The following is a 56,431-nucleotide window of genomic DNA, read 5'->3' as shown; positions in this document are numbered from 1 at the left end:
TTGCTGGCCAGCCGGCGCGGCAGCACCGGGTCCACGCGCGGGAAGAGGAAGGGGCCGGCCAGGTGGTCCTGGTGCTCGGCGATCAGGACGGCGGCCTCCTCGTCCGTCGGGATCAGCACGGCCGGGCGGCCGATCCGGCGGCCGATCCGCAGCAGGCCCTCCACCAGGTGGTCCGGGTCCTCCGCACCGGTCGTCGGCCACACGAACGCCTTCCGCAGGTACCGGGAGGAGGCCGCCGGTGTGTACGGGTCCTCGGTGATCGCGTACATGGGCACCCCCAGGCGGCCCAGGCTGCGGATCGCGCCGACGCCTCCGTGGTGCAGCGGGTAGTGGCCGAACTTGACGATCAGGCCCGGCACGTCGCGGTCGGCTGTCCACGGCTCGCAGGCTGCGTCCTCGGCCACGGGTCCCCTCACGTGTTCCCCCAGATGGAACGGATCCGCCCCGTCCGCGTCCCGAAAGGACGCTAAGCCGGAACTACCGCCTCCGACAAGGCTTATCCGGACATGGCGAACTCTTTAGACACTGTGCGGGCAACCTCCCGGACGCCTCGGAAGGCACTGCCCAAGACACGTGGATCAGCCGTAACGTGTGGCGCGACCACATGGAACGCAGCGCCATGCATGGCCTGGATGAGAGCGAGGCAGCACCCCATGCCCCCCTTCGACGTCCCCGAGGGCGACCCCTTCGGCCCGCACAACCTTCCCTACGGCGTGTTCTCGCCCGCCGGCAGCACCGAGCCGAGGGTCGGAGTCCGGCTCGGGGACCACGTCCTCGACGCGGGCGGCGCCGCCGCGGCACTCGGCTCGCCCCACCACTCGCTGCTCGGGCGGCCCACCCTCAACCCCCTGCTGGCCGCCGGCCACGGCACCTGGTCGGACGTACGGCGCGACCTCGTCTCCTGGGTCACGGATCCCGCGCACCGCGCCACGGTCGAGCCGCTGTTCCACCCCCTGTCCGAGGTGACCCTGCACCTGCCCTTCGAGGTCGCCGACTACGTCGACTTCTACGCCTCGGAGCACCACGCCCGCAACGCCGGCCGGATCTTCCGCCCGGACGCGCGGGACTCCCTCATGCCCAACTGGAAGCACCTCCCGGTCGGTTACCACGGGCGTGCCGGCACGGTGGTGGTCTCGGGCACGGACGTCGTACGGCCGTCCGGACAGCGCAAGGGCCCGGGCGACCCGGTGCCCGTCTTCGGCCCGTCGGTCCGGCTGGACATCGAGGCCGAGGTCGGCTTCGTCGTGGGCGCCCCCTCTCGGCCGGGCCGCCCGGTCGGGCTCCGCGACTTCCGGGAGCACGTCTTCGGGCTGTGCCTGCTGAACGACTGGTCCGCGCGGGACATCCAGGCCTGGGAGTACGTCCCCCTCGGCCCGTTCCTCGCCAAGTCCTTCGCCACCTCGGTATCGGCGTGGATCACCCCGCTGGAAGCACTGGAGCACGCGCGCGTGGCACCCCCGGAGCGCACGCACCCCCTGCTGCCCTACCTGGACGACACGGTGCCCGGCGTGGACCCCGGCGGGTACGACCTGCGCATCTCCGTCGCGATCAACGGCCATGTGGTCGCGGAGCCGCCGTTCTCCACCATGTACTGGACCGGCGCCCAGCAGCTCGCCCACATGACGGTCAACGGCGCCTCGCTGCGCACCGGCGACCTGTACGGCTCCGGCACGGTCAGCGGCCCCGCCGAGCACCAGCGCGGTTCCCTGCTGGAGCTGACCTGGAACGGCCGCGACCCCCTCGAACTGCCCGACGGCAAGCGGACGTTCCTGGAGGACGGCGACGTGGTGACGCTCACGGCCTGGGCACCCGGCGCGGACGGACGCCGGGTGGGACTGGGCGAGGTCACCGGACGCGTCGTGACGGGCTGACCCACCGGCCGCCGACCCACGACCACTGCCCCGCCCGGGCCGCCCCCGGCCCACGGCCACTGCCCCGCGCCGTGTCCGCCCCCGCCACCTTCCGCCACCGCCACGGCGCCCGGCAGCGGGCCTCGGCCCGGGAGCGGCCTCGGCACGGGAGCGGGCCCGGCCCGGGCACAGGAGCGGGGGCGGACACGGCGCGGGCACGGGAGCGGGGGCGGACACAGCGCGGGCACGGCACGGGAGCGGGCCCGGCACGGGCACGGGAGCGGGGGCGGACACGGCGCGGGCACGGGAGCGGGGGTGGGAGTGGGAGCGGACACGGCGCGGGCACAGAAGCGGGCCCGACGCGGGCACAGGAGCGGGGTGTGAGCCGGCGGCGGGCATTACGCGGGCAGCCGCATGGCACCACGGAAGCCGCCCCCACGCGCGCCTGCCGGGGCCGGCGCCCGCACCGCCGGACGTCCCCTCCGGACACCCCGGGCCCCGCGAGTCGCCCCCCGCGCGTGCCGCGGTCCGCCCGGATCGGCGCCGACACCTGACTCCGGGCGCCCATGTTCGTCATACTGACAGGGACACGCACCACACGCGGCGCGCAGCCGCCCGCCGCGTGCCCGGCACCACCGACACCCACACACCTCTCCGACCAGGAACCGGAGCCCCGGCATGACCGTCTGCCTGCTCCTGCTGAGCGTCGTCGCCCTGACGGCCGCCGTGCCGGCACCGCGCGCGCTGACCCGCGCCGCCTGGCCCGAGCGGGACCCCGTGGTCGCGTTGTGGGTGTGGCAGTGCCTGGTCGCCACCGTCCTGCTGTGCTGCCTGACCGCGCTGGTCCTCGGCACGGCGGCCGTCTTCCACACCGTCCGCGACCGCGTGTTCGCGCCCGCGCCGCCCGCCGTCACCGCCGCGTACGACCTGTCCGCCGCGCCGGTGTGGGCCGCCGCGCTCACCGTGCTGCTGGCCTGCGGGGCCGCCTGGACGACGGCCATGCTGGGCCGGGAACTCGTCGACGCCCACCGCAGCCGCGGCCAGGCCAGGGCGCAGCTGCGGGAACGCGCCCCCGACCTCCCGGCCGGACTGCCGCCGGCGCGCGGGCCGATGCTGGTGCTGGAGGACGAGTACCCGGACGCCTGGTGGCTGCCCGGGCACCCGCCGCAGCTGGTCGTCACCACGGGGGCGCTGCACCGCCTCACCGACCACCAGCTGGACGCCGTCCTCACCCACGAGCGCGGCCACGCACGGGCCCACCACAACTGGCTGCTGCACCTGTCCACCGCACTGGCCACGGGCTTCCCGCGCGTGCCGCTCTTCGCCCACTTCTGCGACCAGACGCACCGCCTGGTCGAACTGGCCGCCGACGACACGGCCTCCCGGCGCTGCGGGCACCTCACCACGGCCCTCGCGCTGATCGAGCTGAACCAGCACCGGGGTGTCCTGTCCTGCGACTCCAGCCGCCGTCTGCTCGGCGAACGCGTGGACCGTCTGCTGGAGCCGCCGCCTCGGCTGCTGCGCCGGCACCGGGCCCTGACGACGACGGTGGCCGCGTTGGTGCCGCTGGTGCCGCTGCTGATCACCTTCGCGCCGGGTCTGACGGCACTGTCCTGACCGGCCCGCCGGGCGGCAGCTCCCGCCCGGCGGCCGGGGAAGGCCGGGGAAGGCCGGGGTCCGGCGCGGGTCCGCCGGGCCCAGGGCTCCCCTACCGGCTACATCCAGTCGTCGGGCTCCGGCTCGTCCTGCGGTTCGGGCCAGTAGTCGTCCGGGGACGCGGCGCCCGCCGGGGCGGTGGTGGCCGAGGTGGCGGCGGTCGGGGCGGTGTCCGGGGCCGGTCCGTCCAGGGAGGCCAGGACCTCCAGCACGCCTTCCCCGTACGTCACCAGCTTCTTCTCGCCGACGCCGTTCACCGCGCCCAGTTCGCGCACCGAGCCGGGCCGCTGGGTGACGATCTCCCGCAGGGTGGCGTCGTGGAAGATGACGTACGCCGGGACGCCCTGTTCCCGGGCCTGTTCGGCCCGCCAGGCCCGCAGCGCCTCGAAGGCGGGGAGCAGTTCCCCGGGCAGCTCGGCCGCGGCGGTCCTGGCCTTGCGGTCGCCTCCGGAGGCGCTGCCCGACCGCGACCGGGCGGCGGCCGGTTTCTTCGGCTCCTTGCGCAGCGGCACCTCGCGCTCCCGCCGCAGCACCGAGCCGCTCGCCTCGGTGAGCGTCAGGGTGCCGTACTCCCCCTCGACCGCGAGCAGGCCCTGGGCGAGCAGCTGCCGGATGACGCCCCGCCATTCGCCCTCGGTGAGGTCCTGGCCGATGCCGAAGACGGACAGCTGGTCGTGGTCGAACTGGATCACCTTGGCGGTGCGCTTGCCCAGCAGGATGTCGATGATCTGGACCGCGCCGAACTTCTGTCCGCGCTCCCGCTGCAGCCGCACGACCGTGGACAGCGCCTTCTGCGCGGCGACGGTTCCGTCCCAGGTCTCCGGCGGGGTCAGGCAGGTGTCGCAGTTGCCGCAGGCCACCGGCTCGGGGTCCTGGCCGAAGTAGGCGAGCAGCTGGCCGCGGCGGCACCGGGCCGTCTCGCACAGGGCGAGCATGGCGTCGAGATGGGCGGCGGCACGGCGGCGGAACGCCTCGTCGCCCTCGCCGGACTGGATGAGCTTGCGCTGCTGTATGACGTCGTTGAGGCCGTACGCCATCCAGGCCGTGGACGGCAGGCCGTCGCGGCCCGCGCGGCCGGTCTCCTGGTAGTAGCCCTCGATGGACTTGGGCAGGTCCAGGTGCGCGACGAAGCGGACGTCCGGCTTGTCGATGCCCATGCCGAAGGCGATGGTCGCCACGACGACCAGCCCTTCCTCGCGCAGGAAGCGGGACTGGTGGGCGGCGCGGACGCGCGCGTCCAGGCCCGCGTGGTACGGCACCGCCGCGATGCCGTTGGCGGTCAGGAACTCCGCCGTGCGCTCGACCGAGTTGCGCGAGAGGCAGTACACGATGCCGGCGTCCCCCGGGTGCTCCTCCCGGAGGAAGGCCAGCAGCTGCTTCTTGGGGTCGGCCTTGGGCACGATCCGGTACTGGATGTTGGGCCGGTCGAAGCTGGCGACGAAGTGGCGGGCCGTCGGCAGGTTCAGCCGCTCGGTGATCTCCTGGTGGGTGGCACGGGTGGCCGTGGCGGTGAGGGCGATCCGCGGGACGTCCGGCCAGCGCTCGCCGAGCAGGGACAGGGAGAGGTAGTCGGGGCGGAAGTCGTGGCCCCACTGGGCCACGCAGTGTGCCTCGTCGATCGCGAAGACGGAGATCTTGCCGCGGGAGAGCAGGTCCAGCGTGCTGTCCAGGCGCAGCCGCTCCGGCGCCAGGTACAGCAGGTCCAGCTCGCCGGCCAGGAACTCGGCCTCGACCGTGCGGCGCTCGTCGAAGTCCTGGGTGGAGTTCATGAAGCCGGCGCGGACGCCGAGGGCGCGCAGGGCGTCCACCTGGTCCTGCATGAGGGCGATCAGCGGGGAGACCACCACGCCGGTGCCGGGCCGGACCAGGGCCGGGATCTGGTAGCACAGCGACTTTCCGCCGCCGGTCGGCATGAGGACGAGGGCGTCGCCGCCCGCGACCACATGCTCGATGACGGCCTGCTGCTCGCCCCGGAAGGCGCCGTATCCGAAGACCCGGTGCAGCGTGGCCAGCGCCTCGCTGTCGGTGGCCAGTGCCTCGCTGTCGGCCGTGCCCGGCCCTTCGGTCACCTGTGGCATCTCGCTGATCCCGCCCGTCGCGCCCATCGTCGTGTCCCCCGTCGGTCCCCCGTGTGTCGTCTCTCGACCGCTGCCTCCACCATAGGGGCCCGGACCGACAGCGCCGGAGTTATCCACAGGCTCGGCCCCGGAATGGTGATCCTCGGTGCCCCGGACGCGCCGCTGCCCGGCGCCCTCGGAGCGAGGGTGCCGGGCAGCGGCGGGGACGGGGTCGAGGGCTCAGCGGACGAAGACTCCGGCCTGGCCGGCCAGGTCCAGGAAGTACTGCGGTGCCACACCGAGGACCAGGGTCACCGCCACGCCCATGCCGATCGCCACCATGGTCAGCGGTGACGGCACGGCGACTGTGGGGCCGTCGGGCCGCGGCTCGCTGAAGAACATCAGCACGATCACCCGGATGTAGAAGAACGCGGCGATCGCCGAGGAGATCACACCGACCACGACCAGCGGGGCCGCTCCGCCGTCCGCCGCCGCCTTGAACACGGCGAACTTTCCGGCGAAGCCCGAGGTGAGCGGGATGCCGGCGAAGGCCAGCAGGAACACCGCGAAGACGGCCGCCACCAGCGGGGAGCGGCGGCCGAGCCCCGCCCACTTGGACAGGTGGGTCGCCTCGCCGCCCGCGTCGCGGACCAGCGTGACCACGGCGAACGCGCCGATCGTCACGAAGGAGTAGCCGGCCAGGTAGAAGAGGACGGACGACACCCCTTCCTTCGAGGTGGCGATGACGCCCGCGAGGATGAAGCCGGCGTGCGCGATGGACGAGTACGCCAGCAGCCGCTTGATGTCGGTCTGGGTGATGGCGACGATCGCACCGCCCAGCATGGTGATGACGGCCACGGCCCACATGACCGGCCGCCAGTCCCAGCGCAGCCCGGGCAGGACGACGTACAGCAGACGCAGGAGCGCGCCGAACGCGGCCACCTTCGTCGCCGCCGCCATGAAGCCGGTCACGGGGGTGGGCGCGCCCTGGTAGACGTCGGGCGTCCACATGTGGAACGGCACCGCGCCCACCTTGAACAGCAGGCCCATCATGATCATGGCGGCGCCGATCAGCAGCAGCGCGTCGTTGCCCATGGTGCCGGCGAGGGCCGGGTCGACGTTGGTGGCGGTGCCGTCGACGACCTGGGCGATGCGCGCGTACGACACCGAGCCGGCGTAGCCGTACAGCAGGGCGATGCCGAACAGTGTGAACGCGGAGGCGAACGCGCCGAGCAGGAAGTACTTGACCGCGGCCTCCTGTGACATCAGCCGCTTGCGGCGGGCCAGTGCGCACAGCAGGTACAGCGGCAGGGAGAGGACCTCCAGGGCCACGAAGAGGGTCAGCAGGTCGTTGGCCGACGGGAAGACCAGCATGCCGCCGATCGCGAAGAGGAGGAGCGGGAAGACCTCCGTGGTGGCGAAGCCGGCCCGCACCGCGTCCTTCTCGCTGTCGCTGCCGGGTACGGCGGCGGCCTGCGCGGCGAAGGAGTCGACGCGGTTGCCGTGTGCGGCCGGGTCCAGGCGCCGCTCGGCGAAGGTGAACAGGCCGACCAGTCCGGCCAGCAGGATCGTGCCCTGGAGGAAGAGGGCCGGGCCGTCGACCGCGATGGCGCCCATGGCCGCGATGTGCGCCTTGGTGGTGCCGTACCCGCCGGCCGCGAGGGCGACGACCGCGGCGAACGCGGCGCACAGGGCCGCGGCGGACAGGATCAGCTGGGCGTAGTAGCGGAACCTGCGCGGGACGAACGCCTCGACGAGCACCCCGGCCAGCGCCGCGCCGATGACGATCAGGGTCGGTGACAGCTGTGCGTATTCGATCTTCGGCGCGTCGATCTTCGAGATCGGGTCGGCCGCGGTTGTCCACAGGCTGTGGACGGCTGCTGCGCTCACTTGGCCGCCTCCACCTCGGGCTTGGGGTCCTTCTTCTGGACGTCGGACATGGTGTGCTTGACCGCCGGGTTGACGATGTCCGTGACGGGCTTCGGGTAGACGCCCAGGCCGATCAGCAGCGCGATCAGCGGTGCGACGACCACCAGCTCGCGCACGCGGAGGTCGGGCATCGCCGCCACCGAGGGTTTCACCGGGCCCGTCATCGTCCGCTGGTACAGGACGAGGGTGTAGAGCGCGGCGAGGACGATGCCGAGGGTGGCGATGATGCCGATCACCGGATAGCGGGTGAACGTGCCGACCAGGACCAGGAACTCACTCACGAACGGCGCGAGGCCGGGCAGCGAGAGGGTGGCGAGGCCGCCGATCAGGAAGGTGCCGGCGAGTACCGGGGCGACCTTCTGCACCCCTCCGTAGTCGGCGATGAGCCGCGAGCCGCGCCGGGAGATCAGGAATCCGGCGACCAGCATCAGGGCGGCCGTGGAGATGCCGTGGTTGACCATGTAGAGGGTGGCGCCGGACTGGCCCTGGCTGGTCATCGCGAAGATGCCGAGGACGATGAAGCCGAAGTGCGAGATCGACGCGTAGGCCACCAGGCGCTTGATGTCCCGCTGGCCGACGGCGAGCAGCGCGCCGTAGAGGATGCTGATGAGCGCCAGTACGAGGATGACGGGCGTCGCCCACCTGCTGGCGTGCGGGAACAGCTGGAGGCAGAAGCGGAGCATCGCGAAGGTGCCCACCTTGTCGACGACCGCGGTGATGAGGACGGCGACCGGGGCGGTGGACTCCTGCATGGCGTTGGGCAGCCAGGTGTGCAGCGGCCACAGCGGCGCCTTCACCGCGAAGGCGAAGAAGAAGCCGAGGAACAGCCAGCGTTCCGTGCCGGTCGCCATGTGCAGGGAGCCGTTCGCGCGGGCCTCGGCGATCTGCTGGAGGCTGAAGTTCCCGGCCACCACGTAGAGGCCGATCACCGCGGCCAGCATGATCAGGCCGCCGACCAGGTTGTAGAGCAGGAACTTCACCGCCGCGTACGACCGCTGCGTGGCCGCCGTCTCCTCGCCGTGCGCGTGGGCACGGTCCCCGAAGCCGCCGATGAGGAAGTACATCGGGATGAGCATGGCTTCGAAGAAGATGTAGAAGAGGAAGACGTCGGTGGCCTCGAAGGAGATGATCACCATCGCCTCGACCGCCAGGATCAGCGCGAAGAAGCCCTGGGTGGGCCGCCAGCGGCGGTTGCCGGTCTCCAGCGGGTCGGCGTCGTGCCAGCCGGCCAGGATGATGAACGGCATCAGGACGGCGGTCAGCGCGAGCAGCGCGACCGCGATGCCGTCGACGCCCAGCTCGTACCTGACCCCGAAGTCCTTGATCCAGGCGTGGGACTCGGTGAGCTGGTAGCGGGCGCCGCCCGGGTCGAAGCGGACCAGGACGGTGACGGCCAGGGCGAGCGTGGCGAGCGAGACGACCAGCGCGAGCCACTTGGCGGCGGTGCGCCGGGTGGCCGGTACGGCGGCCGTGGCGACGGCCCCGAGCGCCGGGAGCACCGCCGTCGCTGTCAGCAGAGGAAAGGACATCGGTATCAGACCGCCCTCATCAGCAGGGTCGCGGCGACCAGGAGTGCCGCGCCGCCGAACATCGACACCGCGTAGGAGCGGGCGAAGCCGTTCTGGAGCCGGCGCAGCCGGCCGGACAGGCCGCCGAAGCCGGCCGCTGTGCCGTTGACGACGCCGTCGACCAGGGTGTGGTCGACGTAGACCAGGGAGCGCGTCAGGTGTTCGCCGCCGCGCACGAGGACCACGTGGTTGAAGTCGTCCTGGAGCAGGTCGCGGCGGGCCGCGCGGGTGAGCAGGGAGCCGCGCGGGGCGACGGCCGGGACGGGCCTCCGGCCGTACCGGGCCCAGGCGATGGCGACGCCGATGACCAGGCAGGCCATGGTGGCGCCGGTGACCGCGGCGGCGCTGACCGGCGAGTCGCCCTCCTGGTGGCCGGTGACCGGCTCCAGCCAGTGCAGGAAGCGGTCGCCGATGCTGAAGAAACCGCCGGCGAAGACCGAGCCGACGGCCAGCGCGATCATCGGGATCGTCATGACCTTCGGGGACTCGTGCGGGTGCGGCTCCGCGTGCTCGCCGCGGTGCTCGGCGACGGGCTCGGCGCTCGGCGCCTCGGGGGAGCGGGTGGGCCGGTTCTTCCAGCGCTCCTCTCCGAAGAAGGTCATCAGCATCACGCGCGTCATGTAGAAGGCGGTGATGGCCGCACCGAGCAGGGCCACTCCCCCGAGGATCCAGCCCTCGGTGCCGCCCTTGGCGAAGGCCGCCTCGATGATCTTGTCCTTGGAGAAGAAGCCGGACAGGCCCGGGAAGCCGATGATGGCGAGGTAGCCGAGGCCGAAGGTGACGAAGGTGACCGGCATGTATGTGCGCAGGCCGCCGTACTTGCGCATGTCCACCTCGTCGTTCATGCCGTGCATGACCGAGCCGGCGCCGAGGAACAGGCCGGCCTTGAAGAAGCCGTGCGTCACCAGGTGCATGATCGCGAAGACGTAGCCGATGGGGCCGAGGCCGGCCGCGAGGACCATGTAGCCGATCTGCGACATGGTCGAGCCGGCCAGTGCCTTCTTGATGTCGTCCTTGGCGCAACCGACGATCGCGCCGAACAGCAGCGTGACCGCGCCGACGACGGTGACGGCCAGCTGGGCGTCGGGTGCGGCGTCGAAGAGGGCCCCGGAGCGGACGATCAGGTAGACGCCCGCGGTCACCATGGTCGCCGCGTGGATCAGGGCCGAGACCGGTGTCGGGCCCTCCATGGCGTCCCCGAGCCAGGACTGGAGCGGCACCTGGGCGGACTTGCCGCAGGCGGCGAGCAGCAGCATCAGACCGATCGCGGTGAGCTTGCCCTGGGAGGCGTCACCGGTGTGGCTGAGGACCGGGCCGAAGGCGAAGCTGCCGAAGGTGGTGAACATCAGCATGATCGCGATCGACAGCCCCATGTCGCCGACGCGGTTGACCAGGAAGGCCTTCTTCGCGGCGGTGGCGGCGCTGGGCTTGTGCTGCCAGAAGCCGATCAGCAGGTACGAGGCGAGGCCGACGCCCTCCCAGCCGACGTAGAGCAGCAGGTAGTTGTCGGCGAGGACGAGCAGCAGCATCGCCGCGAGGAACAGGTTCAGGTACCCGAAGAAGCGGCGGCGGCGCTCGTCGTGCTCCATGTAGCCGACCGAGTACAGGTGGATCAGGGAGCCGACGCCCGTGATGAGCAGCACGAACGTCATCGACAGCTGGTCGAGGCGGAAGGTGACGTCCGCCTGGAAGCCGGCCACCGGCACCCAGCTGAACAGGTGCTGGGTCAGTGTGCGGTGTTCGGCCCCCCGGCCGAGCAGGCCGGCGAAGAGGACGGCACCGAGCACGAAGGAGGCGGTCGACAGCAGCGTGCCGATCCAGTGGCCGGCGCGGTCGAGGCGCCGGCCGCCGACCAGGAGGACGGCCGCTCCGAGCAGGGGCGCCGCGATGAGCAGCGCGATCAGGTTCTCCACGATTCTTCCGACCCCTTACAGCTTCATCAGGCTGGCGTCGTCGACCGAGGCCGAGTGGCGGGTACGGAACAGCGACACGATGATCGCGAGGCCCACCACGACCTCCGCGGCGGCGACGACCATCGTGAAGAAGGCGATGATCTGGCCGTCGAGGTTGCCGTGCATCCGGGAGAAGACGACGAACGCGAGGTTGCAGGCGTTCAGCATCAGCTCGATGCACATGAAGACCACGATGGCGTTGCGCCGGATCAGTACGCCGCTCGCGCCGATCGTGAACAGCAGGGCGGCGAGGTAGAGGTAGTTGACCGGGTTCACTTGGACGCCTCCTCGGGCCGCTTGAACGTCGCCGGTTCGACCGCCCTGCGCTCCAGGCGCTCCTCGGACCGCTGTTCCAGCGCCCGCAGGTCGTTCAGCGCCTCCGCGGAGACGTCACGGACCTGGCCGCGCTCACGCAGCGTCTTGCTGACGGTCAGCTCGGAGGGGGTGCCGTCGGGGAGCAGGCCCGCGACGTCCACGGCGTTGTGCCGGGCGTAGACACCGGGGGCGGGCAGCGGCGGGATGTGGACGCCCTCGCGGATGCGCTGTTCGGACAGCTCGCGCTGGGTCCGGGCGGGTTCGGTGCGCTCGCGGTGGGTGAGCACCATGGCGCCGACGGCGGCCGTGATCAGCAGGGCGCCGGTGATCTCGAAGGCGAAGACGTACTTGGTGAAGATGAGGGTCGCGAGGCCCTCCACGTTGCCGTTCGCGTTCGCCTGACCGGTGCCGGCGAAGTCCTTCAGGGAGGCGTTCGCGATGCCGGCGAACAGCAGGACGCCGAAGCCGGCCCCGCACACGAGGGCCAGCCAGCGCTGGCCCTTGATGGTCTCCTTCAGCGAGTCCGCGGCCGTGACGCCGACGAGCATCACCACGAACAGGAACAGCATCATGATCGCGCCGGTGTAGACGACGATCTGCACGATCCCGAGGAAGTAGGCGCCGTTGGCGAGGTAGAAGACCGCCAGGACGATCATCGTGCCGGCGAGACAGAGCGCGCTGTGCACGGCCTTCCGCATGAAGACGGTGCACAGGGCGCCGATCACCGCGACCGTGCCGAGGACCCAGAACTGGAACGCCTCACCGGTGGAGGTCGCGTAGGCGGCGAGGTGCTGCGCGTTCATCCGCCGATCACCTTCTCCGAGGCCGGCTCCTCCTCGCCGAAGGTGGACGTGGCCTCCTGCGGGACCTCGCCCCTGGAGACGGCGGTCTGCCGGACCGTGCCGGGGGCGGCCTGTGTCACCAGGCCCCGGTAGTAGTCCTGTTCGTCCGTCCCCGGGAAGATCGAGTGGGGCGTCTCCACCATGCCCTCCTCCAGACCGGCGAGCAGCTGCTCCTTGGTGTAGATGAGGTTGGCGCGGCTGGAGTCGGCCAGTTCGAACTCGTTGGTCATCGTCAGCGCGCGCGTGGGGCACGCTTCGATGCACAGCCCGCACAGGATGCAGCGGGCGTAGTTGATCTGGTAGACGCGGCCGTACCGCTCGCCCGGTGAGTAGCGCTCCTCCTCGGTGTTGTCGGCGCCCTCCACGTAGATGGCGTCGGCGGGGCAGGCCCAGGCGCACAGCTCGCAGCCGACGCACTTCTCCAGGCCGTCCGGATGGCGGTTGAGCTGGTGCCGTCCGTGGAACCGCGGAGCCGTGGTCTTCTTCTGCTCCGGGTACTGCTCGGTCAGCCGCTTCTTGAACATGGCCTTGAAGGTCACGCCGAAGCCGGCGACGGGGTTCTGGAAGCCGGGCGTGGTGTGCCCGGCGTCCTGAGGCTCCTCAGCCATCGGACGCCTCCTTTCCATCCGTAGATCCGTCACTGACAGTGTCCGGTCCACCACTGACAATCAGCTCCCGCTCACGGCGCGGGCGGCGCCTGGGCACCGGCGGCAGCTCCTGTCCGGGCAGCGGCGGTACGGGGAACCCGCCCGCCATCGGGTCGAAGGCCGGCTGCTCCTCGGCGGGCTGTCCGGTGCTCTTCGCCTTGTCGCGGAACATGTCGGCGATGAAGGAGAGCAGCAGCAGGGCCAGGACACCGCCGCCCACGTACAGGGCGATGTCGGCGAAGTCGTAGTTCTCGTTGTGCAGGGCCCGTACGGTCGCGACCAGCATCAGCCAGGTGACGGAGACCGGGATGAGGACCTTCCAGCCGAGCTTCATCAGCTGGTCGTAGCGGACGCGGGGCAGCGTGCCGCGCAGCCAGATGAAGAAGAACAGCAGCAGCTGCACCTTGATGACGAACCAGAGCAGCGGCCACCACCCGTGGTTCGCGCCCGTCCAGAAGCCGCTGATCGGCCAGGGGGCGCGCCAGCCGCCGAGGAACAGGGTGGCCGACACGGCCGAGACGGTCACCATGTTGACGTACTCGGCCAGCATGAACATCGCGAACTTGATGGACGAGTACTCGGTGTTGAAGCCGCCGACCAGGTCGCCCTCGGACTCCGGCATGTCGAAGGGGGCGCGGTTGGTCTCGCCGACCATCGTGACGATGTAGAGGATGAAGGAGACCGGCAGCAGCGCGATGTACCAGCGGTCGTGCTGCTGCGCCACGATCGTGGACGTCGACATCGAGCCCGAGTACAGGAAGACGGAGGCGAACGCGGCGCCCATGGCGATCTCGTAGGAGATCATCTGCGCGCAGGAGCGCAGGCCGCCCAGCAGCGGATAGGTGGAGCCGGAGCTCCAGCCCGCCAGGACGATGCCGTAGATGCCGACGGAGGCGATCGCGAGGATGTAGAGCATCGCGATCGGCAGGTCGGTCAGCTGCATCGTGGTGCGGTGGCCGAAGATCGAGATCTCGTTGCCGGCCGGTCCGAAGGGGATCACCGCGATCGCCATGAAGGCCGGGATGGCCGCGACGACCGGCGCGAGGACGTAGACGACCTTGTCCGCGCGTTTGACGATGAGGTCTTCCTTGAGCATCAGCTTCACGCCGTCGGCGAGCGACTGGAGCATGCCCCAGGGGCCGTGCCGGTTGGGGCCGATGCGCAGCTGCATCCAGGCGACGACCTTGCGTTCCCAGACGATGGAGAACAGCACGGTCACCATCAGGAAGGCGAAGCAGAACACCGCTTTGACGACGACCAGCCACCAGGGGTCGCGGCCGAACATCGAGAGGTCTTCAGCGGCTAGGTACCCGCTCATGCCTCCACCTCCTTGGGGGTCTCGTCGGCGAGTGCCGCCGGGCCGATGCGGACGAGGGAGCCGGGCCGGGCCCCGGTGCCGGAGGCCACGCCGGGGCGGGTGGAGTTCAGCGGGAGCCAGACCACCCGGTCGGGCATGTCGGTGACCTGGAGGGGGAGTGCCACGGAGCCGGCGGGGCCGGTGACGGCCAGGAGGCCGCCGTTTGCGACGCCGGCCTCGGCGGCCGTCGCGGCGGACACGCGCGCGTGGGCGGCGTGCCGGGTGCCGGCGAGGGCCTCGTCGCCCTCCTGGAGGACGCCCTGGTCGAGCAGCAGCCGGTGCCCGGCGAGCACGGCCTCGCCCGCGGCCGGGCGGGGCAGTGCGCCCGCGGACTCCGTGGGTGCGGCGGCGCCGGGGCCGTTCCAGGGGCCGAGCCGGTCGATCTCCGCGCGCGTGGTGCGCAGGTCGGGCAGCCCCAGGTGGACGTCCATGGCGTCGGCGAGCATGTGCAGCACGCGCGTGTCGGCCGGCGCGAGCCGGCGGGTCATCTGGTCGGGCTTGAGTGCGGCCTCGAAGGAGCGGACCCTGCCCTCCCAGTTGAGGAAGGTGCCCGCCTTCTCGGGGACCGCGGCGACCGGCAGGACGACGTCGGCGTGCTCGGTGACCTCGCTGGGCCGCAGTTCGAGCGAGACCAGGAAGCCGACGTTCGCGAAGGCCTCACGCGCGCGTGCCGGGTCGGGCAGGTCGGCCACCTCCACACCGGCGACCAGGAGTGCGGACAGTTCACCGCTGGCGGCGGCCTCCACCATCTGGTGGGTGTCGCGGCCGTAGCGGGACGGCAGTTCGGCGAGGCCCCAGACGGTGGCGACCTCCTCCCGTGCGCGCGGGTCGGTCGCGGGGCGGCCTCCCGGCAGCAGCGACGGCAGCGCACCGGCCTCGACGGCGCCGCGCTCGCCGGCCCGGCGCGGGATCCACACCAGTGCGGCGCCGGTCGCGGTGGCGGCGCGCAGCGCGGCGGTGAGGCCGCCCGCGACGCCGGCCAGCCGCTCGCCCACGATGATGACCGCGCCCTGCGTGCGCAGTGCCTCGGCCGCGTGGGAGCCGGGCTCCTCCAGGCCGGTGCCGCTCGCGAGGGCGTCCAGCCACTCGGGCTCGGTGCCGGGCGCGGCCGGCAGCAGCAGACCGCCCGCCTTGTGAAGGCCCCGGGTGGCGTGGGTGGCCAGCGAGAACACCCGCTGCTTGCGCTTGCGCCAGGCCTTGCGCAGCCGCAGGAAGACGCCGGGCGCCTCCTCCTCCGACTCGAAGCCGACGAGCAGCACGGCGGGCGCGTTCTCCAGGGAGGTGTAGGTGACGCCCGTACCGTCGAGGTCACGGCCGCGGCCGGCCACCCGGGCCGCCAGGAAGTCGGCCTCCTCGGCGCTGTGCACGCGCGCGCGGAAGTCGATGTCGTTCGTGTCGAGCGCCACGCGCGCGAACTTGCTGTACGCGTAGGCGTCCTCGACGGTGAGCCGGCCGCCGGTGAGGACGCCGGCCCGGGAGCGGGCTGCGCTCAGGCCCTGTGCGGCCGCTTGCAGCGCCTCGGGCCAGGAGGCGGGTTCCAGGACGCCGTCGGCGTTGCGGACCAGCGGGGTGTCGAGCCGGTCGCGCTGCTGGGCGTACCGGAACGCGAAGCGTCCCTTGTCGCAGATCCACTCCTCGTTGACCTCGGGGTCGTCGGCGGCGAGCCGCCGCATGACCTTGCCGCGCCGGTGGTCGGTGCGGGTGGCGCAGCCGCCGGAGCAGTGCTCGCAGACCGAGGGCGAGGAGATGAGGTCGAAGGGGCGGGAGCGGAAGCGGTAGGCGGCCGAGGTGAGGGCGCCGACCGGGCAGATCTGGATGGTGTTGCCGGAGAAGTACGACTCGAACGGGTCGCCCTCGCCGGTCCCGACCTGCTGGAGCGCGCCCCGCTCGACCAGTTCGATCATCGGGTCACCGGCGACCTGGTTGGAGAAGCGGGTGCAGCGGGCGCACAGTACGCACCGCTCGCGGTCGAGCAGGACCTGGGCGGAGATCGGTACGGGCTTCTCGTAGGTGCGCTTCCTGCCCTCGAAGCGGGATTCGGCGTTGCCGTGCGACATGGCCTGGTTCTGGAGGGGGCACTCGCCGCCCTTGTCGCAGACCGGGCAGTCCAGCGGGTGGTTGATGAGCAGCAGCTCCATCACCCCGTGCTGGGCCTTCTCGGCGACCGGTGAGGTGAGGTGGGTCTTGACGACCATGCCGTCGGTGCACGTGATCGTGCAGGACGCCATCGGCTTGCGCTGGCCCTCGACCTCGACGATGCACTGGCGGCAGGCGCCGGCCGGGTCCAGCAGGGGGTGGTCGCAGAACCTCGGGATCTCGATGCCGAGCTGCTCGGCGGCCCGGATGACCAGGGTGCCCTTGGGCACGCTGATCTCTGCGCCGTCGATCGTCAGGGTGACGAGGTCCGCCGGTGGAACCGCCGGCCGGCCCCCCGGGGTGGGGGCGCTGGTGGTCACGGTCATGCGTTCACCTCCGGGCGGTCCGCCCAGGCCGTCGACTTGGCCGGGTCGAAGGGACAGCCCCGGCCCGTGATGTGCTGCTCGTACTCCTCGCGGAAGTACTTGAGCGAGGAGAAGATCGGGGATGCGGCGCCGTCACCGAGGGCGCAGAAGGACTTGCCGTTGATGTTGTCGGCGATGTCGGCGAGCTTGTCGAGGTCGGACATGCCGCCCTTGCCGGCCTCGATGTCCCGCAGCAGTTGCACCAGCCAGTACGTCCCCTCGCGGCAGGGGGTGCACTTGCCGCAGGACTCGTGGGCGTAGAACTCGGTCCAGCGGGTCACCGCCCGCACCACGCAGGTCGTCTCGTCGAAGCACTGCAAGGCCTTCGTGCCGAGCATCGAGCCCGCGGCGCCCACCCCTTCGTAGTCGAGGGGGACGTCGAGGTGCTCGTCGGTGAACATGGGTGTCGAGGAGCCGCCCGGTGTCCAGAACTTCAGGCGGTGCCCGGGGCGCATGCCGCCGCTCATGTCGAGGAGCTGGCGCAGCGTGATGCCGAGCGGAGCCTCGTACTGGCCGGGGCTCGCGACGTGGCCGCTGAGCGAGTAGAGCGTGAAGCCCGGGGACTTCTCACTGCCCATCGACCTGAACCATTCCTTGCCGTTCTGGAGGATGGCGGGAACCGACGCGATCGACTCCACGTTGTTCACCACGGTGGGACAGGCGTAGAGGCCTTCCACCGCGGGGAAGGGGGGACGGAGACGGGGCTGGCCGCGGCGGCCTTCGAGCGAGTCGAGCAGCGCGGTCTCCTCACCGCAGATGTACGCGCCGGCGCCCGCGTGCACGGTGAGTTCGAGGTCGAGTCCGCTGCCCAGGATGTTCTCGCCGAGGTAGCCGGCCTCGCGGGCCTCGCGCACGGCCTCGTGCAGCCGCCGCAGCACGGGGACGACCTCGCCCCGCAGATAGATGAAGGCGTGCGACGACCTGATGGCGTAGCACGCGATCACGATGCCCTCGATGAGGCTGTGCGGGTTCGCGAAGAGGAGCGGGATGTCCTTGCAGGTGCCCGGCTCCGACTCGTCGGCGTTGACCACCAGATAGTGCGGTTTGCCGTCACCCTGCGGGATGAACTGCCATTTCATCCCGGTCGGGAATCCCGCGCCGCCGCGGCCGCGCAGCCCGGAGTCCTTGACGTACGCGATGAGGTCGTCCGGGGACATGGCGAGCGCCTTGCGGAGCCCCTCGTACCCGTCGTGCCTGCGGTAGACGTCCAGGGTCCAGGACCGGTCCTCGTCCCAGAAGGCCGACAGCACGGGTGCGAGCAGCTTCTGGGGGCTGGTGTCCTTCAGCTCGGATTCCACGGTCATCACTCCCCCTCCTCGGCGGTGGGCCCTGCCGGGTGGGCGGGGTCGGAGGCCGATGTGTCCTGCGGCGCGTCGTGGGAACTGAGGTGCTCGGCCGGCGACGGCCCGTGCGCCGCCCGGTCGTGCGGTTCCCCGGACGCTCCCGTCCGGTGCGGGCCGCCGTCCCGCGGGTGCACCACGCGCGCGGGTTCGGCCTCTCCCCTGGCCAGGCGGAGGCCCACCAGCGACGCGGGTCCCGCGCTGCCCCCCTCCTCGACGGCACCGGGCCGCTCGTCGGGGAAGCCGGCCAGGATCCGGGCGGTCTCCTTGAAGGTGCACAGCCGGGCGCCGCGCGTGGGCTGCACGGGCCGTCCCGCGCGGAGGTCGTCGACCAGGCGCCGGGCGCTGCCGGGGGTCTGGTTGTCGAAGAACTCCCAGTTGACCATCACGACCGGCGCGAAGTCGCAGGCCGCGTTGCACTCGATGTGCTCCAGGGTGACCTTGCCGTCGTCGGTGGTCTCGCCGTTGCCGACGCCCAGGTGCTCCTGGAGGGTCTCGAAGATGGTGTCGCCGCCCATGACCGCGCAGAGCGTGTTGGTGCACACGCCGACCTGGTAGTCGCCGGACGGCCGGCGCCGGTACATGGTGTAGAAGGTGGCGACGGCGGTGACCTCGGCGGTGGTCAGGCCGAGCATGTCCGCGCAGAAGTGCATGCCGGTGCGCGTGACGTGGCCCTCCTCCGACTGCACGAGGTGGAGCAGCGGCAGCAGGGCGGACCGGGAGTCGGGGTAGCGGGCGATGAGCTCGCGCGCGTCCGCCTCGAGCCGGGTCCGGACGTCGTCCGGGTACGCGGGGGCGGGCAGTGCGGGCATGCCCAGGCTGACGCCCCGCTCCGAGGAAGAGGTGGTCACCGGTCGACGCCTCCCATCACGGGGTCGATGGATGCGACGGCGACGATGACGTCGGCGACCTGGCCGCCTTCGCACATCGCCGCCATGGCCTGAAGGTTGGTGAAGGACGGGTCGCGGAAGTGGACCCGGTAGGGGCGGGTGCCGCCGTCGGACACGGCGTGCACGCCGAGTTCGCCCTTGGGTGATTCCACGGCCGTGTACGCCTGTCCCGGCGGGACGCGGAAGCCCTCGGTGACCAGCTTGAAGTGGTGGATCAGGGCCTCCATGGAGGTGCCCATGATCTTCTTGATGTGGTCGAGGGAGTTGCCGAGTCCGTCCGGTCCCAGGGCGAGCTGGGCGGGCCAGGCGATCTTCTTGTCGGCGACCATGACGGGGCCGGGCTGGAGCCGGTCCAGGCACTGTTCGATGATCCTGAGCGACTGGCGCATCTCCTCCAGGCGGATGAGGAAGCGGCCGTAGGCGTCGCAGGTGTCGGTGGTGGGGACGTCGAAGTCGTACGTCTCGTAGCCGCAGTAGGGCTGGGCCTTGCGCAGGTCGTGGGGCAGGCCGGTGGAGCGCAGGATCGGGCCGGTGGCGCCGAGGGCCATGCAGCCGGCCAGGTCGAGGTAGCCGACGTCCTGCATGCGGGCCTTGAAGATGGGGTTCCCGGTGGCGAGCTTGTCGTACTCCGGGAGGTTCTTGTTCATCTTCTTCACGAACTCGCGGATCTGGTCCACCGCGCCGGGCGGGAGGTCCTGGGCGAGTCCGCCGGGCCGGATGTACGCGTGGTTCATGCGCAGGCCGGTGATCAGCTCGTAGAGGTCGAGAATCATTTCACGATCACGGAAGCCGTAGATCATGATCGTGGTGGCGCCCAGTTCCATGCCGCCGGTGGCGATGCACACCAGGTGGGAAGAGAGCCGGTTCAGCTCCATCAGGAGCACCCGGATGATCGTGGCGCGTGCGGTGATCCGGTCCTCGATGCCGAGGAGCTTCTCGACGGCGAGGCAGTAGGCGGTCTCGTTGAAGAAGGACGTCAGGTAGTCCATGCGCGTGACGAAGGTGGTGCCCTGCGTCCACGTGCGGTACTCGAGGTTCTTCTCGATGCCGGTGTGCAGGTAGCCGATGCCGCAGCGGGCCTCGGTGACCGTCTCGCCGTCGATCTCGAGGATGAGGCGGAGCACTCCGTGGGTGGACGGGTGCTGGGGACCCATGTTGACGACGATGCGTTCGTCGTCGGCGCGGGCCGCGGACTGGACGACCTCGTCCCAGTCGCCACCGGTGACCGTGTAGACGGTGCCCTCGGTGGTCTCGCGCGCCGAGGCGGCGGAGGCCGCGGATGCTGACTGCGTGCTCACGAGTACGACCTCCGCTGGTCCGGAGCCGGGATCTGGGCGCCCTTGTACTCGACGGCGATGCCGCCGAGGGGGTAGTCCTTGCGCTGGGGGTGGCCCTGCCAGTCGTCCGGCATCATGATCCGGGTGAGGGCCGGGTGACCGTCGAAGACGATCCCGAAGAAGTCGTAGGTCTCGCGCTCGTGCCAGTCGTTCGTCGGATAGACGGAGACCAGGGACGGGATGCGCGGGTCGCTGTCGGGGGCGGCGGCTTCGAGGCGGATCAGCCGGTTGTGGGTGATCGAGCGCAGGTGGTAGACGGCGTGCAGTTCGCGGCCCTTGTCCTCGGGGTAGTGGACGCCGCTGACGCCGGTGCACAGCTCGAAGCGGAGCGCCGGGTCGTCCCGCAGGGTGCGGGCGACGAGGAGCAGATGCTCGCGTTCGATGTGGAAGGTCAGCTCGCCGCGGTCGACGACCGTCCTGTCGATGGCGTTGTCCGGGAGGAGTCCCTGTTCCTCCAGGGCGCCCTCCAACTCGTCGGCGACCTCGTCGAACCAGCCGCCGTAGGGCCGGGCCGTCGGTCCCGGGAGTCGGACCGAGCGGACCAGGCCGCCGTAGCCGGAGGTGTCGCCGCCGTTGTGCGCGCCGAACATGCCGCGCTGGACGCGGATCTCCTCGCCGCCCTGGCCGCGCCGGCCGGGGAGGTTGGCGGCGGAGAGGTCGTTCTCGGGGTTGGGCCCGTTCGCCGCCCCGTTCGCCCCGCCGGTGCCGCCGTTCGCCGCGGCGCCGTGGGTGCCGTTCGCGTCGCTCACCGCAGCAGCCCCTTCATCTCGATCGTGGGCAGGGCCTTGAGGGCCGCCTCCTCCGCCTCGCGGGCCGCTTCCTCGGCGTTCACGCCGAGCTTGGCGGACCGGATCTTCTGGTGGAGCTTGAGGATCGCGTCCATCAGCATCTCGGGGCGGGGCGGGCAGCCCGGCAGGTAGATGTCGACCGGCACGATGTGGTCGACGCCCTGGACGATCGCGTAGTTGTTGAACATGCCGCCCGAGGAGGCGCAGACGCCCATGGAGATCACCCACTTGGGGTTGGGCATCTGGTCGTAGACCTGCCTCAGGACGGGCGCCATCTTCTGGCTGACCCGGCCGGCGACGATCATCAGGTCGGCCTGGCGCGGTGAGCCGCGGAAGACCTCCATGCCGAAGCGGGCCAGGTCGTAGCGGCCGGCGCCGGTGGTCATCATCTCGATGGCGCAGCAGGCGAGGCCGAAGGTGGCCGGGAAGACGGACGCCTTGCGCACCCAGCCCGCGGCCTGCTCGACGGTGGTGAGCAGGAATCCGCTCGGCAGCTTTTCTTCGAGTCCCATGTCTTTAAAGGCCCCTCAGTCCCATTCCAGGCCGCCGCGCCGCCATACGTACGCGTACGCGACGAAGACGGTGAGCACGAAGAGCAGCATCTCCACGAGCCCGAAGATCCCCAGGGCGTCGAAGGTGACGGCCCAGGGGTAGAGGAAGACGATCTCGATGTCGAAGACGATGAAGAGCATCGCCGTCAGGTAGTACTTGATGGGGAAGCGCCCGCCGCCGGCCGGCGTGGGGGTCGGCTCGATGCCGCACTCATAGGCTTCGAGCTTGGCGCGGTTGTACCGCTTCGGACCGATCAGCGTGGCCATGACCACGGAGAAGATCGCAAAGCCTGCCCCGAGGGCTCCCAGTACGAGGATGGGCGCATACGCGTTCACCGCTCCTCGCTCCTCTCAGTCGGCGCTGACTGCTGGCGGTTACTGGGCTCACGTCCGCCTCACCGGTCCCACGAGCCCCGCTCGTCCCGGGCGAAGATCGAGAACATGTGAAGCAGGTCACAAGCCCAACTGCCTCGCATCCTATGCCTGCCGCTCTGTGATCTGCGACACGGGGTATTCCACAAGCTTTGTGATCTCCACCACCTGACGAAGGATCATGAAGTCGGATGATGGGTGATCTTCGTACGCGAAGCGTCCAGTTGATCACCAGTAGTGACATTTTCGCTCGTCATCGCAGGCCGGAGGGGTCGTCTCCATATCAAGAGGCTTCCGATGCATGCAAATTGGTGCTGGACGGGCGGGGGCTGATAGAGGGCCGCGTTCACACGTCAGAGGGAGGGGAGGGGCGGGGTGTGGACGCGGGGCCGGAGCGTGTGCGCGCGTTCACCAGTCGCGCACGTGCGGGACGCCGCGGTTCCGGTGACCGTTCCGTGACCTCCGCCACACTCGTGAGGGGGCTGTGAGAACCGGGCTTGGCCAACGACCCTCACCGGTGGTAGGTGCGGGGCAATCCGGACGTAATGATCAAAGACCGTGATCAAGGGCTTGATCACGACAGTCCGCAATGTCCGTTAGGGCGTCAATAAAGAGCGACACGCCCGGGATTACGGGGTTCGATTGAGCAACTGTGGCGCACCACACGTTTCTTGAAGATATGAAGGAGCCCCTGGTACCGGTTGTTCCCATGTCCCACACCGCTCACATACGCAGCCACCGGAAGCCCCGCCGCAGCGCGTCGACCCTCGCGATGCGGGCCGGAGTCGCCGGTGGTGTCCTCGGCACCCTGGCGGTCGCCGGGGCGTCCGGCTCGGCGAACGCGGCCGAGCCGGTGACGCAGACGCTCGAACTGCCCACCCTGACGGCCGACCTGACCGTCCAGGCCGCCCAGTCCGCGGACGCCACCCAGCAGGCCGCCGCGAACTACCAGTTGCAGGCCGAGCGTGACGCGGCTGCCGCAAAGGCCGCGAAGCAGGCCAAGGCGGACCTCGCCGATGCCAGGCAGAAGGCGGCGGAGGCCAAGAAGAAGGCCGACGAGACCGCCCGCAAGGAGGCCGCCGCACGCGCCTCGCGCACCGCGGAGCGGACGACGCTGTCCACCACGGCGGGCAGCGGCACCAGCACCACGTCCACCTCCACGTCCACCGGAACCTCCACCTCGACCGGCACGTCCACGGCCACCGGTTCGGCCGCGTCCGTCATCGACTTCGTCAAGGCGCAGGTCGGCAAGGCGTACGTCTCCGGCGCCACCGGCCCGTCCGCCTACGACTGCTCCGGCCTGGTCCAGACGGCCTTCCGGCAGGTCGGCATCAGCCTTCCGCGCGTCTCCCAGGACCAGTCGACCGCCGGCACCCAGGTCTCGCTGGACAGCCTCCAGCCGGGCGACATCCTGTACTGGGGCAGCGCGGGCAGCGCGTACCACGTCGGGGTGTACGTCGGCGGCGGCATGTTCGTCGGCGCGCAGAACCCCTCCACGGGCGTCGTGGAGCGCCCGCTGTCGTACGACCCGCCCACCGGCGCGGTGCGGGTGCTCTGAGCACCTCCCGGACCTCTCACACGCGCGTGAGGGCCGCAGCCCCTTCCCGGGGGCTGCGGCCCTCACGTCGTCCCCGGGTGCCCCGGGGCGGTTCAGGGACGGCTCACGCCTTGGGGGCCACCCTGCTCAGGCCGTTGATGATGCGGTCCATCGCGTCGCCGCCCGTCGGGTCGGTGAGGTTCGCGAGCAGCTTCAGGGTGAACTTCATCAGCATCGGGTGCGTCAGGCCGCGCTGGGCGGCGATCTGCATGACCTTCGGGTTGCCGATGAGCTTCACGAAGGCGCGGCCCAGGGTGTAGTAGCCGCCGTAGGTGTCCTTCAGGACGCGCGGGTAGCGGGTCAGGGCGGTCTCGCGCTGGGCGGGCGTGGCCCGCGCGTGGGCCTGGACGATGACGTCGGCGGCGATCTGGCCGGATTCCATGGCGTAGGCGATGCCCTCGCCGTTGAAGGGGTTCACCAGGCCGCCGGCGTCGCCCACGAGCAGCAGCCCGCGCGTGTAGTGCGGCTGGCGGTTGAAGGCCATGGGGAGGGCGGCGCCGCGGATCGGGCCGGTCATGTTCTCGGGGGTGTAGCCCCAGTCCCGCGGCATGGAGGCGCACCACGCCTTGAGGACCTCGCGCCAGTCCAGCTCCTTGAAGGAGGCGGAGGTGTTGAGGACGCCGAGGCCGACGTTGGAGGTGCCGTCGCCCATGCCGAAGATCCAGCCGTAGCCGGGCAGCAGGCGGTCCTGGGCGCCGCGCCGGTCCCACAGCTCCAGCCAGGACTCCAGGTAGTCGTCGTCGTGGCGCGGCGAGGTGAAGTACGTGCGCACGGCGACGCCCATGGGGCGGTCCTCGCGGCGGTGCAGGCCCATCGCGAGGGACAGCCGGGTGGAGTTGCCGTCGGCGGCGACGACGAGCGGCGCGCGGAAGGTGACCTCGCGCTTCTCCTCGCCGAGCTTGGCGGTGACGCCGGTGATGCGGCCGGTGCGGTCGTCGAGGACCGGCTCGCTCACGTTGCAGCGCTCGTACAGGCGGGCGCCGGCCTTCTGGGCGTTGCGGGCGAGCTGCTCGTCGAAGTCGTCGCGCTTGCGGACGAGTCCGTAGTCCGGGAAGGAGGCGAGATCCGGCCAGTCGAGCTGGAGGCGGGAGCCGCCGCCGATGATGCGCAGGCCCTTGTTGCGCAGCCAGCCGGCCTCCTCGGAGATGTCGATCCCCATGGTGACGAGCTGCTTGACCGCGCGCGGGGTGAGGCCGTCGCCGCACACCTTCTCGCGCGGGAACGCGGTCTTCTCCAGCAGCAGGACGTCGAGGCCGGCCTTGGCGAGGTGGTACGCGGTCGTGGAGCCGGCTGGCCCCGCGCCCACGACGATCACATCGGCGGTGTGGTCGGAGAGGGGCTCGGTCACGGCGGGATCTCCCCAAAGGTTCGGAATCTGCGTGCCGACCGGCACTGGACACGGGCAGTCTATTCAGCAGAATTGATCACCCGGCTGAAGGGCTGCCCTGTGAACCGACCTCTCCCCGCGGTACGGCTGCGCGTCCCCACGCACGAGGACGCGGTCGCCTGGCACCGGGTGTTCGACGACCCGGAGGTCATGGAGTTCTACGGCGGCAGGCCGGCGGCGCTGTCGGTCTACGAGGAACTGACCGCGCGCCAGCGGCGGCACGACGCGGAGCTGGGCTTCTGCCTGTGGACCCTGCTGGACGACAGCGGCGAGGTGATCGGGTTCACCGGCGCCCAGCCGTGGCGGCCGCAGTGGGGTCCCGTGGGCGAGACGGAGATCGGCTGGCGGCTGGGCCGGGCGCACTGGGGCCGGGGGTATGTCACCGCGGCGGCGCGGGAGACGCTGGGCCGGGTCCGGGCGGCCGGGGTGCCGGGTGTGGTGGCGGTGGTCCGGCCGGGCAACGAGCGTTCGGTGGCGGTGGCTCGGCGGCTCGGCATGGAGCCGGCGGAGACCTACACGCATCCGACGCCGAACGAGCCGGCGCTCTGCTTCCGCCTCAACTTCGATGACCCACAGTAGTTATCTGTCACGGAAAGACACCGAACCCTTCCGGGTGGGCCGGGCGGGAGTTACCCTTCCCGTACCGCTGGGGGTGACATCTGTGCGTATACCACCCGAAACATCCGACGTACGCGTCCCGCGTCTGGTCGGTCTGATGGCCGTGGACGCGCGTGAAGCGGCCCGGGCCCACGGCCTGTTCCTCACCGCGCCGGACCGCCCGGACTTCCACCGCGCCGTCGTCGACTACGTCGTACGCCAGTATCCGCAGCCCGGCGCCGAGGTACCGCCGGAGTCGACGGTGCACGTGTGGTTCGACTTCGGGGAGGGCGAGGGCGGCGGAGGCGTGCGGGAACCACGCGTTCCGCGACCCCCGGCGGGCGGTCCGCCCCGCGAACTCGGCGAGCCGGGGGACGCGTTCGAGATGATCGGGCGCTGAGCCGCGCGGGAGCGGCTCAGGCCTCCTTGAAGCCCCGGTGCAGCGCGACGACACCGCCGGTGAGGTTGCGCCACGCCACCTTCGACCAGCCGGCGTCGCGCAGCCGTCCGGCGAGGGCGGGCTGGTCGGGCCAGGCGCGGATGGACTCGGCGAGGTAGATGTAGGCGTCCGGGCTGGAGGAGACCGCGCGCGCGGCCGGCGGCAGCGCCCGCATCAGGTACTCGGTGTAGACCGTCCTGAAGGGCGCCCAGGTCGGGTGCGAGAACTCGCAGATGACGACGCGTCCGCCGGGCCGGGTGACCCGGTACATCTCCCGCAGGGCGGCGTCCGTGTCCTGGACGTTGCGCAGGCCGAAGGAGATCGTCACGGCGTCGAAGGTGTCGTCCTTGAAGGGCAGCTTCGTCGCGTCGCCAGCGGTGAACGGCAGCCAGGCGTGCCGGCGCTTGCCGACCTGGAGCATGCCGGTCGAGAAGTCGCAGGGGACGACGTACGCGCCGGTCCGCGCGAAGGGCAGCGAGGAGGTGGCCGTGCCGGCGGCGAGGTCCAGGACCTTCTGCGCGGGGCGCGCGTCGACCGCCTTCGCGACCTCCCTGCGCCAGCGCCGGTCCTGGCCGAGCGACAGCACGTCGTTCGTCAGGTCGTACCGTTCCGCCACGTCGTCGAACATCGAGGCGACTTCGTGCGGCTGCTTGTTCAGGGAGGCGCGGGTCACCCGCCCATTCTTGCAGCCCGGTCCCACGGCGGGAGCCCCGGCTCGCGCCGCCGGCCCGGCGGCGCCCCGGGTCCGCCGCCGGGTCAGCGGCGGCGGTACAGCAGCCGGCCCTCGATGACGGTCGCCACGCAGGTGGCGGCCCCGCGGCCGGCGAGGGCGGTCTCGTCCGGCACGTCGAACACGGCGAAGGTCGCGGCCCTGCCCTCGTACGGCAGCAGGGGCGTGAGGACGGCTTCGGCGAGGGGGCGCCGCCCGGCCAGCGGGTCGAGGGACGGCGGCCCCGGCGGCCCGGCGGTCCGCTCCCGGCTCGCCATGCCCGCCCGGCGTACGGCGTCCGCCACGGCCGGACGCCGCAGCGGCCCGGCCACGGCCACGGTCCCGTGGGCGAGCATCCGCTGCACCCCGCGCCGGGCGCTCGCGCCCCACCGCGCGTCGGTCATGCCGAGGGCGGCCAGGGCCGCTTCGCCGGTGAGCGGCTCGGTGCCGAGCGTGTCGGCCTCGCGCGGGTCGGGGTGGTAGGCCCGCTCCAGCAGTTCGGGCCCGTACGGGTTGAGCAGGCCGGGCGTGATCAGGCCCGGCCAGCGGCGTACGCGCGCGGCCGGGTGTGCGGCGGCCAGCTCCTCGTACGGGCCGACGGCCGCGATCGTCCGGCCCTCGGCGAGCAGCGCGCCCCCGGGCAGCGGGGCGCGGTGCGGGTCGCCGGTGACGAGGAGGTCCGCGGTGTGGAGGGTCAGCACGGCAGGCTCAGTTGGACGCCAGCAGCTTCAGCTCGGGGTGGGCGGTGCCGCCCTCGATGGCCGTGGAGGAGATGTGGGAGGCCACGCGGTCGTCGGCGGGGTCGTCCGCCGGGTCGTCGTGGACGACGAGGTGCTCGTAGGTGGTGGCGCGCTGGGCCGGCACCCGCCCGGCCTTGCGGATCAGGTCGATGATCTCCAGCCGGTTGGAGCGGTGCTTGGCGCCGGCCGAGGAGACCACGTTCTCCTCCAGCATGATCGAGCCCAGGTCGTCCGCGCCGTAGTGCAGGGACAGCTGGCCGACCTCCTTGCCGGTGGTGAGCCAGGAGCCCTGGACGTGGCGGACGTTGTCCAGGAAGAGGCGGGCGATCGCGATCATCCGCAGGTACTCGAAGAGGGTCGCCTGGGTGCGGCCCTTCAGGTGGTTGTTCTCGGGCTGGTAGGTGTACGGGATGAACGCGCGGAAGCCGCCCGTGCGGTCCTGCACGTCACGGATCATCCGCAGGTGCTCGATGCGCTCGGCGTTGGTCTCGCCGGTGCCCATGAGCATCGTCGACGTCGACTCCACGCCCAGCCGGTGCGCGGTCTCCATGATCTCCAGCCAGCGTTCGCCGCTCTCCTTGAGCGGGGCGATGGCCTTGCGCGGCCGTGCGGGCAGGAGTTCCGCGCCGGCGCCCGCGAAGGAGTCGAGGCCGGCCTCGTGGATCCGGGTGATGGCCTCCTCGACGGAGACGCCGGAGATCCGGGCCATGTGCTCGACCTCGGACGCGCCCAGCGAGTGGATCACCAGCTGCGGGAAGGCGTCCTTGATGGCCTTGAAGTGCTTCTCGTAGTACTCGACGCCGTAGTCCGGGTGGTGGCCGCCCTGGAACATGATCTGGGTGCCGCCGAGTTCGACGGTCTCCGCGCAGCGGCGCAGGATGTCGTCGAGGTCGCGGGTCCAGCCCTTGGCGGTGTCCTTGGGGGCCGCGTAGAACGCGCAGAACTTGCAGGCCGTGACGCACACGTTCGTGTAGTTGATGTTCCGCTCGATGATGTACGTGGCGATGTGCTCGGTGCCGGTGTACATGCGGCGGCGGACGGTGTCGGCGGCGGCGCCGAGGGCGTGCAGGGGCGCGTCGCGGTACAGCTCCAGCGCCTCTTCGGGGGTGATCCGCCCACCGGCGGCGGCACGGTCGAGGACGGACTGGAGGTCGGCCTTCTCGGTCACCGGCGTCCCTTTCGCAAGGTTTTCGTCAGGGTTGTGGACGGACCGAACCAGCCTACGCCAGCGGGTTTCCCGCGCTGACCTCAGGCCGCGTACGCGCCGATCAGCACTCCGGCGAGGGTGCCGGCCAGGAGGAACGGGCCGAACGGTACGGCGGTCCCGCGGTCCGCGCGCCGGGCCAGGACGAGCGCGCCGCCGTAGAGGGCGCCGAGCAGGAAGCCCGCGAAGGTGCCGAGCAGCACGGTGGGCCAGCCGTACCAGCCGAGCACGGCGCCCGCCCCCACGGCCAGTTTCACGTCGCCGAAGCCCATGCCGGCGGGGTTGATCAGGTACAGCACCAAGTAGCCGGCGCCGAGGGCGAGGGCGCCGCAGAGGGCGGTGGGCCAGTGGCCGGCGTGCTCGGGGAGCAGGGCGGCGAGGCCGAGCAGGGCGAGGGCGGCGGCGGCGAGCGGCAGGGTCAGCGGGTCGGGCAGCCGCCGCACCCGCAGGTCGACGGCGGCCAGCAGTACGCCGACGGGCGCGAGCAGCAGCCAGACCGCCAGTTCGGGGCGGGTGCCGGTGGCGGCGGCGAGGGCGGCGCAGACGAGCGCGCCGGCGGTGGCGAGGCGCGGCGCGGAGGGGGCGCCGGCGTACGGCCCACCGCCCGCGCGGTGTTCGGCGCACCTCGCGCGGCCCAGCCAGCCGCGCAGGGGGTGGCCGGCGGGGCAGTGAGCGCGCCAGGGGTCGCCGGGCGGGACGGCGAAGCGGTAGGCCGCGCGGGGCAGCAGCGTGCCCGCCAGCGCGCCCCACACCCCGGCGCCGAGCACCAGCGCCCCCGTGGCCAGCTCCACGTCATCCTCCCCCGTCGTCCTGCCCGCCCCCGGTCCCTACCCGGTCCGGGCGGCCGGCACCGCTCGCGCGGCCGGGGACCCGGCGGGCCCTACGGCTGGAGCAGCTCGACCTTCACGTCGGCGGGGAAACCCGTCGTGGGGCCGACCCGGCGGGCGAACTCGGCGACGGCGGCCAGCTGCGGGGCGCCGAAGCTGAAGTCGAGGGTGGTGAAGTACTCGGCCAGGGTCTCCTCGTCGAAGGCCTCCCAGCGCGCGGCCTGTTCGGCGACCTTGGCGACCTCTTCCAGGGAGAGGTCGCGGGAGTCGAGGAAGGCCTCGTGGACCCGGTGGGTGATGAACGGCTCGCGCTCCAGGTAGTCCCGGCGGGCCGCCCACACCGCGAAGACGAACGGCAGGCCCGTCCACTCCTTCCACAGCGCGCCGAGGTCGTGCACCTCCAGGCCGTAGCGGGGGCCGTCGAGGAGGTTGGCGCGCAGCGCGGCGTCGCCGATGAGGACGGCGGCCTCGGCCTCCTGCATCATCAGGCTCAGGTCGGGCGGGCACGTGTAGTACTCGGGCTCGACGCCGTACCGCTCCGCGAGCAGCAGCTGCGCGAGCCGGACGGAGGTGCGCGAGGTCGAGCCGAGGGCGACGCGGGCGCCGTCCAGCCGGTCCAGCGGGACCTGGGAGACGATCACGCAGGACATCACCGGGCCGTCGCAGCCGACGGCGATGTCGGGGAAGGCGACCAGTTGGTCGGCGTGCTTGAGGAACTCGACCAGGGTGACGGGGCCGATGTCGAGGTCGCCGCGCACGAGGCGTTCGCTGAGCTTCTCCGGCGTGTCCTTCGTCAGGTCGAAGTCGAGGAGCGTGCCGGTTCTCGCGAGCCCCCAGTAGAGGGGCAGGCAGTTCAGGAACTGGATGTGGCCGACGCGCGGCCGGGTGCGAGAATTGTCCACATCGCGACACTAGACCCCGTGCGTCACGGTGCCGGGACCGGCCCCACCGCCGAACGGCGGACCCCGTGTTCAAACCTCCGGGTGACGTGATCTTGACCTCTATTGCTTTCGGTGGCCCGCGTGCTAGGCTCGCCGCAAGTTGCAGTTTGGTTTCCCTTGCAGTACAGAGCCTGCGGAGCATGTGACCGCGGGCTCTCGTCGTATTCAGACGAATGCAGTTGTGCAGCACCGTTTCGCACGTGCAGGTTCTGGAGCAGGGCAACCCTTTTGAGCCCAGGGAGGGCTTATGGCTACCGGAACCGTGAAGTGGTTCAACGCCGAAAAGGGCTTTGGCTTCATCGCCCAGGAGGGCGGCGGCCCCGACGTCTTCGTCCACTACTCCGCGATCAACGCGCAGGGTTTCCGTTCGCTGGAGGAGAACCAGGCGGTCTCCTTCGACGTGACGCAGGGCCCGAAGGGTCCGCAGGCGGAGAACGTCACCCCCGTCTGATCGCTCCCTGATCGCAGAACCTGAGTGCAGTACCCAAGGAGCCCCGCGCCTTCCGGCAACGGGGCTCCTGCCTTTTCCCGTTCATTCCCGGTTCACCTTCGTCGCGGTCAGCCCTCGGGACGCGCGGCCTGGATTTCCGGGCTTTCCGGCGCGAATCACCTAAAGCGTAGTTTCCTCGTACTGATCAGTTGAGCCCATGCATCTGTCCGATTGACGATCACGGATGCGATGTAGGACCGGATCGAGCGGCTGATGGCAGCCGATCCCTCTCCCGGACGGACGGCAGTGGGCCGACCACGTCGCACGATCGAGGCCATAACGTGGAGGTACCGCACCAACTCGCTCTGCCGGGACACCCCGACGACTCGGCTCGCGCCGGACCACTCGGAAGAGGCTGATCAGGTGGGCGTCGACGGCACGTGGGGAGAGGATTCTGGCGGTCGCCCTCGCGGCAGTGGATGCCGTCGATGACATCGGCTGGACGGTCAAGGCATCGAGAGGGGAAACGGGGCATGCGCGCACTCGCACAAGCACGGCCGCTCAAGCTCACTGTCGCGGCGGCCTTGCTCGGCATGGTCACCGTGTCCTGCGGCAGCGGTGGCAGCACCAGGCCGGAGTCACCCGCGTCCCGTACCACCGCCGAGCGTGGCTACGAAGCGGCGTACGACGCCCTACGAGCGAGATCCAATGTCAGGGACCGGCGGCGGCCTCGAGGAGCAACTCGCTGAGCTCGCCGGGCATGGTGATCATGCAGTCGTGGCCGGTCGGCAGTTCCCACACCCGCGCCGGAGAACCGTTGGGCTGTACCGCGGGGACGGGCGGCAGGGTGAAGCCTTCCGCGTTCCCGCCGTCACAGCGGATGTGCGTGTGCGGGATCGCGTGCGCGGCCGGGTTGTCCAGCCGGACCGGTTGCTGGAGGCAGCGCACCGGATGGTCCGAGAGCACCGTGCGCAGCCACGCGATGTCTGACGGGTCGGTGACTCCGAACAGGCCGAGCGGGGGCGGCTGTTCCGGGGGCGGCGGAATGCGCCACGGGCTTCCGGACTCCGCGGCCAGGTCGATCAGGCCCTGCAATGCGGGCAGGGCGTCGACCGCGGTCTCGCCGTCCTCCGGGACCATCGAGTCGACGTACACCAACTGCGCGATCCTGTCCGGGACCTGATTGGCCGCGGACGAGATGACCGCCCCCGCGTAACTGTGCCCTACGAGCACCACGTCGGTGAGGTCCGCTTCGTCGATCAGCCGGACGACGTCGTCGACGTGCGTGTCGAGCCCTACGTCAGGGCTGAGCAGATGCGCCTTGTCGCCGTAGCCGGTCAGCGACGGAGCGAGCACACGATGTCCGGCCGACTCCAGCAGCGGAACCACTCGCTCCCAAGAGCGTCCACTGTGCCAAGCACCGTGTACCAGCAGGAATATCGACATGACAGGAATGCTCTTCTTTCTCGAGGTGTCGAGGCATCGAGATGCGCGGAAGAACAGCGGTCACCATTCGCACCTCGGTACTCTTCGGGAACCGCAATCATCATGGTGTGCCCCGCACGGCCCGGGCAATAAGGCACATTTCGGTGCCATGGTTCCCTGGAGGTAACGATGACCGCGACGGACAGTGAGCCGCAGCCCGTGCGGCAGGACGCGAGTCGGCTCCGCGCCGTCCTCGGCATGGTCGGGGACAAGTGGTCGCTTCTCGTCGTGTGCCACCTCAGAGAAGGGCCGCGGCGCTTCTCCGAACTCAAGCGCACCGTCGACGGGATCAGTCAGCGCATGCTCACCGTCACCCTGCGCCATCTGGAACGGGACGGCATCCTGACCCGCACGATCCACAACGTCATGCCGCCTCATGTCAGCTACGAGCTCACCCCGATGGGCAGCACGCTGTGCCAAGCCGCCTTGCCCCTCCTGGAGTGGAGTGCCGAGCACCTGGCGCTCATCGACCACGCGCGCGCGGAATACGACAATCGCGCCGGCACCCCGCCCGCCGGGTCCATCGGCGATCACACCTGATTCCAGGTGGCAAAACCAAGGGGAACGATGCCCAAGGGGGGTGTGTCAGTGGGTCCCGCTACGGTCCCTCCCCATGACCGGTACCGACTTCCTCACCGCCACCCGCACCTTCTACGACACCATCGCCGAGGACTACGCCGGGCACTTCGCCGACCCGCTCGCCGACAGGCCGCTGGAACGGGCCCTGCTCGGCGCGTTCGCCGAACAGGTCGGCCCCGGCGGCACGGTCGCCGACCTCGGCTGTGGTCCCGGCGCGGTCACCGCCCACCTCGCCGGTCTCGGCCTGTCCGTCCACGGCGTGGACCTGTCCGCGTCCATGATCGCCATCGCCCGCCGCGATTTCCCGGGGCTGCGGTTCGAGCAGGGCTCCATGCTGGACCTCGACCTGGCCGACGGCACGCTGGCCGGAGCCGTCTCCTGGTACTCCAGCATCCACACCCCGGACGACCGACTCCCCGCGCTCCTGGCCGAGTTCTACCGCGTCCTCGCACCCGGCGGCCGGCTCCTCCTTGCCTTCCAGGCCGGCGAGGCACCGCTCCGCCTCGACCGCCCGTGGGGCCGGCCCGTCGTACTGGACTTCCTCCGGCGCCGACCCGACCGGATGGCCGAGCTGCTCGCCGACGCGGGCCTCACCGTCCGCTCCACCACCGTCCGCGAACGGGAGGAGTCGTACGGCGAGTCAGCCCCGCAGGCGTTCCTGCTCGCCCAGAAGAAAGGCTGACCACGCGCCGGGTGTGACGGTGACGTGGGGGGCGGCGGGGCGCTTCGAGTCACGGATGTGGATGGCGGTGGGGTGGACAGCGATCTCCAGGCATTCGCCGCCTTCACCGCTGCTGTAGGTCGACTTGCGCCAGCTGTAGGCAAGTTCGAGGCATTCGCCGCCCTCGCCGCCGCTGTGGCTGGACTTGAACCAGGCAAGTTCCTCGGTGCTCATCTCTCTCCCAGCAGTTTCTCGATCAGGGCCAGGGACTCTGTCGGGGTGAGTGCCATCGCGCGCATGATCCCATAGCGATCGACGATCTTGCGGACTTCCTCCGGGTCGGCGATCAGTCTCGGGTATCCCTGGACCTCCACGTAAGCGACCTGCGCCCTCTTCTTGGGCGTCAGCAGGTTGAACGGGCCATCCATGTTGGGGTGTTCCATCTGCCTGGACGGCATCACCTGAATCTCCACGTTGCGTGTGCTTCCGATCCGGAGCAAGCGCTGAAGCTGCTTCTCATGGACCTTGGGGCCACCAATGGGCCGGTGGAGCACCACCTCCTCCAGGACGTAGCTGCACATCGGCAGCGGCCACTGCTCAAGGATCTGCTGACGGGCCAATCGGTCGGCTACTCGCTTCTGGATGGTGTCATCGTCAAGCAGGGGACGTCGGCGAGAGAACACAGCCCGCGCATAGTCCTCGGTTTGCAACAGGCCTGGCACGCCCTGGTTGGCGTAGAAGTGCAGCTCGACGGACACCGCTTCCAGCTCGGCGTAGCTGCGGTACCACTCCGGATGCCTTGTCCGTGCCTTCGCCATCGCCTCCTGGACGTCAGGGATGACCGCCGTAAAGAGGCCGTTGGCTTGAAGGATCTCGTCCGCCCTCTGCAAGAACTCCGGCCTCGGTGTCCGCACCCCTCTCTCCATGGCCGAGATCTGGTCGGGGCCGAAGTTCACCAGGCTGCCGAACTCCCTTTGGCTGAGGCCCGCCCGCTCCCTCATCAGCCGTAACTGCTTGCCCAGTACGACGAACACCGCAGTCGCCCCGTTCTCCTCCGCGGGTGTCTCCGGCCTCCGCTCCTGTTCTTCCAACGCGCCACCTCCGACGAGCCGTACACCAACAAGCCGCACCCGTACGACTACGCACAGTCGCCGGGTCTCCCCTGGTCAGCGTAGAGAGAACCGGACACGCTCGGTGATGTGAACGCAGAAATCTCCACCCCCACAACCGAACTCGCGCAACGGCTCAGCTCGACCCCCCGAGGGGCCCGGCTCGCGCGGCGGTTGACCGGTGGTCAGCTCGCCGCCTGGGGATATCCGTACGACGGCGACCTGAACCACACCGCCCAGCTCGTCGTGGCCGAGCTCGCCGCCAACGCCGTCACCCACGGTCGCGTCCCCGGACGGGACTTCGAGCTGCGGCTGAAACTGCTGCCCGAGCGGCACACCCTGCGTATCGAGGTGAGCGACACCCGGGGCGACCGCACCCTGCGGTTCCTGGACGGGGGCCTGCTGGACGAGTCCGGGCGGGGCCTGGTCGTCGTACAGGTCCTGGCGGCGCTCTGGGGCGTCACGGAGCGGGAGGTGGGCAAGACGGTCTGGGTGGAGCTGGCGCTCAGCGCGCGTACAGCCCCTCCACCTCGGCCGCGAAGTCGGACAGGACCCGGTCCCGGCGGAGTTTCATCGACGGGGTGAGGTGGCCCGCCTCCTCGGTGAAGTCCACCGGCAGGACGGCGAAGCGGCGGATGGACTCGGGACGGGAGACCATGCGGTTGGCCTCGTCGACCGCCCGCTGGAGGACCTCGGTCAACTCCGGGTCTCCGATCAGGAGTTCCGGGGGCACCGGGTGTTTGCCGATCATCTGGCGCCAGTGCGTGATGCCGTCCGGGTCGAGGGTGATCAGGGCGGCCACGTACGGGCGGGCGTCGCCGACCAGCATCACCTGGGAGATCAGCGGGTGCTGGCGCAGCCAGTCCTCCAGCGGGGCCGGGGCCACCGACTTGCCGCCCGCGGTGATGAGGAGTTCCTTCTTGCGGCCGGTGATGGTGAGGTAGCCCTCGTCGTCCAGCTCGCCGATGTCGCCCGTGGGCAGCCAGCCGTCGCGGGTCGCGGGGACCACGCCGCCCGCCTGCGGGTCCCAGTAGCCGCGCAGCACGTGGTCGCCGGCGAGGAGGATCTCCCCGTCGGCCGCGATCCGCACCCGGGTGCCGGGCAGCGGCCAGCCGACCGTGCCCATACGGGGCTTGAGGGGCGGGGTGACCGTGGACGCGCCGGTGGTCTCCGTCAGGCCGTACCCCTCGAAGATCTGGATGCCGGCGCCCGCGTAGAAGGCGGCCAGGCGGCGGCCGAGCGGGGAGCCGCCGCAGATGGCGTACCGGACGCGGCCTCCCATCGCGGCGCGGATACGGCGGTAGACGAGCGGGTCGTAGAAGGTGCGTTGCGTCTTCAGGGCGCGGCTCGGGCCGCCGCCGGTGCCGGTCTGGCGGGCCTCCAGCGCCTCCCCGTAGCGCCGGGCCACGTCCGCCGCCCGGTCGAACACCGCCGCCCGGCCGCCGGCCTCCGACTTGGCGCGCGCCGAGTTGTAGATCTTCTCCAGCATGTACGGGATCGTCAGCAGGCATGTGGGCCGGAACGCGGCCAGGTCCGGGAGCAGATCCTGCGGGGCCAGACTGGGGGCGTGGCCGAGGCGGACGCGGGCGCGGACGCAGGCGACGGCCACCATCCGGCCGAAGACGTGCGACATGGGCAGGAAGAGCAGGACCGAGGGCTCCTCGCCCGGGGACTTGAAGACCGGGTGGAGGAGTTCGATCGCGTTGTCGACCTCGGCGAGGAAGTTGCCGTGCGACAGGGCGCAGCCCTTGGGGCGGCCGGTCGTGCCCGAGGTGTAGATCAGCGTGGCGAGCGTGTCGGGGCCGAGCATGCCCCGGCGCACGGCCACCTCCCCGTCCGGCACCGGCTCGCCCGTCCCGGCGAGCCGGGCCACGTCGCCGCGGTCCATCACCCACACGTGGCGCAGGTCGGGCAGGTGCGGGCGTTCGGGGCCGATGGCGGCGGCCTGCGCGGCGGTCTCCGTGACCAGGGCGACCGCGCCGGAGTCGTGCAGGATCCAGCGGGTCTGGAAGACGGAGGAGGTGGGGTACACCGGGACCGTGACCAGACCGGCCGCCCAGGCGGCGAAGTCCAGCAGGGTCCAGTCGTAGGTCGTCCGGGCCATGACCGCGATCCGGTCGCCCGGCAGGAGACCCTGGGCGATCAGGCCTCGGGCGACCGCCTGCACCTCGGCGGCGAACCGGGCCGCCGTCACGTCCGTCCAGCCGCCGCCGGGCTGTCTGCGGCTGAGGACGGTCGCGTCCGGGGCCGCTTCCGCGTTGTCGTACGGCAGGTCGGCGAGGGAGCCGTGGGTGACCGGGGGCGCGAACGGGGGGACGTACGCCTCGCGTACGGCGCCGTCCAGCCGGCGTATCTCCGGTGCGACGAGGACCGGTCGGCCGTCGTAGTCGACGGCGTTGACAGGGGTGCCGGGGGTGCCGGAGGAGGCGGAGGCGTGCGGATACGGCGTGGACACGGGCGGCTCCTCTGGCATGCGTGCACCTGCGGTCGGCCCGGCAGCAGGGCGTTACCGCTGGTTAGGCAGGTGATCGTACGGGCCTGCTGTGAGGGGGTTGTGCGGGTCCGGGGAGAATCCGGGGCCGGGAATGTGCAGCCTCGGGGGTTATGTGAGAGGCGTTCAGCTTCGGGCACGCACGACCGGGAGAGCAGGTGGCCCCGCTTGCCTTACCTCCGGTAACCTTACTCCCGAGTAAGCCTCAGGACCGAGACGGAGCCCGCTGGAGGCCTGTTGAGCGCCGTCACCCTCACCACCGCCCCCGCACTCGGCCCGCTGCTCGCCCGCGGCGCCCTGCGCTCCCCCTTCAAGCGCCCCGCCGCCGACGCGGCCTTCCCGCGCACCCGGCTCGTCCTGCCCGGCCTGCGTGTGGACCTGGTCAGGCTGACCGCGTACGAGCGGGTCTGCGGCTTCCCCACCGGCGAGCCCGACCTCCCGGTCACCTACCCGCACGTCCTCGGCTTCCCGCTGGCCATGCGGCTGATGAGCGGCCGGGACTTTCCGCTGCCGCTGCTGGGGCTGGTCCACACCTCGATCGAGATCGTCCGCACCGGTGCGCTGCCGGCCGGCGGGGAGTACGAACTCGCCGTGTGGATCCAGGGGCTGGCCGCGCACCGGCGTGGCACCGAGGCGACCGTGGTGACCGCGCTGCGGTCCGGCGGGGCCCTGCTCTGGGAGTCCCGCAGCACGTATCTCGCCCGGCATCCGGTCCGGCCGGGTCTCCCCCGCGGTGCCGCTCACCCGGCTTCCCTCCCCGAGGGCGGGGCGCTTCCCGTCCTCGCCGAGTGGCGGCTCGCCGGGGATGTGGGACGGCGGTACGGTGCCGCGTCCGGTGACCGCAACCCCATCCACCTCCACCCCCTCACCGCCCGGCTCTTCGGCTTCCCGCGCGCCATCGCCCACGGCATGTGGGCCGCCGCGCGGTGCCTGGCCGCCCACGGCACGCCCGACGCGGCCGTCGTCCGGGTCCGCTTCCGGGCGCCGGTTCCGCTGCCGGGCACGGTGAGCTACGGCGCCGACGGCACCGGCCGGTTCGCGCTCCGGGCTCCGGGCGGCAAACCCCACCTCACCGGCGAGGTCCAGCCCCTCCCCTGACCCGCGGGGGGCCACCCCACCATCGCCGGGCGCGGCAACGTCGGGGCCGTTCGCGCAGTTCCCCGCGCCCCTGAGGCACGCCGCACCTGGCCGGCGAGGGCCGGTCCTGCCCCGACAGTCGGGTGGCACCCCACCATCGCCGGCCGCGGGCACGCGGTGCCCATTCGCGCAGTTCCCCGCGCCCCCAAAACCCGCTGCACCCAACCCACCCAAGGGGCGCGGGGAACTGCGCGACCTGCCACGACGCACCCGCACCCGAAGAACACCCCGTGCCCCGCCAGGACCAACCCGCGCCCCTGAGACACACCGCACCCAACCCACCCAAGGGGCGCGGGGAACTGCGCGACCTGCCACGACGCACCCGCACCCGAGGAACGACCGTTGCCAGCCCCCCAGGGGCGCGGGGAACTGCGCGACCAGCCACAACGCACCCGCACCCGCCCCCGCCCCCGCCCCCGCCCCCGAAGAACGACGGGTCGTTTCTAGGAGTCGGCCGGGGGCGGAGCCCATGGGTGGCCCTGCATCAGGTTGGCCAGGCCCGCCCAGGCGAAGTTCATCAGGGTCGCCGCCGACTGTCGCGCGCTCACCCCGGGCGTCGCGTTCGCCCACGCGGCGAGCGACTCCGCCGCGCCGACCAGCGCCTCCGCGATCCCGGCCACCTCCCGCTCGGGCAGGTCGGGATCCCGGTGCGCCTCCCGCGCCGCGACCACGACCAGCCGGGTCACGAACGCGACGATCTCCGCGCGCATCGCGGCGACCTCGGCCGCGAAGGGCTCACCGTGCGTGCGGGCCTGGAGGTGCAGCACGGACCAGCCGTCGGGATGCTCGGCGGTGTGCGCGAAGAACGCCCGCAGCCCGTCCCAGAGCTGCCGGTCGGCGGGCAGGTCCGGCCGGACCCCCGCGCGGACGGCCGCGGTGAGCGCGGCGGCCTCACGGCGGATGCAGGCGGTGAAGAGGCATTCCTTCGAGGTCAGGTACAGATAGACCAACGGCTTGGACACGCCCGCGAGTTCGGCGATCTCGTCCATCGAGGCGGCCATGTACCCGCGTTGCCCGAAGATCCGTACGGCCGCGTCGAGCATCTGCTGCTCCCGCACCGCCCTCGGCATCCGTTTGGTCTTGACGCCACCCATGGGGGCAAGACTAGTTGGGCGCGGCTGCCCCGCCCTGTGCCCGGGACGCGTCGTCGGCCAGATCCTCCTGGCTGCGGTTGGCGTCCAGGTTGGCCTTCATCCGGTCGACCTTGTGCACGATCTGCACCGAGGCCCGCTCGCGCTCCTTGCGCAGCACGACCCAGCTGACCGGCGCGGAGACGACGAGGGCGAGCAGCAGGACCCAGAGGACGTTGGAGTCGCCGAAGCCGCGGGGGAAGATGCCCGAGTAGACGGCTCCCCAGACGACCAGGAGGCAGCCCGCGAAGATACCGAGGCGCATCAGCGTGTAGCGGAGCATCTCAATCCACTCGTCCGATTCCAAAAGGGTCAGCGTCCAGTGAAGCACGCGCGGCGGGCGGCGACGCAGGGGGGTCGGTGTCACCCGAGCGGCAGCAGCATGACGATGTCGTCCCGGTCGTCGCCGGGCGCGACCCGGATGGCGTCGGGTACGCGGCCGACCTCCTTGTAGCCGCAGGAGGCGTAGAACCGTTCCAGGCCCAGCCCGCCCCGGCAGGTCAGCCGTACCGCCTCGATGCCCTCCATGCCCCGGGCCGCGTCCGCGGCGGCGGCCAGCAGGTCGCGGCCGTGGCCCCGGCCCTGGTGCCGGGGGTGGACCATCACCGTGTACAGCCACAGCCAGTGGGTCATCAGCCGGTGCGTGTTGCGGGTGAGGAAGGCGGTCGCGGCGACCTCGCCGGCCTCGTCGTGGCCGACGAGCAGCCGGGTGTGACCCTCGGCCATCTGCACGAGGTGGCGTACCAGCTCGGGCCGTACCTCCTCGCGGGTCACCGGGGCGACGAAGCCGACGGCTCCGCCCGCGTTCGTGACGTCCGTCCACAGGCCGAGGATGCCGTCACGGAGGGCGGGGGTGACCGGGGGATCCAGCGTGAAGGTAAGGGGCATGAGGCAATCGTAGCCATTACTTGAGGGGGCCGAGGGTGCTCACCGCGACTTTCAGGTCGGCCACCAGGCCCTCGTACGCCCGCTCCCGGTCGTCCGCGCGCAGCACGGCCGACGGATGCACGGTCGGCACCAGCCGCTCCGGCCGGCCGTGGATCTCCTCCTCCAGCACGGTCCCGCGCACCTGGTTCACCCGGAACGACGACCCCAGCAGCGCCTTGCCGGCCGTGGCGCCCAGCACCACGATCAGCTCCGGCTCCACCAGCGCCAGCTCGGCCGCCAGCCAGGGCCCGCACGCCGTCGCCTCCCGCAGACTCGGGGCCTTGTGGATGCGGCGCTTGCGGGGCTCGGCCCGCGTGAACTTGAAGTGCTTGACCGCGTTGGTGACGTAGGCCTGCGCCGGGTCGAGACCGGCCTCGGCCAGGGCCCGGTCCAGGAGCTTGCCGGCGGGACCCACGAACGGCTTGCCCTGGCGGTCCTCCTGGTCACCGGGCTGTTCGCCCACGAGCATCAGGCGGGCGGGCGCCGGTCCCGTGCCGAACACCGTCTGCGTGGCCGCCCGGTGCAGGGGGCAGCCCCGGCAGCCGGCCGCGGCCTCGCGGAGGGCGGCGAGAGTGCCGCCCTCCGGCACGAAGGGCTCCGCCGTGTACGCGTCTTCCGGGGCTCGGGTGCCGGCCATGCGGCCCGGGTACCCGCCACGGGGGCGGGGACCCGTACCGCGGGGGTCAGACCCGCATCGGCTGGGGGGACTCGCGGCGCGCCGGGTCCGGGCCCTCGTACTCGCGGATGATCTCGTAGCGGGTGTTGCGCTCCACCGGGCGGAAGCCCGCGTCCCGGATCAGGTCCAGGAGGTCCTCGCGGGTCAGCTTGTTCGGCGTGCCGTAGTTGTCCGCGTCGTGCGTGATCTTGTACTCGACGACCGAGCCGTCCATGTCGTCGGCGCCGTGCTGGAGGGCGAGCTGCGCGGTCTGCACGCCGTGCATGACCCAGAACACCTTCACGTGCGGGACGTTGTCGAAGAGCAGCCGGGAGACCGCGAACGTCTTCAGGGCCTCCGCGCCCGTCGCCATCCGGGTGCGGGCCTGGAGGGTGTTCCTGACCTTGCCGTCCCGCACGTCCACGAAGTCGTGCTGGTAGCGCAGCGGGATGAAGACCTGGAAGCCGCCGGTCTCGTCCTGGAGCTCACGCAGGCGCAGCACGTGGTCGACGCGGTGGCGGGGCTCCTCGATGTGGCCGTACAGCATGGTGCACGGGGTCTTCAGACCCTTCTCGTGCGCCAGGCGGTGGATGCGGGACCAGTCCTCCCAGTGGGTGCGGTGGTCCACGATGTGCTGCCGGACCTCCCAGTCGAAGATCTCGGCGCCGCCGCCGGTGAGGGACTCCAGGCCCGCGTCGATCAGCTCGTCGAGGATCTCCGACGCCGACAGCCCGGAGATCGTCTCGAAGTGGTGGATCTCGGTGGCCGTGAACGCCTTCAGCGAGACGTGCGGAAGGGCCGCCTTCAGCTCCCGCAGCGACCGCGGGTAGTACCGCCACGGCAGGTTGGGGTGCAGGCCGTTGACGATGTGCAGCTCGGTGAGGTTCTCCGACTCCATCGACCTGGCCAGCCGGACGGCCTCCTCGATGCGCATCGTGTACGCGTCCTTCTCGCCCGGCTTGCGCTGGAACGAGCAGTAGGCGCAGGACGCCGTGCACACGTTGGTCATGTTCAGGTGCCGGTTGACGTTGAAGTGCACCACGTCACCGTTCTTGCGGGTCCGCACCTCGTGCGCGAGCCCGCCCAGCCAGGCCAGGTCGTCCGACTCGTACAGCGCGATGCCGTCCTCGCGGGTCAGCCGCTCCCCGGAACGGACCTTCTCCTCCAGCTCGCGCTTGAGTCCGACGTCCATGCCCACACCTTTCTCCGACAACCCGGCCACGGTATCCCTAGACCTCTTCCGGAAGCTCGCCGACCCGGTTCTCCCACTTCGTGGAGAGCACGATGGTGGTGCGGGTACGGGACACGCCCCTGGTGCCGCTCAGCCGCCGGATCGTCTTCTCCAGACCGTCCACGTCCGGGGAGCGCACCTTGAGCATGAAGGAGTCGTCACCGGCGATGAACCAGCAGTCCTCGATCTCCGGCAGGTCGCGCAGCCGCTGCGCGACGTCCTCGTGGTCGGCGGCGTCCGACAGCGAGATGCCGATCAGGGCGGTCACGCCGAGACCCAGCGAGGCCGAGTCCACCGTCGCGCGGTAACCGGTGATGACACCGGCCGCCTCCAGCCGGTTGATGCGGTCGGTGACGCTGGGGCCCGACAGGCCCACGAGGCGGCCCAGCTCCGCGTAGGAGGCCCGGCCGTTCTCCCGCAGAGCCTGGATGAGCTGCCTGTCCACCGCGTCCATGCGATCGAAGCCTTCCGGTGAATGTTCCTGAAGTGATGAGAGGTACGTACGTACTGCTACTTGTCCGCCGTGCCGCCGCCCAGCCCGCCCTGCCAGCGCCGGTACAGGCCGTGTCCCACTCCCGCCGCGTCCAGCACCCGGCCGGCGACGAAGTCCACCAGGTCCTGGATGTGGGTGGCGCCCGCGTAGAAGGCGGGCGAGGCCGGGACGACCACGGCACCGGCGTCGTCCAGGGCCACCAGGTGCCGCAGCGTCTGCCCGTTCAGCGGGGTCTCCCGTACGGCCACGACGAGCGTCCGGCGCTCCTTCAGCGTGACGCTCGCCGCGCGCTGGAGCAGGTCCTTGGACAGCCCGAGCGCCACACCCGCCACACAGGCGGTGGAGGCGGGCACGATGAGCATCCCCTTCGCCGGGTACGAACCCGAGGACGGGCCGGCGGCGAGATCACCCGCGTTCCAGTACCGCACCCCGCTGACGTCCACGTCGAAGGTCTGGGGCTTGCCGTCGGCGCCCCGCGCCAGCCAGGCGCGCAGGTCGTCCCGCCAGTGCGCGTCCCGGAACGAGATCCCCGTCTCGTCCAGCAGCGTCAGCCGCGAGGCCCGGCTGACCACCAGGTCCACCGCTTCCCCCGCCGCCAGCAGCGCGCGCAGCACGGCCGCCGCGTACGGCGTCCCCGAAGCTCCGGACACCCCCACGATCCAAGGCACGCGCTGCGTTTCTCCTGCGTTCACACCTTGAGCGTACCGGCGGACGCGAAGGGGCTCAGGACCGGTGGTCGCCAGGCCCCTCAGACGGTGAGTCCACGCACCAGCAGATCCAGCAGCGCGCACACGAACAGGGCAATGCCGATGAAGCCGTTGACCGAGAAGAACGCCCGGTTCAGCCGGGACAGGTCGTGGGGGCGCACGATGCGGTGCTCGTAGACGAACGCGGCGGCGACGATCAGCAGGCCCAGCCAGAAGAAGGCACCGGCGTGGGTGGCGACGCCATACCAGGCGAACAGGGCCGTCGTCACCGTGTGGCAGGCGCGCGCGCCCCAGATCGCGGCCGGGACGCCGAAGCGGGCCGGCACCGACCGGACGCCGATCTCACGGTCGGTCTCGACGTCCTGGCAGGCGTAGATCAGGTCGAAGCCGCCGATCCAGATGCCCACGGCGAGACCGAGGACGACCGCGTCCCAGGACCACTTGCCGGAGACGGCCAGCCAGCCGCCGATGGGGCCCATGGCCTGGGCGAGGCCCAGGACGGCCTGCGGGAAGTCGGTGAACCGCTTGCCGTAGGGGTAGACCACCATCGGGATCACCGCGACCGGCGCCAGGGCCAGGCAGAGCGGGTTGAGCAGGGCCGCCGCGCCGAGGAAGACCACCAGGGCGATCAGGGCGCCCGTCCAGGCGTGCTTCACCGACATGGCGCCGGTCACCAGCTCGCGGTGGGCGGTGCGCGGGTTACGGGCGTCGATCTCCCGGTCGATGATCCGGTTGACGGCCATGGCGAAGGTGCGCAGGCCGACCATGCAGACCGTGACCAGGAGCAGGCGGACCCAGTGGATGTTCCTGTCCCACGCGTACATCGCCGTCAGGGTGGCGATGTAGGCGAAGGGCAGCGCGAAGACCGAGTGCTCGATCATCACCAGGCGCAGGAACGCCTTGGTGCGTCCCGGCCGGGGCATGGCGGCGGACACCGACGTCACAGTCCGTACTCCTTCCAGCGACGGTCCACCAGGGCCGCCGTTCCCGGGTCCGACAGGACCATCTCCGGCCACCCGCCGTCACGGGTGTAGCCCTCCTCCGGCCACTTCCGCGTGGCGTCGATGCCCGCCTTGCCGCCCCAGAACTGCTGGTAGGAGGCGTGGTCGAGATGGTCGACGGGGCCTTCGACGACCGTGAGGTCACGGCCGTAGTCCGTGTTGCCGAGCGCCCGCCAGGCGACCTCGTGCAGGTCGTGGACGTCGCAGTCGGCGTCCACGACCACGATCAGCTTGGTGAGGGACATCATGTGCGCCCCCCAGACGGCGTGCATCACCTTCTGCGCGTGCTTGGGGTACTTCTTGTCGATCGAGACGATCGCGCAGTTGTGGAAGCCGCCGGCCTCCGGCAGGTGGTAGTCCACGATGTCCGGGACGATGATCTTCAGCAGGGGCAGGAAGAAGCGTTCCGTGGCCCGGCCGAGCGGTCCGTCCTCGGTCGGGGGGCGGCCGACGACGATCGACTGGAGCAGGGGGCGCCTGCGCATCGTCACCGTGTCGATCGTCAGCGCCGGGAAGGGCTCCTGCGGGGTGTAGAAACCGGTGTGGTCGCCGAACGGGCCCTCGGGCCGCATCTCACCGGGCTCCAGCCACCCTTCCAGGACCACCTCGGCCTGCGCCGGCACCTGGAGCGGGACCGTCTTGCAGTCGACCATCTCGATCCGCTTGCCGGCGAGGAACCCGGCGAACAGGTACTCGTCGATGTCGCCGGGGAGCGGGGCGGTCGAGGCGTAGGTGACGGCCGGGGGGCAGCCGAAGGCGATGGCCACCGGGAGGCGCTCGCCCCGGCGGGCCGCCACCTGGTAGTGGTTGCGGCTGTCCTTGTGGATCTGCCAGTGCATGCCGATGGTGCGCTTGTCGTGGCGCTGGAGGCGGTAGAGCCCGAGGTTGCGGATCCCCGTCTCCGGGTCCTTGGTGTGCGTCAGGCCCAGGTTGAAGAAGGACCCGCCGTCCTCGGGCCAGGTGAACAGCGCCGGCAGCCGGTCGAGGTCGACGTCGTCACCGTGCAGGACGACCTCCTGCACCGGGGCCTCCTTCACCTTCTTCGGCGGCACATGCGCCATCGCGCCGAGCTTGCCGAACGCCTCGCGCACCCCGACGAAGCCGTGCGGCAGTTCCGGCCGCAGCAGGCCGCCGATCCGCTCGGAGATCTCGGCGTACGACGTGAGGCCCAGCGCCTTCAGCAGGCGGCGGTCGGTGCCGTACACGTTCATGGCGAGAGGCATGTCCGAACCGCGCACGTTCTCGAAGAGCAGCGCCGGGCCGCCGGACTTCTGCACCCGGTCGACGATCTCCCCGACTTCCAGATGAGGATCGACCTCGGCCTTGATGCGCCTGAGGTCCCCCTCGCGCTCCAGTGCCCGCAGCAGGGAGCGAAGATCGTCGTAAGCCATGTGTCCCAGTATCGGCCACCCGCTACTCTGGCCGGGTCACCAGGGTCGTCTCACGGTGTGGGGAGTACGCGCGGCCATGCTCAGGTATCTGCCGTTCCTGCTGGTACTCACCCTGTGGATCTACGCCTTCGTGGACTGTCTGAACACCCCCGACGACGAGGTCCGCCACCTGCCGAAGGCGGCCTGGCTGGTCATCGTCCTGCTGTTCGGGGAGGTGCTGGTCGGACCGGTCGCCTGGCTGCTCACCGGCCGGGTGCGACCGGGTTCCGCCGGCGGCCCGGCCCCGGCACGCCACGGCGACACCGCCGCGCGCTGGGTCGCCCCGGACGACAACCCCGAGTTCCTCAAGTCCCTGGACGAACGGGGTAAATTGGACAAGGACGACGATCCCCGGCACGACTAGCGGAAGACGGCGTCGGCCGGGCGGACCCGCCGCGCCGGTCACCGTCGGTTATTCACTTCCGCGTTCGGCCTGCCACCCGTTCCGTTGAAATGAACCCGACGGGCATGTCCCGGCCGCGTCCCACGGCATTGCCTTGCAGGGGAGCCCGCACCCAGGGGTCCCTTTGCGATGGGAGACGCGTGCGAATCACTGACATCCAGCGCTGCGAGGTCCGGCCGGGACGGCTCGTCGAGTGGACGCTGAGCCCGGCGACCGTCGAGGCGGCGACGGCACTCCCGGACGACTCCCGGCCGCCCGCCTACATCCAGGAGTCACACATCAGAACGGCCAAGTGCGTACGGGACGACGGGCTGTTCGTGCCGACCTGGCTCGGCACCGCCTTCGACCTGCCGGGCCCGGTCGACCTGGACGTGCTCCAGGAGGCGCTGCGCGCCTGGACCGTGCGGCACGAGACGCTGCGCAGCGGCTTCCGCTGGGCCGGCGGCACGGGCGACGAGCTGCGCCGGTTCACGCTCGACGCGGCCGACGTGACCCTGCGCCGGGAGGTGGTCGGCGACTTCCCCGACCCCGGCCGGCTCGTGCGGCACCTCCAGGACCGCTTCGACAGCGTCGCCGACGCGCTGCGCTGGCCGAACCTCATCTACACGGCGGTCCTGCGGGACGACGGCGCCAGCGTGTACATGGCCTTCGACCACAGCAACGTCGACGCCTACTCCGTGCACCGGATCGCCGCCGAGATCCACGAGCTGTACACGGCCGGCGCCACGGGCACCACCCCCGAGATCCCGGCCCCCGTCGCGAGCTACGTCGACTTCTGCGAGATCGAGCGGGCGGACGCCGACCGGCTCGACGGCGGACACGACATCGTCACACGCTGGCGGGAGTTCATCCGCCGCTGCGACGGAACGCTGCCCGGCTTCCCCGTCGACCTCGGCCTGGACCCGGACGGCCCGCTGCCGCAGCAGCAGATGCTGTGCGAACCGCTGGCGGACGCGGACGACGCGGCGGCGTTCGAGGCGTACTGCCGGCCCTACGGCGGCAGCATGGTCGGGCTGCTGGCCGCGACCGGGCTCATCGTCCACGAGCTGGGCGGGCAGCCGGTGTACCGGACGGTGGTGCCGTTCCACACCCGGGTGAAGTCGCGGTGGAGCGACTCGGTGGGCTGGTACGTGGGCGGCGCCCCCATCGAGGTGCCCGTGAGCCGTACCCGCGGCTTCCCGGAGACCGTGCGGGCGGTGCGGGCCGAACTCCAGGCGAACCGGCCACTGGCCCGGATGCCGCTGGCCCGGGTGCTCGCCCTGCTCGGCACGGACTTCCGGCCGACCTCCCCCGACCTGTACTCGATCGTCTCCTACCTCGACGCGCGCACCATCACGGGCGCCGAGCGGTGGGCCGAGCAGCGGGCGCACGCACTGCTGCGGGTGTCGTACGGGGACCAGGTGTGCGTGTGGGTGAACCGGCTGCACGAGGGGCTGTGGCTGGCGAGCCGCTACCCGGACACGGACATCGCGGCCAAGAACATGCGGCTGTACGTCGAGCGGCTGCGGGACCGGATCGCCTCGGTGGCCCACGGACGCCTCCCGGCGGTTTCGTGACCCAACGGTCACCACCGGCCCTGGTGTGGATCAACTATCCCTTTCTACACTGGTGTTGAGGGGGAGATGCGGTGCACAGAAGGTTGCACGGGCGCGGGGCGCTGTTCGATGTCGATCCGGCCGGCCTCGCGCCGCGGCTCGTGGGCCTGCGCCCGCACCAGCACCGCGGCCATCCCTACGAGCACCCGGACGAACCGCCGTTCGTGGTGCTCACCGGGGCGCGCGGGCTCGGCAAGAGCGCGGTCCTCGCCGAGCTGCGGGACGCCTACCGGGGGCACACGCCGGTCGCGCTGGCCGACTGCGCGGAGGCCCAGTTCGCGGCGCCGCCCGCGGACCGGCCCGCCGCGTCCTGGTCGCCGCTCGCGCAGGCGCTGCTGGTGATCGCCGAGCAGCTCGCGGCGCCGGTGACGGGCGCCGGCCGGATCACGTTCCCGCGGCTGATGCCGGGCCTGGTCGCGGTGGCCGCGGGCGGCTGGGGCGACGCCGACTCCGAGCGGATCCGCCGGGAGGTCGAGCGGATCCTGCTGCTGAACGAGAGCGGCACGTGGATCAGCGGGCTGGCCGGGCGCTGGGCCGGGAAGGTGGCGGCCAAGGTGGTCGCCGCGGCCACCGGCACCGGGCCGCTGGTGTCGGGCGCCATCGAGGCGACCCTGGAGTCCGTCGCCGAGGGGTTCACCAGCCGCCGGCAGCAGAAGGCGTCGACCTGGTACCGGACGTATCCGAACGCGGGCGGCAACGCCCAGCGCGGCCTGATGCTGCTGTCCGGGCACTTCCGGGACGGCGGCGGCTCGCGGGAGCACGCCGAGCGGTATCTGGTGCGGGCGCTGCTGGCCGACCTGACGGAGGCGTACGCGGGGATGCTGCCGCGGATGCAGCGGCTGGGCCGGCCGCTGGTGCTGCTGGACAACGCGCAGTCGGCGCCGGGCCCCGGGCTGGTGGCGGCCGTGCTGCGGGACCGTACCGAGGGCATCAGGGACCGGGTGGCGTTCGTCGCGGCCCGGCGCGGCGAGGGGCGCGAGGAACTGCCGGGCGCGGCGCGGCGGGAGCTGGCGGAGGCGGCCCGGCGCTGCGACTGGACGCCGGGCGCGGCCCCCTCCTCGCGGGCACTGCTGCTCGCGCTGGGTCCGCTGAGCCAGGACGACACCCTGCACATCGTCGGCGCGGTCCGTGCCGACCTCACCGTCCCGCCGCAGCTGCCGCCCGCCGTGCACCGGCTGACCGGCGGGAACCCGCTGGGCATCAGGCTGCTCGCCGAGTCCGCCGCGCAGGCCCTGCCCGGCGTGAACTCGCTGGGCGGGCTCCTCACGGCCGGCCTGCGGCCCGCCGAGGACCGGCCCGCCGTACCCGCCTACGAGGCGCTGCTGGACCGGCTGGTGCCGGCCGAGCACCTGGACGAGCTGACCGTGCTGGCCGCCGCCCACGACCACGGCTCGGCCTGCGCGCTGGCCGCGGCGCTGCTGCCGGACACCTTCGGACCGGCGAGGGTACGGGCGCTCCAGACGCTGCTCGTCGAGGAGGGGCTGCCCGCCGTGCCGGCCCGCTTCGTCGGCGACCCGTTCGTGCGCACCCTGCTGCTGCTCCGGCTGCACCTGCGCGACGCCGACCACGCGTCCTGGCGTACCGCCCACGAGACGCTGGCCGCCCACTACCCCGGCCCCGAGCACGCCCGGTACCGGCTGCACCACGAACTCGCCCTCGGGGACACCGGGCCGGCGGTCGCCCACCTGCGCGACACCTTCGCCACCGCCGACCCCCGGGCCTGGCTGCGCACCCTGCGCTTCATCGCGTCCGCGCCCTACTTCCACGCGCACGACGCCGAGGGCCGCGACTTCACCGGACGTGACGACCGGCGGGCCGCGGTCGCGCTCGGCCGCACGGACGCCGGGCACAGCGTGCCGGAGGGCGCGGACGCCGTACTGCACCTGCGGATACGGCGGCTGCTGCACGCCGTGTGGCTGCTGGCGGACCCGCTGGTCCTGCCCGACCCGCGGGTGTGCGACCGGCTCCGCTTCGAGCTGGAGCAGCTGTCCAACCTGCGGCCGGCGGGCAACGCGCTGCTGTGGCGGGTCTCCCGGGACTGGCCGGCGGCGGCGCTGGCCGGGCGCCCGCTGGACGGCCCCGGCCCCGTGCCCGGCCCAGAGGGCCCGGAGGACGCCGACGGCGCGGACGACCCCGACGGCGCGGACGACCCGGACACCGCGGACGACGGCGCGGACCACCGACGCGGGGAGGCGTGATGGCGCGCAGAGGTGTGGGCACGTGGCTGCGGGAGGGCGTGTGGGAGATCCCGCTGCGCCGCTACACGGCCCTGCTGGTGACGCTGGCCCTGCTGGCCGGCCTGGGGTTCGCGGTGCGGGCCCTGCTGCACGAGGACCTGTCCTGCGCGCCCGGGGTGTCCCGGCCGGCCGGCGGTGACGAGTGCGTGGGGGTGGCGACCGGGCCGTACGACTTCGGGCAGCCCCGGCTGCGGGACGTGGTGCGGGCCATCGGCCGGGAGAACGACCGCCTGCGCCCCGGCGGCTATGTGACGGTGGCGCTGATGCTGCCGTACACCTCGACGTCGCCGACCAACCAGAACGACATCCGCCACCAGCTCCAGGGCGCCTACCTGGCGCAGTACCAGGCCAACCACGACGCCAACGGCGAACGCCCGTCGGTCCGGCTGGTCCTCGCCAACCCGGGGGCGACCGGCACGCACTGGCGGCAGACCGTCGACCGGCTGGTCGCGATGACGACGAGCCCGGACCGGCTGCGGGCGGTCGCCGGCATCGGGCAGAGCACCGACCCCAACAAACAGGCCGTCAGGGAGCTCACCCGGCACCACATCCCGGTGATCGGCTCCTCCATCACCGCCGACGACCTCGCCAACGGGCAGCGGGGCGCGGACCCCTTCCCCGGGCTGGCCCGGGTGGCACCGACCAACACCGACGAGGCCCGCGCGCTCGCCTCCTTCGCGAAGGTCAGCGCGGGCAAGGCACTGCTGGTGTACGACCGGCCCGGCGACCCCTACACGCGCACCCTCCAGCAGTCCTTCGCGGCGCTGATCAAGGGCTCGCCGTTCGAGTCGCAGCCGTTCACCCCGCCCGCCGACCGCAGCGAGGAGGGCACGACCGCCAACACGTTCCGGCAGATCACCCACCTGGTGTGCGACACCCCGCGGGAGACGGACACGCTGCTGTTCGCGGGCCGGCACACCCAGCTGCGGCAGTTCATCAACGCCCTGGGCGGGCGCGGCTGCCAGGACCGGAGGTTCACGGTGCTGACCGGCGACGAGGCGTCGTACCTGACCCACGAGAAGGACCTGGACCGCAGCGTGCTGGGACGCAACCTCGCCGTCCGCTACACCTCCCTCGCCCACCCGGACGCCTGGACGAAGGACCCGGCGCGGACGGGCGGCTCGGCGGCCGACTTCGCGGCGCTGCGCAAGCTGCTGACGGCCGCGGACCGCGGGCCGGTGGGCCCGGTCGGCCCGGTCGCCCTGGACGACGGGCAGCTGATCATCGGCTACGACACCCTGCGGCTCGCCGTGCACGGCGTCCGCGAGGCGGTACCGGACGGCCGGACCGTCCCGGCGCTCACGGACGTCGGGTTGCAGTGGCCGCAGGTCAAGGGCTCGCTGCGGGTGGACGGGGCGAGTGGGTGGATCTGCCTGGACACGCACGGCAACCCGTACGACAAGGCGGTGCCGATCGTGGAGCTGACCCCCGCGGGCGGCTCGCGCTTCGTCCGGATCGCCTGGCCGGAGGGGAAGCCGCCGGGGAAGGAGTGCCTGCCGCCGTCGTAGGCGCGCCCGGCCCGGCCGGGGCCGGGAAGGCTACGGCTGCGCGGGGCGGGAAGGCTCCAGATTCTCGATCAGCCGTTCGAAGTGGGCCCGCCAGCCCCGCTCCGACGCCTCCTCGCCCTGGAACTCGTGCGTGAACCGCAGGGCGGTGCCACCCTCCCCGTCCCGCTCCAGATGGAACCGGATCCGGCCACCGCCCCCGACCGTGTACTCCGCGACCCGGTCCACGTCCCACGCGGTGATCTCCCCGCTGCCCAGGTCGCGCAGGGTGACGGCGCCACCGAGCCGGGGTTCGAGCACATCGGCGGGGGTGAGCCAGGCCCCGAGCCCCTCGGGTGTGGCCAGCGCGGCCCAGACGTCCTCCATGCGCCGCGGGAGCCGCACCGTGAAGTGCAGGATGTTCGTGTTCCCGTGGGTCTGGCTGATGCCCTGTGCGATGGAACCGCTCATGACACCAGCCTGCGCCCGGCACCGGGGATGCGCACGCGGTTACGGGGCCGGGGCCGGCCGCGTCACACGCCCGCGTACGAGTGCTTGCCGGTGACGAAGATGTTGACCCCGTAGTAGTTGAACAGCCAGCAGCCGAAGGCGATCATCGCCAGGTAGGCGGCCTTGCGGCCCTTCCAGCCGGCCGTGGCCCGCGCGTGCAGGTAGCAGGCGTAGCCGATCCAGGTGATGAAGGACCAGGTCTCCTTCGGGTCCCAGTTCCAGTACCGGCCCCAGGCGTCGCCCGCCCAGATCGCGCCCGCGATGATCGTGAACGTCCAGAGCGGGAAGACGGCCGCGTTCACCCGGTAGGCGAACTTGTCCAGGGACGCGGAGGCGGGCAGCCGCTCCAGCACCGAGGTCGCGAACCGGCCGGGCCGGCCGCCGCTCTCGAGCTTGCTCTCGTACGAGTCCTTGAACAGGTACAGGATCGTGGCGACCGCGCCGACGTAGAACACCGCGCCGCAGAAGATCGCGGTGGAGACGTGGATGTACAGCCAGTACGAGTGCAGGGCGGGCACCAGCTGGTCGCTGGCCGTGTACAGGACGGTGACCGCGAGGCCCAGGTCGAGCAGGACCGTCGTGATGAGGAACAGGCCGAGCCAGCGCACGTTCTTGCGCAGCGCCAGCAGGGCGAGGTACACGCCGACGGCGACCGTGGAGAAGGTGATGTTGAACTCGTACATGTTGCCCCACGGCGCCCGCTGCACGGAGGCCGCGCGGGCGACGACGCCGACCAGCTCCACGAGGAAGGCCAGCGCGGTGAGCGAGACGGCGATCCGGCCGTACAGGTCGCCCTGCACGTCCCCGCCGTGCGCGCCCGGCCCGTCCGGCACGTCCCGCGCGCCGGAGGCCGAGCGCACGACGACCTTCGGCCGCTCCAGCACGGCGGTCCCGCCGGCCTGCCGCACGGTCACGGCCGGGGCCTGCGCGGCCTGGGCCGGCGCCGTCAGCGCGGCGGCCGTCCGGGCCACCTTGCTGCGGCTGCCCAGCAGCCACTCCGCGATGTACGCGAAGAACGCCAGGGTGTAGACGGCCATCGACGAGTAGACCAGCGTGTTGCTGATACTCGCGAGGTGTTCGTTGGTTGCGGCGGCGAGAGTCACTTCTCAGCCCCTTCGGCAGGTACGACTGGGGATTGTGCGGAGTCGTCGCCGGGGTCGGATGCCCCCGGCGCCTGGTCGTAGAGGACACCGGCGAGGGCGCCCAGCTCCTCGGGCACCTTCGCGGATTCGCTGCGGCCGAGCCCGGCCATCTCCACCACCGTGACGCCGTCGGCGCCGCGCACCGCACGCACCCACACGCGGCGGCGCTGGATGAACAGGGAGGCGGCCAGACCGAAGATCGCGGCGAGGGCACCGCCGAGCGCCCAGCCGCCGCCCGGCTCCTGGACGATCTCGAAGCCGGCCCACTCCTTGACGTCCTTCTCGAAGGTGACCGACCCGGCGCCGTTCGGCAGCTTCATGGTCTGGCCGGGCTTCAGGTTCATCCGGAGCTGCGCGCCCTTGGCGTCCTTGTAGTCCTTCATGTGCGTCTTGTCGAGCTGGTACACGCTCTGCGGGATGCCCGAGTCGACACCGAGGTCGCCGTGGTACGGCTCCAGGTTCAGCACCGGGTTCAGCAGTGCGGGGAACGCCGAGGCGATCTCCATGCCGGCCCCGCCGTAGGTCGGCAGGAAGAAGGCCTTGATGCCGAGCTGCTCCTTGGTGCCCCTGGCGTCGCGGTAGCCGTCCATGACCTTGACGACGCCCTGCGAGGTGACGTTCCCGTCGAGGGGCAGCAGCGGCACGGGGGCGCGGTAGACGACCTCGCCCTTGCTGTCGCGGACGGTGATGACGGGGGCGTAGCCGTGGCTGACGAGGTAGACCTTGGCGTCGTCGATCTTCAGCGGCTCGTTGACCTTGACGGTGGTCGTCCGCTCCTTGCCGTTGACGCCCTCGCTGTAGCGGATCCGCGCCTGGAAGGTCCGCGGAGTGCCGCGGTTGGGGCCGGTCAGCTCGTAGGTGCCCTTGAAGTCCTTCAGGTCGAAACTGAACGGCACGAGGTCGTCGTTGCGGAACAGGCTGCCGGACTTGAAGTCGTCGTACATCGGCAGTGTGTTGGAGAAGCCGTCGCCCTCCACCATCAGCTTGGTGCCGTCGGACTTGAACATCTGGCCCGAGGCGAAGGCGACCAGCAGCACGATCAGCGCGACGTGGAAGACCAGGTTGCCCACCTCGCGCAGATAGCCCTTCTCGGCGGCGACGGCGTCACCGGCGGTGTGGGCGCGGAAGCGGCGCTTCTTCAGCAGGGCGAGCGCGGCCTCGCGGACCTGCTCGGGGCCGGCCTCCGTGCGCCACGTCGTGTAGGCGGGCAGCCGGTCCAGCCGCTTGGGCGCGCCCGGCGGACGGCCCCGCAGCTGCCCGACGAACTGCCAGGTGCGCGGGATGATGCAGCCGACGAGGGAGACGAAGAGCAGGATGTAGATCGCGGAGAACCACACCGAGCTGTAGACGTGGAACAGGCCCAGCTTGTCGTAGACCGGCGCCAGCGTCCGGTGGGCGGCGCGGAAGTCGTCGACCTTGCTCACGTCGGCGCCGGACTGCGGGATCAGCGAGCCGGGGATCGCGCCGAGCGAGAGCAGCAGGAGCAGCAGCAGCGCGACCCGCATGGAGGTCAGCTGCCGCCAGAACCAGCGCACCCAGCCGACGGCCCCGAAGCCGGCCGGGGCGGCCTGCTCCTCCCGCGGCGCGGTGGACAGCTGGGAGCCGGCGGCCCCCAGGTCCTCCTGCTCCGCACTCGTGCCGGTGTCGGTCTTGCTCATCGGTCAGATCCCCACATCGAAGCCGTCGGACCAGGTCTGCATCTGCTGGATCAGACCGCTCCATGCGCCGGTCAGCAGCAGCACACCGGTCAGGATCATCATCGAGCCTCCGATGCGCATCACCCACACATAGTGGCGTTTGACCCAGGCGAAGGCGCCGAGCGCCTTGCGGAAGGCGATCGCGGTGAGCACGAAGGGGACACCGAGGCCGAGGCAGTAGACCAGCATCAGCAGCGAGCCGCGCGCGGCGCTCGACTCCTGGAAGGACAGGGAGTTCACCGCGGAGAGGGTCGGGCCCATGCAGGGCGTCCAGCCGACACCGAAGAGGGCGCCGAGGACGGGCGCGCCCAGCAGGCTGCCGGTCGGCCGCTTGTGGAAGCGGAACTCGCGCATGGTGAACCAGGGCAGCAGCCCCATGAAGAAGACGCCCATGACGATCATGAGGCCGCCGAGCACCTTGGTCAGGGTGCCCTGGTAGTCGATCAGGCTGGCGCCGAAGTAGCCGAAGAGGGCGCCGCTGGAGACGAACACGGCGCTGAAGCCGAGCACGAACAGGGAGGCACCGGCCACCATCCGCCCCCGCCTGGCCTCGGCCAGGTCGGTGCCCGCGACGCCCGTCACATAGGAGAGGTAGCCGGGGACCAGCGGCAGCACGCAGGGCGAGAAGAAGGAGACCAGCCCGGCGAGCAGGGCGATCGGCAGGGAGACCGGCAGGGCGCCGTGCAGGACGGTCTGGTTGCGGCCCGGGCCCGTCTCCGCGGCCAGCGTCAGCAGTGCGCTCACGTCACTTCTCCGCGAGGACCGGCTTGACCATCTTCAGCAGGGTCGTGTCGTCGAGCGGCTCCAGGGCGCGCGCGGCGATCTTGCCGTGCCGGTCGATGATGAGTGTGGAGGGCACGAGCTGCGGGTTGAGCGTGCCCTTCTTGAAGCGGAGCATCAGCCGGCCGGTGGGGTCGTACAGGCTCGGGTACGTGATGCCGCGCGCCTTCTCGAAGGCGAGCGCGGGGATGGTGCTGGCGTCCCGGGTGTTGATGCCGACGAACTGGACACCCTTGCCCTCGTACCGCTTGGAGACCTGGGCGAAGTACTTCGCCTCCTCCCGGCACGGCCCGCACCAGGAACCCCACACATTGAGGACGACGACCTTGCCCTGGTAGTCGGCCACGTCGAGGGTCTTGCCGTCGACGGTCCTGCCGGACAGGTCGGGGATGGCGGCGCGCTTGCCGGACGGGACGGTGTCGATGCCGTTGTTGCCGGTGACGAAGTTGGTGTCGCCGCCGCCACCGGAGATACCGCCCTTACCGCACGCGGACGCGGTCAGGGCCGCGACGGCGGCCACAGCGCTGAGCAGGACGGCGCGGCTACGGGTACTCATGTGAAAAGTTTCGCATGCCTGTTCCGCGCCTCTCGCGCGCCCCCCTGCCGGGCGGAAAACCGCATTTCAGGGCGTATTTACAAGGGACATTTCAGACAAGAGCCGACACCGGCCCCCTCAGGCGGCGTCGGAGGAGGCCGCCTTGCCGCCCCGCAGGAACTGCTTCCA

At 71.4% G+C, this 56,431-nt stretch carries 55 protein-coding genes (2 of these 55 only partly in view); 14 read left to right on the top strand and 41 right to left on the bottom strand.

Going from position 1 to position 56,431, the window contains the following annotated elements:
- Positions 1-404, bottom strand: the 5' end (the start) of a protein-coding gene (locus ABZ117_RS25105) for an ATP-grasp domain-containing protein (RefSeq protein ID WP_356824029.1). The gene continues 880 nt to the left of window position 1, outside the view; 404 of the gene's 1,284 nt are visible here — the first part of the coding sequence; it begins with the start codon at positions 402-404; its stop codon lies beyond the left edge, outside the window.
- Positions 405-653: 249 nt separating this feature from the next.
- On the opposite strand from ABZ117_RS25105, the gene fahA reads away from it, so the two are divergent.
- Complete coding sequence (fahA, locus tag ABZ117_RS25100) at positions 654-1,871, top strand: fumarylacetoacetase (protein WP_356824028.1); 1,218 nt, start codon at positions 654-656, stop codon at positions 1,869-1,871.
- Positions 1,872-2,528: 657 nt separating this feature from the next.
- The gene (locus ABZ117_RS25095; RefSeq protein ID WP_356824027.1) at positions 2,529-3,467 is read left to right on the top strand and encodes a M56 family metallopeptidase; all 939 of its coding nucleotides are present in this window, start codon (positions 2,529-2,531) and stop codon (positions 3,465-3,467) included.
- 98 nt (positions 3,468-3,565) lie between these two features.
- Here the strand turns inward: ABZ117_RS25095 and recQ are convergent, their stop codons facing one another.
- The 15 genes from recQ to ABZ117_RS25020 all read right to left on the bottom strand — a co-directional run bounded on the left by recQ (position 3,566) and on the right by ABZ117_RS25020 (position 21,916).
- The gene (recQ, locus tag ABZ117_RS25090; protein WP_356824026.1) at positions 3,566-5,584 is read right to left on the bottom strand and encodes a DNA helicase RecQ; all 2,019 of its coding nucleotides are present in this window, start codon (positions 5,582-5,584) and stop codon (positions 3,566-3,568) included.
- A 219-nt stretch (positions 5,585-5,803) separates the two neighbouring features.
- Positions 5,804-7,453 (bottom strand): NADH-quinone oxidoreductase subunit NuoN, encoded by a 1,650-nt coding sequence (nuoN, locus tag ABZ117_RS25085; protein ID WP_356824025.1) that lies wholly within the window; start codon positions 7,451-7,453, stop codon positions 5,804-5,806.
- On the bottom strand, positions 7,450-9,021 hold the full coding sequence (locus ABZ117_RS25080) for an NADH-quinone oxidoreductase subunit M (RefSeq protein WP_356824024.1): 1,572 nt from the start codon (positions 9,019-9,021) through the stop codon (positions 7,450-7,452). The genes nuoN and ABZ117_RS25080 overlap by 4 nt, the downstream gene beginning before the upstream one ends.
- A 5-nt stretch (positions 9,022-9,026) precedes the next feature.
- On the bottom strand, positions 9,027-10,973 hold the full coding sequence (nuoL, locus tag ABZ117_RS25075) for an NADH-quinone oxidoreductase subunit L (RefSeq protein ID WP_356824023.1): 1,947 nt from the start codon (positions 10,971-10,973) through the stop codon (positions 9,027-9,029).
- Between the two features lie 15 nt (positions 10,974-10,988).
- Positions 10,989-11,288, bottom strand: a complete 300-nt coding sequence (gene nuoK / locus ABZ117_RS25070; RefSeq protein WP_356824022.1) for an NADH-quinone oxidoreductase subunit NuoK — start codon at positions 11,286-11,288, stop codon at positions 10,989-10,991.
- Positions 11,285-12,130: an NADH-quinone oxidoreductase subunit J gene (locus tag ABZ117_RS25065; RefSeq protein ID WP_356824021.1), complete on the bottom strand. Its 846-nt coding sequence runs from the start codon at positions 12,128-12,130 to the stop codon at positions 11,285-11,287. The genes nuoK and ABZ117_RS25065 overlap by 4 nt, the downstream gene beginning before the upstream one ends.
- Positions 12,127-12,777: an NADH-quinone oxidoreductase subunit NuoI gene (gene nuoI / locus ABZ117_RS25060; RefSeq protein ID WP_356824020.1), complete on the bottom strand. Its 651-nt coding sequence runs from the start codon at positions 12,775-12,777 to the stop codon at positions 12,127-12,129. The genes ABZ117_RS25065 and nuoI overlap by 4 nt, the downstream gene beginning before the upstream one ends.
- On the bottom strand, positions 12,770-14,134 hold the full coding sequence (gene nuoH, locus ABZ117_RS25055; protein ID WP_356824019.1) for an NADH-quinone oxidoreductase subunit NuoH: 1,365 nt from the start codon (positions 14,132-14,134) through the stop codon (positions 12,770-12,772). The genes nuoI and nuoH overlap by 8 nt, the downstream gene beginning before the upstream one ends.
- Complete coding sequence (locus tag ABZ117_RS25050) at positions 14,131-16,635, bottom strand: NADH-quinone oxidoreductase subunit G (protein ID WP_356824018.1); 2,505 nt, start codon at positions 16,633-16,635, stop codon at positions 14,131-14,133. The genes nuoH and ABZ117_RS25050 overlap by 4 nt, the downstream gene beginning before the upstream one ends.
- On the bottom strand, positions 16,632-17,981 hold the full coding sequence (nuoF, locus tag ABZ117_RS25045) for an NADH-quinone oxidoreductase subunit NuoF (RefSeq protein WP_356824016.1): 1,350 nt from the start codon (positions 17,979-17,981) through the stop codon (positions 16,632-16,634). The genes ABZ117_RS25050 and nuoF overlap by 4 nt, the downstream gene beginning before the upstream one ends.
- Positions 17,978-18,865: an NADH-quinone oxidoreductase subunit NuoE gene (gene nuoE, locus ABZ117_RS25040; protein WP_356824015.1), complete on the bottom strand. Its 888-nt coding sequence runs from the start codon at positions 18,863-18,865 to the stop codon at positions 17,978-17,980. Before nuoE ends, nuoF begins: the two co-directional genes overlap by 4 nt.
- Positions 18,862-20,202, bottom strand: coding sequence for an NADH-quinone oxidoreductase subunit D (locus tag ABZ117_RS25035; RefSeq protein WP_356824014.1), 1,341 nt, complete (start codon positions 20,200-20,202; stop codon positions 18,862-18,864). Before ABZ117_RS25035 ends, nuoE begins: the two co-directional genes overlap by 4 nt.
- The gene (locus ABZ117_RS25030; RefSeq protein ID WP_356824013.1) at positions 20,199-20,990 is read right to left on the bottom strand and encodes an NADH-quinone oxidoreductase subunit C; all 792 of its coding nucleotides are present in this window, start codon (positions 20,988-20,990) and stop codon (positions 20,199-20,201) included. The genes ABZ117_RS25035 and ABZ117_RS25030 overlap by 4 nt, the downstream gene beginning before the upstream one ends.
- Entirely contained in the window at positions 20,987-21,541 is a 555-nt protein-coding gene (locus ABZ117_RS25025; RefSeq protein WP_318201968.1) for an NADH-quinone oxidoreductase subunit B family protein, read from the bottom strand. The genes ABZ117_RS25030 and ABZ117_RS25025 overlap by 4 nt, the downstream gene beginning before the upstream one ends.
- 15 nt (positions 21,542-21,556) lie before the next feature.
- On the bottom strand, positions 21,557-21,916 hold the full coding sequence (locus tag ABZ117_RS25020; protein ID WP_003992243.1) for an NADH-quinone oxidoreductase subunit A: 360 nt from the start codon (positions 21,914-21,916) through the stop codon (positions 21,557-21,559).
- Between the two features lie 745 nt (positions 21,917-22,661).
- Between ABZ117_RS25020 and ABZ117_RS25015 the strand changes: the two genes are divergently transcribed.
- Positions 22,662-23,510, top strand: coding sequence for a C40 family peptidase (locus ABZ117_RS25015; protein ID WP_356824012.1), 849 nt, complete (start codon positions 22,662-22,664; stop codon positions 23,508-23,510).
- 103 nt (positions 23,511-23,613) lie between these two features.
- Here the strand turns inward: ABZ117_RS25015 and ABZ117_RS25010 are convergent, their stop codons facing one another.
- The gene (locus tag ABZ117_RS25010; RefSeq protein WP_356824011.1) at positions 23,614-24,897 is read right to left on the bottom strand and encodes a geranylgeranyl reductase family protein; all 1,284 of its coding nucleotides are present in this window, start codon (positions 24,895-24,897) and stop codon (positions 23,614-23,616) included.
- 99 nt (positions 24,898-24,996) lie between these two features.
- Between ABZ117_RS25010 and ABZ117_RS25005 the strand changes: the two genes are divergently transcribed.
- Together ABZ117_RS25005 and ABZ117_RS25000 are read left to right on the top strand one after the other, a co-directional pair.
- Positions 24,997-25,515, top strand: a complete 519-nt coding sequence (locus tag ABZ117_RS25005; protein ID WP_356824010.1) for a GNAT family N-acetyltransferase — start codon at positions 24,997-24,999, stop codon at positions 25,513-25,515.
- Positions 25,516-25,597: 82 nt separating this feature from the next.
- Entirely contained in the window at positions 25,598-25,933 is a 336-nt protein-coding gene (locus ABZ117_RS25000; protein ID WP_356824009.1) for a PASTA domain-containing protein, read from the top strand.
- A gap of 16 nt (positions 25,934-25,949) precedes the next feature.
- Here the strand turns inward: ABZ117_RS25000 and ABZ117_RS24995 are convergent, their stop codons facing one another.
- The 5 genes from ABZ117_RS24995 to ABZ117_RS24975 form a co-directional block, all read right to left on the bottom strand.
- The gene (locus tag ABZ117_RS24995; protein WP_356824008.1) at positions 25,950-26,645 is read right to left on the bottom strand and encodes a demethylmenaquinone methyltransferase; all 696 of its coding nucleotides are present in this window, start codon (positions 26,643-26,645) and stop codon (positions 25,950-25,952) included.
- A gap of 83 nt (positions 26,646-26,728) precedes the next feature.
- Complete coding sequence (locus tag ABZ117_RS24990) at positions 26,729-27,382, bottom strand: hypothetical protein (protein WP_356824007.1); 654 nt, start codon at positions 27,380-27,382, stop codon at positions 26,729-26,731.
- A gap of 7 nt (positions 27,383-27,389) precedes the next feature.
- Positions 27,390-28,589: a cyclic dehypoxanthinyl futalosine synthase gene (gene mqnC / locus ABZ117_RS24985; RefSeq protein ID WP_356824006.1), complete on the bottom strand. Its 1,200-nt coding sequence runs from the start codon at positions 28,587-28,589 to the stop codon at positions 27,390-27,392.
- A gap of 80 nt (positions 28,590-28,669) precedes the next feature.
- A complete protein-coding gene (locus tag ABZ117_RS24980) occupies positions 28,670-29,410 on the bottom strand; it encodes an A24 family peptidase (RefSeq protein ID WP_356824067.1) in 741 nt (246 codons plus the stop codon).
- A gap of 95 nt (positions 29,411-29,505) precedes the next feature.
- Positions 29,506-30,354: a menaquinone biosynthesis protein gene (locus tag ABZ117_RS24975; RefSeq protein WP_356824005.1), complete on the bottom strand. Its 849-nt coding sequence runs from the start codon at positions 30,352-30,354 to the stop codon at positions 29,506-29,508.
- Between the two features lie 286 nt (positions 30,355-30,640).
- Between ABZ117_RS24975 and ABZ117_RS24970 the strand changes: the two genes are divergently transcribed.
- On the top strand, positions 30,641-30,844 hold the full coding sequence (locus ABZ117_RS24970) for a cold-shock protein (RefSeq protein WP_073499902.1): 204 nt from the start codon (positions 30,641-30,643) through the stop codon (positions 30,842-30,844).
- A gap of 690 nt (positions 30,845-31,534) precedes the next feature.
- On the opposite strand, the gene ABZ117_RS24965 is transcribed toward ABZ117_RS24970, so the two are convergent.
- The gene (locus ABZ117_RS24965) at positions 31,535-32,269 is read right to left on the bottom strand and encodes an alpha/beta fold hydrolase (protein ID WP_356824004.1); all 735 of its coding nucleotides are present in this window, start codon (positions 32,267-32,269) and stop codon (positions 31,535-31,537) included.
- A gap of 168 nt (positions 32,270-32,437) precedes the next feature.
- Between ABZ117_RS24965 and ABZ117_RS24960 the strand changes: the two genes are divergently transcribed.
- Entirely contained in the window at positions 32,438-32,848 is a 411-nt protein-coding gene (locus ABZ117_RS24960) for a helix-turn-helix domain-containing protein (protein WP_356824003.1), read from the top strand.
- A gap of 73 nt (positions 32,849-32,921) precedes the next feature.
- The gene (locus ABZ117_RS24955) at positions 32,922-33,569 is read left to right on the top strand and encodes a methyltransferase domain-containing protein (RefSeq protein ID WP_356824002.1); all 648 of its coding nucleotides are present in this window, start codon (positions 32,922-32,924) and stop codon (positions 33,567-33,569) included.
- Here ABZ117_RS24955 and ABZ117_RS24950 read toward each other — a convergent pair.
- Both ABZ117_RS24950 and ABZ117_RS24945 read right to left on the bottom strand, forming a co-directional pair.
- The gene (locus ABZ117_RS24950) at positions 33,528-33,782 is read right to left on the bottom strand and encodes a DUF397 domain-containing protein (protein WP_356824001.1); all 255 of its coding nucleotides are present in this window, start codon (positions 33,780-33,782) and stop codon (positions 33,528-33,530) included. The genes ABZ117_RS24955 and ABZ117_RS24950 overlap by 42 nt on opposite strands.
- Complete coding sequence (locus tag ABZ117_RS24945) at positions 33,779-34,639, bottom strand: helix-turn-helix transcriptional regulator (RefSeq protein WP_356824000.1); 861 nt, start codon at positions 34,637-34,639, stop codon at positions 33,779-33,781. The genes ABZ117_RS24950 and ABZ117_RS24945 overlap by 4 nt, the downstream gene beginning before the upstream one ends.
- Positions 34,640-34,747: 108 nt before the next feature.
- Between ABZ117_RS24945 and ABZ117_RS24940 the strand changes: the two genes are divergently transcribed.
- Positions 34,748-35,242: an ATP-binding protein gene (locus tag ABZ117_RS24940; protein WP_356823999.1), complete on the top strand. Its 495-nt coding sequence runs from the start codon at positions 34,748-34,750 to the stop codon at positions 35,240-35,242.
- On the opposite strand, the gene ABZ117_RS24935 is transcribed toward ABZ117_RS24940, so the two are convergent.
- Positions 35,163-37,112 (bottom strand): AMP-binding protein, encoded by a 1,950-nt coding sequence (locus ABZ117_RS24935; protein ID WP_356823998.1) that lies wholly within the window; start codon positions 37,110-37,112, stop codon positions 35,163-35,165. The genes ABZ117_RS24940 and ABZ117_RS24935 overlap by 80 nt on opposite strands.
- Before the next feature lie 270 nt (positions 37,113-37,382).
- Here ABZ117_RS24935 and ABZ117_RS24930 point away from each other — a divergent pair, with 270 nt between their 5' ends.
- Positions 37,383-38,246, top strand: coding sequence for a MaoC/PaaZ C-terminal domain-containing protein (locus tag ABZ117_RS24930; protein ID WP_356824066.1), 864 nt, complete (start codon positions 37,383-37,385; stop codon positions 38,244-38,246).
- Positions 38,247-38,728: 482 nt separating this feature from the next.
- Here the strand turns inward: ABZ117_RS24930 and ABZ117_RS24925 are convergent, their stop codons facing one another.
- The 9 genes from ABZ117_RS24925 to ABZ117_RS24885 all read right to left on the bottom strand — a co-directional run bounded on the left by ABZ117_RS24925 (position 38,729) and on the right by ABZ117_RS24885 (position 45,820).
- Complete coding sequence (locus ABZ117_RS24925) at positions 38,729-39,379, bottom strand: TetR/AcrR family transcriptional regulator (protein WP_356823997.1); 651 nt, start codon at positions 39,377-39,379, stop codon at positions 38,729-38,731.
- 10 nt (positions 39,380-39,389) lie between these two features.
- Positions 39,390-39,698, bottom strand: a complete 309-nt coding sequence (locus tag ABZ117_RS24920; protein WP_356823996.1) for a DUF4229 domain-containing protein — start codon at positions 39,696-39,698, stop codon at positions 39,390-39,392.
- 80 nt (positions 39,699-39,778) lie between these two features.
- On the bottom strand, positions 39,779-40,303 hold the full coding sequence (locus tag ABZ117_RS24915; RefSeq protein ID WP_356823995.1) for a GNAT family N-acetyltransferase: 525 nt from the start codon (positions 40,301-40,303) through the stop codon (positions 39,779-39,781).
- 16 nt (positions 40,304-40,319) lie between these two features.
- Entirely contained in the window at positions 40,320-40,979 is a 660-nt protein-coding gene (locus tag ABZ117_RS24910) for a UdgX family uracil-DNA binding protein (protein WP_356823994.1), read from the bottom strand.
- A 46-nt stretch (positions 40,980-41,025) separates the two neighbouring features.
- Positions 41,026-42,189, bottom strand: coding sequence for an aminofutalosine synthase MqnE (gene mqnE / locus ABZ117_RS24905; RefSeq protein ID WP_356823993.1), 1,164 nt, complete (start codon positions 42,187-42,189; stop codon positions 41,026-41,028).
- Between the two features lie 37 nt (positions 42,190-42,226).
- Positions 42,227-42,682, bottom strand: a complete 456-nt coding sequence (locus ABZ117_RS24900) for an Lrp/AsnC family transcriptional regulator (RefSeq protein WP_356823992.1) — start codon at positions 42,680-42,682, stop codon at positions 42,227-42,229.
- Between the two features lie 56 nt (positions 42,683-42,738).
- Positions 42,739-43,389 carry a UbiX family flavin prenyltransferase gene (locus tag ABZ117_RS24895; protein WP_356823991.1) on the bottom strand — a complete coding sequence of 217 codons (651 nt, stop codon included), beginning with the start codon at positions 43,387-43,389 and terminating at the stop codon, positions 42,739-42,741.
- A gap of 80 nt (positions 43,390-43,469) precedes the next feature.
- Positions 43,470-44,372 carry a menaquinone biosynthesis prenyltransferase MqnP gene (gene mqnP, locus ABZ117_RS24890; RefSeq protein ID WP_356823990.1) on the bottom strand — a complete coding sequence of 301 codons (903 nt, stop codon included), beginning with the start codon at positions 44,370-44,372 and terminating at the stop codon, positions 43,470-43,472.
- Positions 44,369-45,820 carry a menaquinone biosynthesis decarboxylase gene (locus ABZ117_RS24885; RefSeq protein ID WP_356823989.1) on the bottom strand — a complete coding sequence of 484 codons (1,452 nt, stop codon included), beginning with the start codon at positions 45,818-45,820 and terminating at the stop codon, positions 44,369-44,371. Before ABZ117_RS24885 ends, mqnP begins: the two co-directional genes overlap by 4 nt.
- Positions 45,821-45,896: 76 nt before the next feature.
- Between ABZ117_RS24885 and ABZ117_RS24880 the strand changes: the two genes are divergently transcribed.
- The 4 genes from ABZ117_RS24880 (at position 45,897) to ABZ117_RS24865 (ending at position 51,602) form a co-directional block, all read left to right on the top strand.
- Positions 45,897-46,223 carry a PLD nuclease N-terminal domain-containing protein gene (locus ABZ117_RS24880; protein ID WP_356823988.1) on the top strand — a complete coding sequence of 109 codons (327 nt, stop codon included), beginning with the start codon at positions 45,897-45,899 and terminating at the stop codon, positions 46,221-46,223.
- Between the two features lie 179 nt (positions 46,224-46,402).
- Positions 46,403-47,818, top strand: coding sequence for a condensation domain-containing protein (locus ABZ117_RS24875; RefSeq protein WP_356823987.1), 1,416 nt, complete (start codon positions 46,403-46,405; stop codon positions 47,816-47,818).
- A 71-nt stretch (positions 47,819-47,889) separates the two neighbouring features.
- Positions 47,890-50,055 (top strand): hypothetical protein, encoded by a 2,166-nt coding sequence (locus ABZ117_RS24870; RefSeq protein ID WP_356823986.1) that lies wholly within the window; start codon positions 47,890-47,892, stop codon positions 50,053-50,055.
- On the top strand, positions 50,055-51,602 hold the full coding sequence (locus ABZ117_RS24865) for a hypothetical protein (RefSeq protein WP_356823985.1): 1,548 nt from the start codon (positions 50,055-50,057) through the stop codon (positions 51,600-51,602). Before ABZ117_RS24870 ends, ABZ117_RS24865 begins: the two co-directional genes overlap by 1 nt.
- Positions 51,603-51,632: 30 nt before the next feature.
- Here the strand turns inward: ABZ117_RS24865 and ABZ117_RS24860 are convergent, their stop codons facing one another.
- From ABZ117_RS24860 to ABZ117_RS24835, 6 genes are all read right to left on the bottom strand, one after another.
- A complete protein-coding gene (locus ABZ117_RS24860) occupies positions 51,633-52,049 on the bottom strand; it encodes an SRPBCC domain-containing protein (protein WP_356823984.1) in 417 nt (138 codons plus the stop codon).
- A gap of 62 nt (positions 52,050-52,111) precedes the next feature.
- Entirely contained in the window at positions 52,112-53,191 is a 1,080-nt protein-coding gene (gene ccsB / locus ABZ117_RS24855; protein WP_356823983.1) for a c-type cytochrome biogenesis protein CcsB, read from the bottom strand.
- On the bottom strand, positions 53,188-54,888 hold the full coding sequence (locus tag ABZ117_RS24850; protein WP_356823982.1) for a cytochrome c biogenesis protein ResB: 1,701 nt from the start codon (positions 54,886-54,888) through the stop codon (positions 53,188-53,190). The genes ccsB and ABZ117_RS24850 overlap by 4 nt, the downstream gene beginning before the upstream one ends.
- 3 nt (positions 54,889-54,891) lie before the next feature.
- Positions 54,892-55,671, bottom strand: coding sequence for a cytochrome c biogenesis protein CcdA (locus tag ABZ117_RS24845; RefSeq protein ID WP_356823981.1), 780 nt, complete (start codon positions 55,669-55,671; stop codon positions 54,892-54,894).
- Position 55,672: 1 nt separating this feature from the next.
- A complete protein-coding gene (locus ABZ117_RS24840; protein WP_356823980.1) occupies positions 55,673-56,263 on the bottom strand; it encodes a TlpA disulfide reductase family protein in 591 nt (196 codons plus the stop codon).
- Between the two features lie 117 nt (positions 56,264-56,380).
- Positions 56,381-56,431 carry the 3' portion of a hypothetical protein gene (locus tag ABZ117_RS24835; RefSeq protein WP_356823979.1) on the bottom strand. Its footprint extends 1,242 nt past the window's final position, so only the last 51 of its 1,293 coding nucleotides appear in the window; the start codon falls outside the window, past its right edge — the gene reads right to left on this strand; the stop codon is at positions 56,381-56,383.

The sequence above is a fragment of the Streptomyces sp. NPDC006309 genome (assembly GCF_040613095.1).
Lineage (GTDB): Bacteria > Actinomycetota > Actinomycetes > Streptomycetales > Streptomycetaceae > Streptomyces.
Note: the sequence above shows the minus strand (reverse complement) of the source record. Positions and strands in the feature narration are given on the sequence as shown.

Bases quoted from the DNA above. Each gene is read 5' to 3' on its own strand.
- fahA (WP_356824028.1), top strand. From the start codon at position 654: ATGCCCCCCTTCGACGTCCCCGAGGGCGACCCCTTCGGCCCGCACAAC.
- ABZ117_RS25095 (WP_356824027.1), top strand. From the start codon at position 2,529: ATGACCGTCTGCCTGCTCCTGCTGAGCGTCGTCGCCCTGACGGCCGCC.
- recQ (WP_356824026.1), bottom strand. From the start codon at position 5,584: ATGCCACAGGTGACCGAAGGGCCGGGCACGGCCGACAGCGAGGCACTG.
- ABZ117_RS25080 (WP_356824024.1), bottom strand. From the start codon at position 9,021: ATGTCCTTTCCTCTGCTGACAGCGACGGCGGTGCTCCCGGCGCTCGGG.
- ABZ117_RS25065 (WP_356824021.1), bottom strand. From the start codon at position 12,130: ATGAACGCGCAGCACCTCGCCGCCTACGCGACCTCCACCGGTGAGGCG.
- nuoI (WP_356824020.1), bottom strand. From the start codon at position 12,777: ATGGCTGAGGAGCCTCAGGACGCCGGGCACACCACGCCCGGCTTCCAG.
- nuoH (WP_356824019.1), bottom strand. From the start codon at position 14,134: ATGAGCGGGTACCTAGCCGCTGAAGACCTCTCGATGTTCGGCCGCGAC.
- ABZ117_RS25050 (WP_356824018.1), bottom strand. From the start codon at position 16,635: ATGACCGTGACCACCAGCGCCCCCACCCCGGGGGGCCGGCCGGCGGTT.
- ABZ117_RS25025 (WP_318201968.1), bottom strand. From the start codon at position 21,541: ATGGGACTCGAAGAAAAGCTGCCGAGCGGATTCCTGCTCACCACCGTC.
- ABZ117_RS25015 (WP_356824012.1), top strand. From the start codon at position 22,662: ATGTCCCACACCGCTCACATACGCAGCCACCGGAAGCCCCGCCGCAGC.
- ABZ117_RS24970 (WP_073499902.1), top strand. From the start codon at position 30,641: ATGGCTACCGGAACCGTGAAGTGGTTCAACGCCGAAAAGGGCTTTGGC.
- ABZ117_RS24965 (WP_356824004.1), bottom strand. From the start codon at position 32,269: ATGTCGATATTCCTGCTGGTACACGGTGCTTGGCACAGTGGACGCTCT.
- ABZ117_RS24960 (WP_356824003.1), top strand. From the start codon at position 32,438: ATGACCGCGACGGACAGTGAGCCGCAGCCCGTGCGGCAGGACGCGAGT.
- ABZ117_RS24955 (WP_356824002.1), top strand. From the start codon at position 32,922: ATGACCGGTACCGACTTCCTCACCGCCACCCGCACCTTCTACGACACC.
- ABZ117_RS24950 (WP_356824001.1), bottom strand. From the start codon at position 33,782: ATGAGCACCGAGGAACTTGCCTGGTTCAAGTCCAGCCACAGCGGCGGC.
- ABZ117_RS24925 (WP_356823997.1), bottom strand. From the start codon at position 39,379: ATGGGTGGCGTCAAGACCAAACGGATGCCGAGGGCGGTGCGGGAGCAG.
- ABZ117_RS24920 (WP_356823996.1), bottom strand. From the start codon at position 39,698: ATGCTCCGCTACACGCTGATGCGCCTCGGTATCTTCGCGGGCTGCCTC.
- ABZ117_RS24915 (WP_356823995.1), bottom strand. From the start codon at position 40,303: ATGCCCCTTACCTTCACGCTGGATCCCCCGGTCACCCCCGCCCTCCGT.
- ABZ117_RS24910 (WP_356823994.1), bottom strand. From the start codon at position 40,979: ATGGCCGGCACCCGAGCCCCGGAAGACGCGTACACGGCGGAGCCCTTC.
- mqnE (WP_356823993.1), bottom strand. From the start codon at position 42,189: ATGGACGTCGGACTCAAGCGCGAGCTGGAGGAGAAGGTCCGTTCCGGG.
- ABZ117_RS24900 (WP_356823992.1), bottom strand. From the start codon at position 42,682: ATGGACGCGGTGGACAGGCAGCTCATCCAGGCTCTGCGGGAGAACGGC.
- ABZ117_RS24885 (WP_356823989.1), bottom strand. From the start codon at position 45,820: ATGGCTTACGACGATCTTCGCTCCCTGCTGCGGGCACTGGAGCGCGAG.
- ABZ117_RS24880 (WP_356823988.1), top strand. From the start codon at position 45,897: ATGCTCAGGTATCTGCCGTTCCTGCTGGTACTCACCCTGTGGATCTAC.
- ABZ117_RS24865 (WP_356823985.1), top strand. From the start codon at position 50,055: ATGGCGCGCAGAGGTGTGGGCACGTGGCTGCGGGAGGGCGTGTGGGAG.
- ABZ117_RS24860 (WP_356823984.1), bottom strand. From the start codon at position 52,049: ATGAGCGGTTCCATCGCACAGGGCATCAGCCAGACCCACGGGAACACG.
- ABZ117_RS24850 (WP_356823982.1), bottom strand. From the start codon at position 54,888: ATGAGCAAGACCGACACCGGCACGAGTGCGGAGCAGGAGGACCTGGGG.
- ABZ117_RS24840 (WP_356823980.1), bottom strand. From the start codon at position 56,263: ATGAGTACCCGTAGCCGCGCCGTCCTGCTCAGCGCTGTGGCCGCCGTC.